The following is a 57,671-nucleotide window of genomic DNA, read 5'->3' as shown; positions in this document are numbered from 1 at the left end:
AGGATCACGCCGCCACACACTAGTGCCAGGGTGGCGGCAAAATCCACCCACGCTACCGGGGCAAACCAAGTCACAGAAGTGTGTGCGTCCACGTCAGGGCTGATGACCCACCAGCGGCTGACCAGCGTGGCGGCGACGGCGACAAAAACCACGCGCAGGTATTGCATGAAGGCCACCATGCGTACATCCTCGCCATGGGCTTCGGCCATCAAAGTCATGGCTGTGGCCGCTCCGGGCGAGCAGCCCCATACGGCGGTGTTGCCGGGCAGAATCTGGCGTGAGGCAAGTATCCACCCCACCCAAGTACTGACGGCGATGACGGCCAGCACGATGCCGGGGAACAAGAGCCAGTGCTGCGCCATGTCTCCCAAAATATCGGCGGTGATGCTCTTGGCGATCATGCAACCTACTATCGCCTGGGCGAAATGAAAGGGCAGACGTGGTACGCGGATATTTCCCCCGCCCACGGCAAGCCCGATGGCAGCAAGTATGGCCCCCAGCAACATGGCGGCGGGGAGCCCACACAGCTCAAAAAGAAAGATCAATAGCGCGGACAAAGCGAGCAACAGCCCCCATTGCAGGGCAGCAGGAGCGTTGAGCAGGGTTTTGAGGCCAGGCGTGCCTAGCAGATGTGACATGAAGTGTGCTCCCAAACCGGATATGCACAAGCCCGCCACGGGCTGTGGCAGCTTGGCTCTGGTGAGGAAGAACGCTTTACCCGGATGTTGACATCGGGCGATGTGTAATTATGTATACAATAGTATACATAAAAGACCAGCCGTTCAAGCGGCCTTCAGCCTTTTAGCTAGGTAGGCGCCCAGCAGGCGGTCGTAATTGATGATGTGCTCAACCGTCCAATCTTTCAGCACGTTGAAGGATTCGATCCTCAAGCCTTTATGGGTAAGGAGCGTGGCCTCTTGCGCCTCAAGCTCCTTGAGTAATTTTTCATGTTCGGTGGCGTGTGCGGCAAGGCCAGGGTAAGCGGATTGCTTCATCAGCTCCTCTTCACGTGCAAAGTGCTCGCGTGTGTGGTCGAGGAGTTGGGTGAAGCTCTTGGTAATCAGCTCCTTGTTTTTGAGTTCAATGGCCTCATAAATCCGGTTAACCTTCATGATGAGGGTCTTGTGATCATCATCAATCATCGGGTGATTGACGCTGAATAGATCCGACCAGGATAAGCGTATGGAATTGGGTGAGGCACCCACACTCCCAGCAGTCAGCCGCAGGTCGTGAATGATGGCCGAGAGCTTGTTTTGCAGATTGGATTGACTGGAATTAATATCCAGTATGTGTTCCACTCCGCGATGGATAACAGTCGTCAGGTAATCCTCCTGCTCTTCGGTGAGTGCCACACTCAGGAGTGCACGCCCTATTTCTTCAGACATTTGCGATACCGCGATATTGGTGCGCACCTGGCTGTTGCGCTGGGCAATATCCAATTCCTTGAGCGTCTCGGTAATGCGTGCCAGTGTCTGCTGGATGACATCCCCCTGGGTTTTTGCTTCGGCTTCGGCCAGAATGGCCTGTACGCGTACATTTGCCCCCTCGGCCAGCATCGCTAGGTGATCACGCAGGCGCCCCACACGCTCGGGATCGTCGGCAGGGAGATTGCTGACCAGGAGCGAGACGTGCTCGTAAGTGATGATCAGGCGGTTCCCGAACTGGAAGATACGATCCATGCCGATCATCTTCTCTATGATGGCAATCTCAATGGGAGACGCCTCTCCATGCATGTTGCATGATATGTTCTGATTTTTGGCGCGAACCTGGGTAACGCCTTGCAGGCTGTATTGAGACAAAGCCTCGATGAGGGTGGCAGCGATCTGGGCAAACAGATGCGCAGCATTGAACTTTTTCAAGGCTTCCAGAAGAACGCCGATTTCTCCCATGCTGCTCAAGGCGGTCATGGCCGTGGAGGAGGCGAATTCGGCTGAATCCTCAAGTGCCCGGTGTTGCTGGGCCTTGCTGAGCATGCTCAGCACCTTGGCACGCAGTTCCCGCATGCTGAATGGTTTGATGACGTAATCATCTGCGCCTGCATCGTAACCCGCAATACGGTCTGTGATTTCGTCATGGGCGGACAGAAAAATGATAGGTGTTTTTTTGATTGCAGGCAGATCGCGTAACCGCTTGCACAAATCCAGGCCATCCATGCCTGGGAGTTCCACATCCAGCAGAATCAACTCCGGCGTTTGAGCCTCAATGATCATGAGCGCCTCGGCACTGTCTTCCGCAGACATCAGGACACAATCGTCCTTGAGCGCTTCTTTGACCAGATCATGCACAAAGCGTTCATCATCCACCAGAAGAACCTGGGTAGGCTCAGAAGGCGAGGGCGTGTAAGAGTCATCCATGGCAAAGTCTCACTCAATCTTGAAAATGTCGAGATATTTCTTTGAAAGTCGGGCTCAGGTCTATAAATGCCTGAAGAATATCGGGATCAAACTGCTCCGGACGTGTCCGGTTATCCCCATTGCACATGATCTTCATGGTGTCTTCATGCGAAAAAGGCTCCTTGTAGACGCGTTTGCTGGTCAGCGCGTCATATATATCGGCCAGCGCCATGAGGCGGCCAGACAGCGGGATATCCTCGCCACGCAGGCCATGGTAGCCAGAGCCATCCCAGCACTCATGGTGGGTAAAGGTCACTTCCTTGGCAAAGCGCAGGAAGGCGGAAGCTGCGTTGTCACGCATGGTGGCCTCAATGGATTCGATGACTTCACGTCCATAGACTGTATGTCGTTTGATCTGTTCGAATTCTGCCTTTGTCAATGAGGAGGGTTTTCTGAGTATGCTGTCGGCGATACCTACTTTGCCTATATCGTGAAGTGGTGCTGATTGAATCAACAAATGAAGCATCTCTTCGCTGAAAACACCCGCATATTTCGGGATGCAGGCAAGGTGTTTGGCAAGCAGCCCAACATAGGATTGGGTACGTCGAATGTGCATGCCGGTCTCTGTGTCACGAAACTCTGCCAGAATGCCCAAACCAAATATCGCAGCATCCTGTGTGAGCAGCAACTCGTGGGTCCGCTCCATCACGATGTCTTCGAGATGGTTGCGATGGCGCTTGAGTTCCAGTTGATTGTTGATTCTCGCTCTGACCAGGGAAGGGCGGAATGGCTTGGAAATGTAATCCAGGCCGCCTATTTCAAGTCCCAGGCGTTCGTCATCTTCCTCGTTGAGTGAAGACATGAAAATGATCGGGATGTCGCGCGTCTGCGGGTCGCTCTTCAGTATCCGGCAAACCTCATATCCACTGATACCGGGCATAATAACGTCCAGCAGAATAATGTCCGGGAGGTTTTCACCTTTGGCCAATTTCAGCGCACGTTCCCCACTGGTTGCAACAGTGATGGCGAAATCATCGTGTAGACTTTCAATCAGAATATGGATGTGTTCTGGCGTGTCTTCCACGACAAGTATTCTGGGCTTCGTGTTCGTGAGGATCATGGCGCAGCCTCCTCCGACTCTAATTGGATAATCAATGAATTCAGCACACTTTTGGCACGCTCCAATTCGAAGCTGTTCAGTGCCTCGCACAAGGCTTCGCTCAGGTTGGAGGCCGGGCCATTTTTGGTAGCGGCCAGCAAATCGGGCAGTCGTTCAAGTGCTTCGCCCAGATCGGTTTCAAGCCTATCGCGTATGAGGAAGGTGGATTCCAGTGCAGACGGTATGCCTTCCGTTGAGGGAAATTTGGGCGGATGGCTTGCATCCCAACGGGAAATGGTGGCTTGAATGGCATCCATCGCTATGGACAGCGCCTGATCCAAGCGTTCGATCAAGAGGGACGCGTCTGCGCCGGGTTCGTTTTGAATGCTCCGTTCCAATGCAGCCGCAGTGTCTGAGAGACTGCCTGCACCGATTGACGCCGCAACCGATTTGAGGGAGTGAGCGAGAATCCTTGCTGCATCCGGTTGATTATGGACGAGGGCTTCCTGTAGGCGGTCAGCGCTGTCGTAGTGATTTCTGCTGAATTCTTTCAGTATTTTTATATAAAAATCCGGCTTGTTGTTGCAATAGCGCAAACCGGTCTCAATCGAAAGGGCAGGGGATGGTTCTGCCGGCCATGCCTCTTCTGTCGATGGTAGGGTGTCTGTGGCACTGTTGGTATGATGATGGCGTGAATCTTTGTCCGAGACCCAGAATGCCAGCTTGGCAATCAGCGTCTCCGGTTCAATTGGTTTTGTCATGAAATCGCTCATGCCTGCTTCCAGGCAGCGGCGCTGCTCCTCAATCATGGCGTGAGCAGTCATGGCAATAATGGGTATTTGAGCCTGTGCGGGGCCTTTCCTGATCCTGAGGGTAGCTTCCAGGCCGTCCATGATGGGCATCTGTACATCCATCAGGATTGCGTCAAAATGTTCTGCCGAGACCAGATCCAATGCAATTTGGCCATTTTCTGCAATGACGATTTCGAAACCCGCGCTCTCCAGTATTTCCTGGATCACTTGCTGATTGAAGGCGTTGTCTTCTGCCAGCAGAATCTTGTTACCCAATAAGGGTTGAGATTGTCTGCGATGCGGCTGATTGACCGGAGTCTGGGTACTGGCGAAATGTTCTTTGCCAAATGCATTCATGATCGCGTCAAATAAAGTGGATGCCGTGATCGGTTTGATGATTTCTGCGTCTGATAACCATCTGTCACTGTCCTGTGAGGTTTCCTGTTCCGCTCCCAGTGTCATTCTGATGACTTTTGTATTGCTGTTGAGCTGTTTGGCCAATTCAATCAGGGCGTGCATGTCTTCAGGCGCTTCTTTCCAGTCCGCCAACAAAACATGTACGTGTGGATGGGGTATTTGCGCAAGCCTGTCGCAGGCTTGATGTGCGGAGTCTGCACAAATCACCGTGTAATCAAACCTCAGGAGAAGGTCGTGTAGGATATTTTGGACCGTGGTGTTGGCATCTACGACCAGGACGGTCAGCATCTGCATATCTTTAACTAGGTACGGTTGCGGCAGGGTGGATTTCTGCCCCCGTTTGCAGGGAATGGAAAAGCTGAAGGTACTGCCATGCTCGGGTTCGCTCTCAACGCTGATGTATCCGTCCATCAATTCAACGAGTTGTTTGCAGATGGCCAACCCTAATCCCGTGCCGCCGAACCGGCGGGCATTGGAAGAATCTGCCTGGGAGAACGGGCGGAACAGTAGGCTGATCTGTTCGGGGCTTAAGCCAATTCCGGTATCTCTGACTTTGAAAGTCATCTCAACCAGATCTTCTTTGATACCAGGAGCATTGGATATTTCAAGAATAATTTCGCCCTGATCGGTGAACTTCACTGCATTTGAACACAGATTGAGCAGGATCTGCCCCAGTCGTGTGGCATCGCCTATAAGGGTATAGGGCGTGTCCTGTTCAATCTTGACGAGAAACTCCAGTTTCTTTTCTGCTGCTTTTAGGCTGATGACGGTGATGATTTTGTCCAGGACGTCGGCCAGTACGAATTCACTTGAACTCAGCTCCAATCGGCCTGCCTCGATTTTTGAGAAATCGAGGATGTCGTTGATGATGCCGAGCAGCAGATTGGCCGAGATGGATATTTTTTCGAGATAGCCTTTTTGTTTCGGCGTTGGATTGGTTTGTAAGGCCAGATGCGTCATGCCCAGCACGGCGGTGATCGGCGTGCGGATTTCATGGCTCATGGTGGCAAGAAAGGCACTCTTGCCACGGGTGGCGCGTTCGGCTGTATCCAGTGCCTGCATGAGTTCCTGCGTGCGTTGGGTGACAAGTTCCTCCAGATTCTCTTTATGCTTGCGTAATTCTGCTTCGATGGTTTTGTAGGGGGTGATGTCCAACAAAGCACCGATGATGCGGTCTATCGTATCGCCATTTTTGACGACGACGCAGGTGGCGCGGATCTGGCGCCTATTGCCTTGTGCGGTATCCAGTTCCAGTTCAAGGTCGAATCCCGTGCCCTCGGCCATGGCCGTGGCAAATGCGATATCCCTGCGGGCACGCGATTCGGGGGTAAAAAAGGCAAGCGTACTATCAAGCTTGGGCTCGTAGTTTTCTGGCGGTATTTCAAAAATCCGGTAGTTCTCATCGGTCCAATACAGTGAGTTGTCATGCGGGTTGAAATCCCAGCCTCCCACGTGTGCCAGTTTTTGCGAGATGTTCAGCAAATCGGAGATGCGTACAAACTGATCTTCGGCTTGACGCTGCTCAACCATGTTCCATGCACTGATCATGAACTGTGTAAGCTGGGTGGCGTCCGCTTTTTCATAGTTGCCAAGTTTGTTGGCAAGCACCAGGATTGCTTGAGTTGTGCCGTTGGCCCTCAAAGGAATGCATAGATGGCGGCTCAGCAGCTGGATGATGTCCGTCGAAGACGTCGCTTTTGTCTGCCAGCCATTTGTCGCATTGCGAATGATGGGAGTGCCTTGAAGGATGGCCTCGTGGAAGTAGACCATGTCTTCAAGCGTGTAATGAATCTTCTGTGCAGGGATGACAAATGCGTTATCAGCCTCTTCGGTTATATTGCTGAGGGTAAAGTGATTCTTGTCTCGGATGAAAATGCAGCCTGCTGTGCTTTGGCTCAGTTCAACCGCTTGGTGCAGGATGTAGTCGAGCAAATGTTGTGCATTGCGTGCATGGAAATTGGCGACGCGCAGTAGGCTTTCGATCCGTGCCATGTTGCGCTGCTGTTCGGTTTCTGCGTTTCTGCGTTCTGTAATATCCAGACTGGTGATCATGACGCCAGAGGTGCTTTCAATGCCGGGGATAGGGCAATATATGCTGTCGTAAAGAATGTTGTTGATGGTTGTCTGGCCGCGAATCTGTTCGCCAGACATTGCCAGATTGATATATTTGAGGATTTCCGGGTGGCTGGCGTATAGCGTGTAGACGGATTGCCCCACGACTTCTCCTGGCTTGAGGCCCAGGGCCTTGAGGCCGTTGCCGTCCGACATGGTGAATATGCCATTCTTGTCTATTGTGCAAAGAACCATGGGCAGGTTGCGCACAATGGTACGAAGTCGTGCCTCGCTTTCTTCCAGTGCCTTTTGTGCCAGGACGCGATCAGTTACATCCAGGCAGTAGCCGATATAGCCCAGGAATGTGCCAGAACGGCTGTAGCGCGGGCAGCCGCTGTCGCGTATCCAGCGGTATTCCCCACTGTGATGGCGCAACCTGTAATCCATGTTGAAGTTGAGACGTTGATCGAAGTGGCTCAGGTAATATTCCAGGCAGTATGCAAAATCGTCTGGGTGGACGCCTTCTGCCCAACCGTTGCCAAGTTCTTGTTCGAGCGAGCGGCCGGTGAAGTTCAACCAGACCTTGTTGAAGTAGTTGCAGAGCTTGTCAGGCCCGGAGGTCCAGATCAGTGCGGGGGCCGAGTCAGCCAGCGTGTGGTAGCTCTGTTCGCTGTCGAGCAGTTGTTGCGTGATGCGCTTTTGTTCGGTGATGTCATGCACCAATGCAGCCACGCATTGTAGAGAACCATCTGGGTTGTAGATGCCATGGACATCTATTGTGGCATAAACGATCTCTCCGCCTTTGCGGATGAAGCGCTTTTCCTGGCTATAGCCATTGGTTTGACCCTGCAGAATCTTCTGGAATGCTTCGACTTCCTTCGCCACATCGTCGGGGTGGCTGATTTCGGTCCAGTCCAGATTGATCAATTCCTCTTGCGAGTAGCCCACGATTTCGCAGAGCTTGTCATTGCAGTGCTGCAGTTTTCGCCCATTGAGTGAGCAGGTTGCCATGCCGGCAAACGGTAGGTCGTAGAAGTGCTTGAGCAATTGGTTGCTGGCGATATCTTTTACCAGATGGGTGTTCTCCAACTGTTTTTGCCAGGCCAGCCATAGTGTTGCGTGGATGCATAGGCAGCCCATCATGGTGGCAAGGCTGGGCCATAGGAGTGCGGCGCCTTGGGCGGTGCTGCCAATCAGCACAGGGAGCAGTGTGATCCCCAGCAGAGGCCAGTGCGGCCATGCCTGCCAAGCGGGAGGCTTGCTTGCTGCCTCGGAAGGGGGGGCTGCAGGGGGCGCTGCATTTTTTGCCAGTTCATGGAGTTGTACCGCTGACATGGCGAGGCATCCCATGCCTTGAAGGAGCAGCATGCTCCAGGTGAGCAGGTTACTGCGCAATTGGGGGAGCAGCAGGGTATTGGGGGCCAGAATCCAGGCGACCAGGAATAGGCCGTACAAAAGTACAGCCTTTGTCTGGCTCAACGGTGGCCGAGGCTGGGGTGAAGGTGCAAGAGTCGTTGTGGAGGGCACCTGCTGATCCTTTTTACATGTTCACGTCTTGGTGGTGCAAAGGGGCTTCCCAGCCGCCTACCGCATTGGGTGGGCCCTGTGCGGATCACTTCATGGCCTGCGCTTCTGGTGTTGCGTTTTACCAAGGTGCCACTCCAGATCTGCCAACCGGACAAACAAGGCATCACATTGGTAACATTAACGCTTGCGTTCGTTTGAAACCACGTGGCAGAGTGCTGTGTGCCCCATTGGGCGGGCTTTGCTGCATTGGCGTTTGTGTCATTGTGTGTATCGTGTCTGAATCGCCAGTGCCACTGCATCGGGCTGTTTATTGGTATGATTTGACTTTGTAATCGATTACAAGGTTGGTCTAGAGGTGGAACTTTGAAAATCACCATCAGCGAGATTGCTGCTCAGGCCCAGGTGTCGACGGGTACTGTGAGCCGGGTTATCAATGGTCACAGCACTGTGGCAAAGGCAACCCGGGTCAAAGTGCTGGAGGTTATGGAGCAACTTGGCTATGCGCCTGATCCGGTAGCACGGGAGCTGTCAATGCGCTCGAAATATGCTATTGGAATGTGGGTGGGCTATGGTGAAAACCGCCTCTCGCCATATTTCAATGTGGTGTGGCGTGCACTCGTGCGCGAGATGCAGGAACGCGCCATCCAGTTCATTGAGTTGCCTGCCGATCTTTCTACGTGGCGTCGCCCGCTCAATGCGGTGTTGGTGTTCAACACCTCGCATGTGGAAGAGCGGATGCGTTTTCTGGCCGAACGTGATTTGCCTGCCGTGCTGATCGGCCACTTCCCTGGCGTATCCTGCGTAGCTCCTGATGACATCGGGGGTGGGCGCCTGGCTGCGCAAACGCTGTTGGGATTGGGGCACCGCCGATTGCTGCATCTGAGTGTGCTGGGTGAAGCCCAGTGGCATGCCGACCGAGCGGACGGTTTCGTACAGGGCCTGAAGGCGTTTGGCATGGAGCAAATCTCCTTCGTGCAGGTGCATGGCGAGTCCTCTGTGCTGGGCGGCTATCGCCTGATGCGAGACGCCTGGCTCGCCGGGCAACGTCCCACGGGGGTCTTCTGTGCCACCGACGAGATGGCCGTAGGTGCCTACGGCGCTTTGCAAGACCTTGGCGTGCGTGTGCCGGAGGCAATGTCCGTGATGGGCTTCGATGGTTTGGCGGCAGAGCTGCAACCGGGCTTGGCTTCCGTGGCTCAGGACATTCCGCAGATTGCCCATGAGTCGGTATCGCTGGTGCTTGAGGCCATCGACAAGAAACCCCCGCGCCAGGTGTTGGTGCCCGTCTATCTGCATGAAGGGGGGAGTATTGCTTTGGCGCCGGGCGGCGAGCATTGAAAGTGGTTCAACGTGGGGAGATTTTTGTATCAGCAGGGGTGAGGCGGGCTATTTGTATTTCGCCACAATTTTGTCATAGGTTCCATCCCGTTTGATGCTGGCGAGCCCTCGTTCAAAATCCTCACGCAACGTTTTGAATGGGGTTCTTTTCGATATACCGAGTGGTTGGCCCTCATGCTTGAATAGCCCGAATTCATAGTTGTTCGGGTCTTCACCCATTTGTGTCAGCAGATGCCAGGCGACACCCTTGGGCATGCAGACAAAGTCTACCCGGTCGAGGATCAGCTTCCTGATGTTTTGCTCCTGCTCGGCGGCCCCCTCGTAAAGGATACCTGCTGAAGTTAGCTCGTTGATCCAGAATGTTCCGAGCATGACGCCAGCCGTGTAAGCTTTGAGATCAGAAATTGTCTGGTAATGTATTCGGCCTTTTTTGAAGGTGAAACCCATTTCCACGTTATAGATGGGGGAGGAGAAATCGACGGTCTTGGCTCGTTCCGTATTGGGAGAAATGGCCGGAGCGATGTCGATGATGCCGAACTCCAGGTTTTTCATGACCCGTGAAAACGGGTAGTCATGAACCTCGATCTTGTAACCTGTTCGCTCCAATGCCGTGATCGCAATCTCAGAAATAACGCCGTAATGTTCCGGATTCGTACTGACATAAGGTTCCCAACTGAATACGCCCATGGTGAGTGTGGGGGATTCTGCAAACGCCCCAAAACAAATCGAGATCAGACCCAGCACGCTTCCCAATTTGATCCAGAATTTCATTTCAGTCTTCCTCCTGACTGAGGGCTTCCGGCGAAATGACGGAATAGGGGGTAAAGCCTGTCATCCTTGGAATCTGTTTTACAGATCGTGAAACAGGTTCAGGATGTGTAATTGATTGGTAGTTGGGCAGGAACACATTTGCCAGATGTAAACGCCTGTGGCTTGTAAGAAAGAGTTGAATCAACTATTTTGCGAAATAGTGTAGGGGTATACATCAGAGGTATTGACAGTCTTCGCGCAAGAACTTAACTTTGTAACCGGTTACAAACATAACGCATCCGCTTCGAACGGATCATTGGAGACAGTGGTGTCAGTTTCGGTACAAAGAGACGAGTGGTGGCGTGGCGCATCCATTTATCAAATCTATCCGCGCAGCTTTTGCGATAGCAACAAGGATGGCGTGGGGGATCTGCCCGGCATCATTGCGCGCCTACCCTATGTGGCGGCGTTGGGGGTGGATGCGATCTGGATTTCGCCTTTCTTCCGCTCGCCGATGAAGGATTTTGGCTACGACGTTTCCGATTACTGCGATGTCGATCCGCTGTTCGGCAGCTTGGCTGATTTCGATGCGCTCGTGACGCGTGCCCATGAATTGGGTTTGAAGGTGGTGATTGACCAGGTTCTTTCACACACCTCTGAAGCCCACCCCTGGTTCAAGCAAAGCCGCCAGGGGCGAGACAATCCCTATGCCGATTGGTATGTATGGCAAGACCCCAAGCCCGATGGCTCACCCCCCAATAATTGGCTTTCGGTGTTTGGCGGGGTGGCGTGGCAATGGGATTCACGGCGCTGCCAGTATTACCTGCACAATTTCCTGACTTCGCAGCCGGATCTGAATTTTTACAATCCTGCCGTGCAGGATGCGATGCTCGAAACGGTACGCTTCTGGTGCAAGCGTGGGGTGGATGGTTTCCGTTTCGATGCCTGCAATTTTCATTTCCATGACAAGGAGTTGCGCAACAACCCCCCGTTCCTGATGGATGGAGAGGTGCGTACCGCCATTCCGCAGAACAATCCATATGGCATGCAAATTCATGCCTACGACAAGACGCAAGCACAGAATCTGGCCTTCCTCAAACGCCTGCGCGTGCTGTTGGATGAGTACAAGGTTGCCAGCGTAGGAGAGATTGGCGATGAGGACGGCGTGCGGGTGATGGCGGAATACACGGCTCACGGCGATAAATTGCACATGGCCTACAGTTTTACCTTCCTGACCGACGCGTTTTCCGCCGAACATATCCGCACCGAGGTTGAGAATTTCGAAGCACGCATCAACCCGGTCAAAGGTTGGGGCTGCTGGGCCTTCTCTAATCACGACGCACAACGGGTGATGACGCGTTGGGGGCATATGCTCAAGACGCCTGCTGAAAAGGCCGCATTTGCCAAGCTACTGTTCGCTGTGATTGGTAGCCTGCGCGGTAGTTTCTGTGTGTATCAAGGCGAAGAGTTGGGGCTGGAAGATGCCGAAGTCCCCTTCGATCGCCTGCGCGATCCGTATGGCATCGCATTCTGGCCCGATTACAAAGGGCGGGATGGTTGTCGCACGCCCATGCCTTGGACTGTGCAGGGCGAAGGCGCGGGGTTTTCCACGCATGAGCCATGGTTGCCGATCCCCCAGGCGCACCAGGTACAGGCTGTGGATGCACAGGCGGCACAGCCCGATTCGGTACTGAATTTCTACCGTGGTTTCCTGGCTTGGCGGCGCAACCTGCCAGTGCTGGCCAAGGGGGATATCCGCTTCATGACATCGCCGGATTCTGTACTATGCTTTATGCGTAGTATGGATCGCCAGGAGGTGTTCTGTGCCTTCAATTTGTCGCCAGAGGCGGTTGAATATGTGGTGCCCATGCCTTTGGCAGCCTTGACCGGGCATGGGTTGGGCGGGGCCGAGATCGACGTGTGCGATGCGCAGACAAAGCTGGTGCTGCCAGCCTGGAGCGGTTTCTTTGGCAAGCCCCTTGCTGCGGCAGATTGAATCAGTGGGGCAAGCAGCCTGGCTGCGAGATGCCCTGAGAACGAGTGCGTAGTTACAGTCAAGAATCAGGAGACAACATGGCCGACGTGGTGCTCAAAGGCATTCACAAGTCATACGGCGAAGTCAAAACGCTGCATGGGATTGATTTGGAAATTGCCGACGGTGAATTCATTGTTTTTGTCGGGCCGTCCGGCTGCGGCAAATCAACCTTGTTGCGCAGCATCGCCGGGCTGGAGGACATCAGCGCCGGGGAACTGTACATTGGTGGGCGCCAAGTGAATGACGAGCCGCCAGCGCGCCGAGGTGTGTCCATGGTGTTTCAGAGCTACGCGCTGTATCCGCACATGAATGTGGCCGAGAACATGGCCTTTGGCCTGCATCTGGCAGGCTACACCAAGGCGCAGCAAAGAGCTGCCGTAGAAAATGCTGCCCGCATTCTGCAGATTGAGCACCTGCTGGAACGCAAGCCCAAGGCGCTCTCAGGCGGGCAACGTCAACGCGTGGCGATTGGCCGGGCCATTGTGCGCAAGCCTGACGTATTTCTGTTTGACGAGCCGCTTTCCAACCTGGACGCAGCACTGCGCGTGCAGATGCGTATCGAAATAGCCAAACTGCATAAACAGTTGGCGGCCACCATGATCTATGTGACCCATGATCAGGTGGAAGCCATGACGCTGGCAGACCGCATCGTGGTGCTCAATGCCGGTCTTGTGGAGCAGGTGGGCGCCCCCCTGGAGCTTTACCACAATCCTGCAACCCTGTTTGTGGCGGGATTTATCGGTTCGCCGAAGATGAATTTCTTGGAGGCCACGGTGGTGTCGGGCAATGCCCAGTCTGCCACGGTGGCCCTGCCACAGGGCACCCAGTTGCAGGCGAGTGTGGATGCCAGTGGTGTGGTTGTGCAAAGCAAGGTGACGGTGGGTTTTCGTGCCGAACATGTGGAGTTGGTTGGGGCAGGGCAGGCGCCCTCAGGCAACGTTTTGCAGGGTGAAGTGATGGCTCAGGAACGGCTGGGAGACCTGACCTATCTTTACGTGCAGGTGCCCGATTCCGAGCACCTGATGACCGTAAGGGCACATCCCAGTGTGGATGCCGCTGCCGGTTCTAGAGTCTGGCTGCATATCCCTGAGCAATGGGTATATATGTTCAACGCAGAGGGTAAGGCGTTTGCGCGTCATGCTGTCAGCGGAGAAAAAGGCGGCTCCCGATAAGTCGGGCCACGCCAAGGCTGCAATGGCCCACCAAGGGTCTTCAAATCAATCATGGAGGAGCAATAGATGAAAACAACACGTCGTCATATTGGCAAGCTGATGGTTTCGGGTCTCGCGCTGGCCGTGGCTGCCGCCTTCCCGCTCAGTGCCTTTGCAGGTGAACCGGGCAAGCTGCTCATCTGGATCAATGGTGACAAAGGCTATAACGGCCTGCAAAAAGTGGGCGATGAATTCGCCAAGAAGACCGGTATCGAAGTGAAGGTGGAGCATCCCGAAGATGCCCCCAGCAAGTTCCAGCAAGCCGCAGCAGCAGGCAAGGGGCCGGATATCTGGATTTGGCCGCACGACCGTATCGGCGAATGGATTCAGGGTGGTTTGTTGGAAACCGTGAATCCCGGCAAGGCTGTCAAGGATGGTATCGATCCGCTGGCCTGGAAGGCCTTTACCACCAATGGCAAGGTGTGGGGCTACCCTATCTCCATTGAAGCTGTGGCGCTGGTCTATAACAAGACCCTGGTGCCAACCCCGCCCAAGACTTTTGATGAAGTGATCGCGCTGGACAAGAAGCTGCAAAAAGATGGCAAGCATGCCATTTTGTGGGACTTCACCAATACCTATTTCACATGGGGCATGCTGGCAGCCAACGGTGGTTATGCCTTCAAGCTCAAGGCGGATGGCTCGTATGACGCCAAGGATGTTGGGGTTAACAATGCAGGTGCTGTGCAAGGTGTAGAAACGCTCGTCAAGCTCATCAAGGCAGGTGCAATGCCCAAGACGGCCAGCTATTCCGACATGGAGGCCGGTGTTGCCCAAGGCAAGGTGGCGATGATGATCAATGGCCCGTGGTCGTGGGGCAACCTGCGCGACAAGAACATCAATTTTGGTGTGGCGCCGATTCCTGCGGTGGGCAAGAAGGGTGGGGCGCCATTTGTGGGCGTGCTGGGGGCGATGATCAACAAGTCCAGCCCGAACAAGGACGTAGCGGTCGAGTTCATCGAGAATTACATGCTGTCGGTCAAGGGTCTCAAGGAAATCGATGCTGACAAGCCGCTGGGTGTGCCTGCCAACAAGGCTTTCTATGCTGAACTCAAGAGCAACCCCTTGATCCAGGCCACGATGCAGAGCGCACAAGCAGGGGCGCCGATGCCTTCGAATCCGGAGATGGGCAAGTTCTGGTCGTCCATGGCGACTGCCTTGCAAAACATCACCCAGGAGCGCGAAACGGCCAAGGAAGGTTTGAACAAGGCGGCTGACCGGATCAAGAATTGATCCTTGTATTCCATCCGCGTAGGCGGGTGGAGTGGTAGTGTAGAGATGCAGCCCCTGTCTTGTGGCAAGGGCTGCATCAATAAAGGTTTTCTCCAAGTGAGGCACACAGCGTGCACTGCTGGCTGTGATGGAGAAAGCCCAGCTCTGGAGTATAGATTGAATTCCATGACTCAAATTGATCCGCCACCACGGTCCTGGCGTTTGCGCCTGCGTACCTGGATGCCCGTTGTGATTGGCATCGTGCTGCTGCTGGCAGGGCTGTACCTTGTCACCCTGACCTATGTGGCGGGGCAGACCTGGATCGCCGTGGGCTTGCTCGGCCTGCTGATGCTGGCGACATGGTTGTTTACTTCAGCCAAAACCTATGTTTACCGCTATCTCTTTCCTGGGATTGTGGCGGTACTGATATTTGTACTGTTGCCGATTGTTTATACGTTCGGTATCGGTTTTACAAACTATAGTTCCCGCAATCTGTTGAGCTTTGAGCGCTCAACCCGTTATCTGCTGGAAGAGAAGATGCCCACAGAGGGTGTCGAATATGCTTTTACCTTGCATGCGCTGGGTAAGGCGCCGACCCAGGATTACCGCATCCGTCTTGAAGACGCAGCCACCGGCAAGGTCTACCTCAGTCCGGAGTTTGCCTTGGCCGCCAAGGGGCAGAAAGCCCAATCGCTCAAGGCCGAGTTGCAGAATGCCGAAACGGCTCTACCGGATGCTCTACAGGTACGCGAATTGATTGCCCTGCAACCGGGGCTCAAGCTCGTTTCCGTTGTGTTGCCTGATGGGGTTACGCTGGGGATGACCGGGTTGCGTCGCTTCGTGCCTCTGCAAAGCCTATATAAGCAGGTGGGCAAGAACCTCGTCAATCAACGCACGGGCGATGTGTTGGTGCCAGACTTCAAGCTCGGATTCTACGTGAATCAGAAGACCGGTGAAACAATGACACCGGGGTTCAAGGTCGGGGTTGGTTTTGAGAATTTCCGCCAGATTTTTACTGACCCGAAATATCGAGAACCTTTCCTGCGCATTTTCATCTGGACCAACGTATTTGCCTTGCTCAGCGTGCTGTTTTCGTTCGGCGTCGGGATTGTGCTGGCCGTGCTGATGAACTGGGAGGCGCTGCGTTTCCGTGCCGTGTATCGCACCATGCTGTTTTTGCCTTATGCGGTGCCGGGCTTTATCTCCATATTGGTGTTCCGTGGCCTGTTCAATGAGAGCTTTGGTGAAATCAACCTGATCCTTAACGGCTTGTTTGGCATCAGCCCTTCGTGGTTCTCCGACCCCTGGTTGGCCAAAGCCATGATCCTGATCGTCAATACCTGGTTGGGTTATCCTTATATGATGTTGCTGTGTATGGGTTTGATCAAATCCATTCCCAGCGATCTGTATGAAGCCTCTGCCATCGTGGGGTCTGGGCCATTGACCAATTTCTTCAAGATCACCTTGCCACTGATTGCACGGCCGATCATGCCCTTGCTGATCTCCTCGTTTGCCTTCAACTTTAACAACTTTGTGCTGATCTCGTTGCTGACCGCAGGCGGCCCGGATTATCTGGATACCAAGGTGCCGGCAGGCTCAACAGATATTCTGGTGTCCTATACCTATCGAATCGCATTTGTGGATTCCGGGCAAAATTTTGCGCTGGCTGCTGCGATTTCCACCGTCATTTTTGCGCTTGTAGCGGTCATGTCTGTGTTGCAACTCAGACTGACCAAGGCTGACAAGCCGATCAATACCTGAGGTCTGCATCATGGCAATGGTTTTGGACAAATCGCATCGCTGGCGTTTGGTGGCGGCACACATCGGCTTGGTTGCATTTATCGCCCTGACGGTGTTCCCCTTCCTGATGGTGCTGTCGATTTCGCTGCGCCCCGGCAACTTTGCGGTGGGAAGCATTATCCCCACTGACGTTACGCTGGAGCACTGGAAGCTCGCCCTGGGCATCCCGTATGTGAAGCCGGATGGTCACATCGTCAATCCGCCTTTCCCGGTGCTGTTGTGGTTGTGGAACTCGGTCAAGGTTGCCGGGGTGACGGCGCTACTGGTGCTGGCTTTGTCTACCACCAGTGCCTATGCCTTTGCGCGCATGCGCTTTACCGGGCGCAGTTTTGCGCTCAATACCCTGATGCTCATGCAGATGTTCCCCGCCGTGCTTTCGCTGGTGGCGATTTATGCGATCTTTGAGACGGTGGGGGACTCGGTACCCAAAATGGGGATCAATACCCACGCTGGATTGATATTGGCATATTGTGGGGGGATTGCCATGCACGCATGGACGATCAAGGGCTACTTCGAGACCATCCCTGCCGAGATGGAGGAAGCCGCCAAGGTTGACGGAGCTTCTCCCTTCCAGGCGTTCTGGCATGTGCTGTTGCCGATGGCGGTACCGATTCTGGTGGTGGTGTTCCTGCTCTCTTTCATTGGCACGATGATCGAAGTGCCTGTGGCCTCCGTGCTGCTGCACGACGAAAAGAACCTAACCCTCGCGGTGGGCTCCCGCCTCTACTTGTATCAGCAGAACTATTTGTGGGGCGATTTTGCGGCTGCGGCCATCCTCTCGGGCCTGCCCATCACCATGGTCTTCATCCTCGGGCAGCGCTGGTTGGTGTCCGGCCTCACGGCTGGCGGCGTCAAGGGCTGACCGCTATACGGGGCAGGGCGTTCGTCCTGCCCCTCCCCGTTTTCCCAGATTGATGTTTTTGGCATTGAATGCCCTTGGGGATTCCTGCGCCCGTCGTAGCCAGACTCGCGCCAGCATTTTCACGCAACACCCATAAATAGACAGGAGACATATTGTGAAAAGGCGTTTGCTGTTATCGGTTGTAAGCGGTTTAATTCTGGCTGTTTCCCTTCTTCCTTCGCCCGCCCAAGCGTGGAAGAAAGGGGAGTTGCTCATCTGGATCAACGGCGACAAAGGCTACAAGGGCCTGCAAAAGCTGGGGGATGAATACACACGAAAAACTGGCATCAAGGTGATCGTTGAAACGCCCGAGCATGCTACTGATGCTTTTGATGCCGCGATGAAGGCAGGCAACGGGCCGGATATCTGGATCTGGCCGCATGACCGCATTGGCGACTGGGTACGCAAAGCTTATCTGACACCTGTCACGCCTTCCGATGAGTTGCGCACCCAGATTGTGCAGATTGCCTGGGATGGTTTCACCTCGCAAGGCAAGCTCTGGGGGTATCCGATTGCAGTGGAGGCTGTTTCACTGGTGTATAACAAGGATTTGATTGCAACCCCGCCCAAGAGCTTTGAACAGATTGCTGCCATCCAGGCCAGCTTAAAACCCAAAGGCATACGCGCTATCGGTTGGGAAACACAAAGCCCTTACTTTACCTGGCCGATGCTGGCGGCCAACGGAGGTTATCCATTTTTCCGTGACATCCAGGGGAACTACCTGGGTAAACAGACGGGCATCAACAATCAGGGCGCGCAAAAGGGCGCGGAGCTACTGGTTCGCATGATTCATGAAGGTGTGCTGGAGCCTGCCATGAGCTACGCGGATGCCGAAACGGCGATGAAGAATAAGAAGCAGGCGATGTGGATCACCGGCCCCTGGGCATGGGAGGGCTTGCAAAAGGCGGGGGTCAATATTGGCATTGCGCCCCTGCCCAGTGTGGCTGGACAGCCCGCACGACCCTTTGTAGGAGTGCTGGGGGCCATGTTGCCACATGGTTCACCGAACCACGATGCGGCGGTGGCCTTTGTTGAGCAGGCTTTGCTCAAGATGGAGGGGCTACGTACCATGAATGCCGATCGCCCGATCGGGGTGCCTGCCTCCAAAACAATGTTCTGGGAATTTTATTCTGATGGCAAAGTACGCTCTGCCATGGAAGGCATCTATTCCGGCAAGCCCATGCCCAATAATCCAGAGATGCAATTCTTCTGGGCCGGGTTGTCCAAGGCGCTTGTGGATATGACGACCGGGAGCAAGCGGCCCAATCAGGCGCTGGATGAGGCGGCGAAAGCCATCGTCAGCGCACAATAGTGGTGATTTCAGATGGCGTGTAAATGTTATTGCATGCCATCGCTTATCGCTCAGATTTTCAGCACAGATTTGATGGTGCGCACTACACCGTTGTCTGTATTGCTGGGGGAGAGGTATCTGGCGCGTTCTTTGAGAAGTGGATGGGCGTTGGCCATGGCGAAGGAGTAGCGGGCCTGATCCATCATTTCCAGATCGTTGAGAAAGTCGCCGAAGACCATGGTCTGCTCTGGGGTGATCCGTAAGCTCTCTTGAATATGCCTGATGGCGGTTCCCTTGTTGACGCCTGCCGCCATGACATCCAGCCAATGCTGGCCCGAGATCACCACCTGATGTGTGGCACCGAAGTGGGCAAAGGCGGGGGCGGAGAATTGCTCGGAAGAGACAAAATCGTAGATTGCAACTTTGAGGAATTCGTCTTCCACTGCGCACAGGTCTTCCACCTGTGCTAACCGGTGATAATACTGCGCGGCTTCCCGATAGAAGGCATCGTCGCTACGCTCGATGTATGCAGAATGCTTGCCGCAAAGCACAACACCGATATTGGCGCCCGCACTGTGGGTGGTGCGGGCCACCCGCACCAGTTCATGAGCAACAGTCTGCGTAAGGCAGTCAGCACTCAGTTCTCTGCCTGCATCGACGACGAATGTACCGTTCTCGGCAATGAAGGTCAGCGTATCAGCAATCGGGCCGAAGCGTTCCACCAGATTGTAGTATTGACGCCCACTGGCTGGACAGAATTTTATTCCACGTGCATGCAGGGCTTCCACCAGGGGCCAGAAATCGTCATGGATGGCGTGCGCATCATCAAGCAGCGTTCCATCCATGTCGCAGGCAATCAAGCGGATGTCGGGGATATGGTCGAAAGAGACAGGAACCACTGATATTCTCGAATGGAGGGAGGTAATGCACCATTGTAGAACCAATCTCTGCGCCTGGGAACCTCTCTGCATGTGGGCGGAGGACGGGCTTCAGGTCTCGGTCTTGATCGGCAGCGTGACTCGAAACACTGTGCCTGTACCGACTTTGCTTTTCACGGTGATGGTGCCACCATGTTGCTGGATGATGTCATAGGCCATCGGTAGACCAAACCCAGTACCTTTGCTGGTGGAGCTGGGGGCAAATGGATCAAAGATGTGGCTGAGCACCTCGGGCGGTATTCCGCAGCCGTTGTCTTCCACCTCGGCCCACACATTGTTTTCGTGCAGACCCGTGCGCAAGGTGATCTTGCCGTAGCCTTCGATGGCGTGTGCTGCATTCACCAGAAGGTTCATGAAGACCTGATTCAGGCGCGAGGGGATGCACTGGATTTCAGGGATGCCTGCATATTCCTTGAACACTTCTATCTTGTGTTTGAGTTCGTGTGAGGTGATGTTGAGAGTGTGGTCAAGCACCTGTTCCAGATTCGCCCATTGCTTGTCTGCGTTGGCACCGTGCGAGAAGTCCCTGAGATCCTGCAAAATGCTCTTGACCTGCTGTAAGCCGCCTTCAGTCTGGCTGAGTAGACTGATCATGTCATCGTGCAGAAAATCGATATTGATTTCCCGCTTCATCCGCTTGATGGCAAAACGGGTTTTTTCCTGCAATTCGTTTTCATTGGCTTCATAGAAGGCCAATACCTTGAAAAGATTGTTGGCATACTCCCGCAGCGTGGAGAGATTGGCCGTGACGTAATTGACCGGGGCATTGATCTTGTTTGCCACGCCCCCTGCCAATTGGCCTACGGAGGACATTTTGTCGGCCTGGAGTAATTGACGCTGTGCGTCAGCCAACTGGCGCCGCTCCAGCGTGAATTGTTCGATTATGCGGGCCATGCTGCCAATTTCGTCGCTGCCTTGCACCGGGATGCGTGCCTGGGTTTCTGTGGCAGGGTTCTGTTGTAGATATTGGCTGATTTTCTGGAGTCGGGCTAGAATGTGTCGGCCGATGAAGTATCTGGCTACCAACAGACCCAGCGTTAGGCAACCGCCCAGCAGGCCCAGCACCAGGAACTGGGTACGTTGCGAAATGGTGTCCAGCATTTTGACTGTTTCATGATAATCGTTTGTAAAATGCTGAGAGAGTTCCCGCGCGGTCGTGGCGATGGTGCTGACCTGACGTTGCAATTCTCCACGGAAATGGCGCAGATTGTCCTGTTGCTGGATAAGTTTGATGCGCAAGGTAAACGGTGACAGGTTTGCGGGGGCTTGCGCCTCATTTGTGTCATCGGAGGCCGAGGGTGGGTCCTGATAGGCGGTTTGAGGCAGTGGGTGAATGCTCCTGGCTTGGAGCATGAATTGATTACGCAGGGCATCTACTTCGGTTGCGTGGTCTGCTTTTCCAAGACGGTACAGCAGTACGATCAGTTTTTGCGCTGCCGGATCAGAGTATTTCTGAAGAGTTTGGATATTTTTTTGTACTGATTGATCGAATGCAGTATTGGCCCGTTGAGTGCCTTCGTGCAATTGCGCCATGATGTGGACGGTATTGCGAAATAGCTGGTTGGACTGATGGAGCGACAGCACCACTGCGTCCGCCCTGTCTTCACCAAGGCGGGTGACCAGACTATCAAGAGAGTCCAGCTGTTTGATGGTATTAGCATAGCTTGTGCGCACGTCGGCCGGTGAGTCAGCTGCCAGCATGCGTAACGTTTCCCGTTCGATCAGTAGGCTTTCTTGCACAAGATCCCGCGCCTGCTGCATGCGTACCAGGCTTTTTTCTGCCAATTGCCGGGCTGTGTCAGCCGATACACGCAGCGTGTATACGGTCGCCAGACTTCCTGCCACGATCAGTACAGCAAAGGCGGCCAACACCAGCGCGAATTGCCAGCGCAGGGACCGTGGCCAATGCAGGTGTCCGATAAATTGGATTGGCATTTTGACTGGACTAGCGTTTCCAGAGGTGCCGATAAATCTCCCGATAGCCATTGTCTGGATCGTATTGGAACGCAGGGCCACCATCAAAGCCTACATTGTCTGCCGTGACCAGATGTACCGGAATGACATAGCCGCTGACTGGCTGATGAGCGAGCAATCGATTCAATTCGTCCACTAGCTGCCAGCCGTGCAGGTTCAGTGGTTCCGCCACCGTACCGATCTGGAAGCTGTGAGCCTGGATGCGCATGAATGCTGCCGAACTGCCATCACCAGCGGAGAGGAAGTTGATGCGTTCGCCTGCAATACCCGCCTTGGTGAGTTCTGGCGCGGCATAATCAAAGTAGATATCGTTGATGGCCAAAGCGTAGGTCCACTTTTTGCCGTGGTGTGAGAGTAACTCCCGGGTGACGGCGGGCATCTGCTCGGCACATTGGGATATGGCCACATTGCGGATTTCCAGCAGGTTACAGTCCTTGCAAGCCTGGATAACCTCTGCCATGGCGTTGGCCTTTGTCATGGCGATCTCGAAATTGGAATCCGTGAAGATCACCACATTGGCCCGGCCTTTGGAGGCCACGGCTGCCGCCATGGCGGTGATGCGTGCAACTTCCAGCGGATCGGTGCTGACATTCATCGCAATGGCGTTGCCAGCCATGACACCCGGTTGAGGCCCCACATGCCAGCCTACGATAGGAATGCCTCGTTGCACAAAGGGGGCTAACAGGGGTTGCATGACGTTGGCGTCTGCGCCTATGACGATCAGGCCGTCTGGCTGTGCCGCCAGTGCATCAGAGGTGGCTTTATTTCTTCCGGCAGGCGTTCCACCAGCATCGAAGACCTTGACGTTCCATTGTAGAACCTTGGCCGCTTCCTGAATCCCGCGTGCCACGCCAAGAATGCCACCATTGCGCAGGTCTTCACTCATGATGGCGATTGTTTTGCCAGCGACCCCCGCCGGCCCGGTTCTGGGACCTGCCCAGGGGGGCGTATGGGTGCTGGCCGCAGCAACCTTCTGTAGCATGGTGGGGAGGGAAAGCGGCATGAGGGTGTCAGCGCCACGGTCTGTGGCACGGGCAAGCGAAGGGTCAAGCAGGGCGCCGAGTATGTATAAACATACGGCGGCCAGCCACGTCAGGATCTGGATACGACGGCCCCTGCGTTGTGTGCAGTCTGTGCGGTACATCATGCTCACCTCGGAGTAAGGAACAGGCAGACATCTGGTACGAGTCTAATCCATTCTGTGTATGCTCCTGCACACGGTACGCCCGAATGGTCCGGGTAGGGCAGCAAGAAGCAGCGCAAGCTCCAAGGTGAGACTTAGGTGGTCAAAATATCGGCTTGCCGGGCTGGGCTGATGGGTTCTGAGTGCTTGCTTGTGGCGGGGCCTGCCAGGAACTCTTGTAACTCGCTTTGTGGTCGTGAGAACAGGAAGCCTTGGATCATATCGACCCCGGCATTTTCGGCGATCTGCCAATGCTCATGGGTTTCGATGCCCTCGCTGATTACACATGCACCCAGGTCATGAAGAATGTCCACCAGCTTAGGCAGAATCCTGCGTGCCCGTGGGTTACGGGCAGCTTCCAGGCTCATGTTTCGATCCAACTTGACGATATCCGGCTCCAGGCGCCAAAGGCGGTCGAAGTTTGAATGCTGTGCGCCAAAGTCGTCGATGGCTACCCCGAATCCACGCAATTGGTAGGCTTTGACTGCATCCTGCAGCAAGCCGAAATCATCCACACTGGATTCCAGCACTTCCAGCACCACCCGGCGTGGCGACAGGCCCGCGTGGTGGAGCAGTGTTTCAAACGCGCCACCATGCTCGCCGCTACGGATGCTCGCCAGATGTCTGCCATCCACGTTTAGAAACAATCGGCTGCTGGAGCGGGTTGATTGGGTAACGAAGTTGACCACATGCACCATGCGGCACAAACGGTCGAAATAGACGATCTCACTGGTAGTCTGTGGTAGCCCGAATGCCACGTGTGGCGGCACATTGGCGCCAGAGGGACCAGTTACCCGCAGAAGCGCCTCAAATGCGCTGGGTACGCGTTTGCCAGCAGCATCGTGTAAAGGCTGAAAGGCACTACGAAGCTGAAAATCCCCGAAATAGCCAACAGCCCCATGGTCATCAAAGCCCAGGCAGTGGCGCGAGATACTCGGACGTCCAGTCCAGTTCTCAAAATATGCAAGTAGTGGTTCAATAGCCACGGCAAGCACCTCCAACGTTAAATTTTGCGCCGTAAAGACAGCCTCTTGGTGCGAGCCTAGCATTGCGCCCCAATTGGGTGCAACGAAGTCTATGTGATGAGCTTATGTCTTGCAGTAGATTCCGCTTGGTCAAAACGGACTATGTCGTTTGGGTATAGTGCGTGGGTTGGCCAGGGCTTGGTCAAAATCGTCGACGTCTCTTTCAAAGAGAACGAAGCCTCGACGAGACTTGAAACCTTGAATAAGACGGCGTCCGTGATTGCACATGAAGAACAACTAAACAAGGATTGAGCAGCATTTGTACAATTTGTGCCGCATGTACATTCAGATGACGCCGGGGCCAGTGCCGCCAAGGAATATTTGGGAATTGATCTGGGGGCCTACGTTTGTGCCAGGCTCAGAAAGCCTTTAGCGGATGGCTGGGCACCAATCCTCGGCGCATACAGTCGTTCTTGAGTTGAAGTTGTGAATTGCTGTGTGCGTCATCGCCGTTTTCTGGCGCGAATCACCATGCGTCCGCTATCGATTCCAGCCCCTGACAAAGATGGGAGGCAAAACAAAGCCCACGAAGGCTTTTGCCTTGTGGGCTTGCTGTGAATTCTGGCGGAGAGGGTGGGATTCGAACCCACGATAGGCTTGCACCTACGCCTGATTTCGAGTCAGGTACATTCAACCACTCTGCCACCTCTCCGCGAGCCGATGATTATATAAGGGTTCGCCAGTGAATGCTAGATCTGAGTTAAAGTTTTTTAGCCTTGGCGCAAGATGGCTTTGCCGTCGCGCAACTCTTCAACTTGGGCCAGAGTGATGACGGGCACACCGGTTTCTTGAATGATCGCATGGCCGCGTTTGAAGCATTTTTCTACCAGGAAAGCAGCTGCGACAGGTTCGCAGCCTGCCTGACGGGTGATTTCAACCAGTGCCAGAGCTGTGCGGCCATTGCTCAGAAAGTCGTCGACAATGGCTACGCGCTTGCCTGCGGGCAGGTAGCGCTGGCTGACGACCATGCGCACTTCGCCACCCTTGGTGGGGGAGGGGACCAGGCGCGAGAGCATCGGGGTTTCCACTTCCGGGTGATATTTTTTGCCGAAGACCATGGGGACGTTCAGGCTCAGGGCGACCATCAGGCCGGGGGCGATGCCGCTGGCTTCAGCGGTGAGAACCATGTCAGGCTTGAAGGGACGCAGGCGTTCGGCGACTTCCTGGGCCATTTGCTGCATGAAGGCGGGTTCGATGCGGTGGTTGAGGAAGTGGTCGATCTTGAGGATTTCGTTGCCCTGCACGATGGCTTCCTGTTCGATGCGTTGAACAAGTGGTGGAAATGGGCGGTTGAGTATGTCGGTCATGATGAGTTTATCTGCACAGGCGTGCTGTCTGGTCAGGCAGGCCGTCGTTATGGGTCCAAAGTCGCCCTAGAACAAGCATCCAGACCTCTACGTGATGGCACATCAGGCCCAGGGCGGGGTAAAACCGGTAATTTTAGCAGGCTTGGCAGGGTTGTGACGGCCTGTTTGCAGATTGCTGCGATGGGGGCTTGGCGGGATTTTTTGGGAAAGCGTAAACAGCAGCCAAGTCAGTGATGCGTGGGGCTGCGTAGGGGGAGAAGGAGGCAGAACCGGGGTTTCAGATGGCACCAAAATGCGTATGGGGGTACGCACGAGCAAACTTATGCCGTTGGCGATTATGCTGGTTCGGTTTGATATGCAGAGAAAAGAACAAGCGATTTTGCGATTTTTTACAATCTATCGCTACTCATGCCAAATGTGTAGGCAGAGAAGATGTTGCTGGTTTTATATACAGTATTGCTGTGCGCTGTAACAGATTGCTATGGAGGCGAGGGCCTGGGAGTGCAGCGCCGTGATACCGGTACCGCAGATCTTGTAGCCCTCCCTCGTATGCGTAGTGCTTAAGCGCGCGATGCTTCGACTGTGCGTTGTGCTTCAGCAAGGATTTCATCAGTGATGACGCCTTGATCACGCAGAACCAGCAGCAGAGCGACGGGTGTCGGGATCGTGCGGCCAGTGCTTTCATAGCGGCTGCCACCGGACTGCGTCACGCCGAGCGGTGCCCAGAAGGCAGATTGGTTCAGCCCGGTAGCTTGACGATAGCCTTGGGGGTCGGTAATCGCTTTGCAAACCTTTGCGCGTCCTTTTCTTGCCACGGTAATTCTCCTTAACAATATTGATTAAGACGTTGCGTCACGTCCAGTTCTAAGGATACATGCATTTTTGATTTTTTGATGGTTCAAATGCGCGAAAGGGAGGTTTTCTACGAAATGTTACAACGTTTGACATATTCTGTTGGCGTCTTCATCGGGTACTCAAAACACATGAAGGTGAGGAAAGGGGCGTGAGAACCTGCTCAGAATCTTTCTGCGAGGCCGTGATTGGGGCTCATGCGCTGCTCGAAATCCTCATTTATCCCCATATAAACTCCGGCTTCTGCACTGTTCTTCACACCATCGACGGCCTCTCGTTACAGATTCTTAGATTTGGTTATGGGTTTGTTCTTGCATGGACGACACGGGTTGAAAAGGTTTTCACCTCGAATTTGTAAGTAGATGTTTATGCGTTTTGTATTATTTCATAGGCTGTGAAATCCTTTGCGGCAAAGGTTTGGCGGGATTTTTTGTTTCCAAACAATCTTTTACATGCAAAGACGTTGAGCTTGTAGGGATATCCAGCATGGATTAAAAATCTTATGCGTTTTGAATCGATCTGGTATTTTGGAAATGGAGGGGCGCTTGAAGAAGTATCGGGAGCAGGGCGGGAATCCATCATATGCCCCGATATTTGGCGCTGTTGTGCTGTAAGGCAGGCAGCGTGAAGTCGTTATTTTGTGAAAAAATGTATCTTGAATTTATATGGGGTTTGAAAAATAGTTACAAAACAGTGGGTTGTGTCTGTGTTTGGGCCAGCGCCATAAGTTCTGCCAGGGTGTCGGCATCGCGGAATTGGGCGCTGCGGTGATCCAGACTGACAAGCTGAGGATTGAGTGTGGCCAGCCAGCGGTGGGCGCCGCGTTCGCCTGCGTCCAGGCTGTGGGTGAGCGCAGCGAGGCGGCTGCGCTCAATCAGACTGAATACGGGTTGCCAGTGTTGATCGATGACGGCGACCGTTGGTCGGCCCTGGGATGCCGCCCACATCAATTCGGCATAATCGGGTGGCAGGTGCGGTGCATCGGTAGGGCAGGTGAGTATCCAGTCGCTGTGGGCGGCTGTGAGTGCGGCCTCGAATCCGGCGAGTGGGCCGGGGTAATCAGGGCGCAGGTCGGAGATCACTTTGCAGCCGAATTCGGCATAACGCTCTTGGTTGCGATTGGCGACAATGATGAGTTCGTCGACCTGGGGGCGTAGGGCGCCGACCAGCCAGGCCACAAGTGCTTGCCCTTGAAAGGGGACCAAGCCTTTGTCTTGCCCGCCCATGCGACGACTTGCGCCTCCCGCGAGGATGACGCCGGTGAGCGGGGGGCGGGGCAGATGATCTGTTTCTGTGCAGGTGCTTGTAACACACGTGGTCGACATGTTGGCTTTCTTTGTAGATGCGCTTTCGCAGTACCCTTTGCGCTGAAAATCGTTCTTTTCCTGCACGCGTATTGAGGCGGGATTCCAGGCAAATACAGCGGCTTTCAGGTGTACAACATCAAGAGATGGGTGAGGAGGCGGGCGATGCGTGGATTGCTGGTGAGGGTCACCAGGGCATCCTCATCATCCCGCCAAGGGCATGGCAGACACGGGCCTGCGTCTAGATACTTACCCCTTCAGCCTCCGATGTACGACATTTCAATTTTCTGAGTGCTGCCTTGGCCTGCTCCACGCAATTCGGAGTAGCGATCTTCACGCTCACGCCAGATGCGGGCAATGCGGCGGGTGAGTTGCTCGTCCGTGGCGCCGCCGCGCAGGATGCCCGCAATGTCGTGGCCCTGGGTGGCGAACAGGCAGGTGAAGAGTTTGCCCTCGGGCGACAGGCGCAGCCGCGTGCAGTCGTGGCAGAAGGCACGGGTGACGGCCGCGATGATGCCTAGTTCGCCGCCACCATCAGTATGCTGCCAGCGTTCGGCCACCTCGCCCGGATAGTGTCGTCCGATGGGGGTTAGGCTGAAAGCTTCGCCCAGGCTCGCCAGCATTTCGCGGGCGCTGACCACCTCGTCCATGCGCCAGGCATTGCTGCTGCCCACGTCCATGTATTCAATCATGCGCAGGATATGCCCGCTGCCTTTGAAGTGGCGCGCCATGGGGATGATCTGGCTATCATTGACGCCACGCTTGACCACCATGTTGACCTTGATCGATTCAAACCCGGCAGCCTGTGCGGCATCAATCCCATTGAGTACGTCGCTGGCAGGATAGTCAGCATCGTTCATGCGCTGGAAGATGGCGTCATCCAATGCATCCATACTGACCGTCAGCCGCTTCAACCCTGCGCTACGCAAGCTGGCTGCGTGGCGGGCAAGTAGCGAACCATTGGTGGTAAGCGCCAAGTCAATGTCCGGTAGTTCCGCCAGCATGGCAACCAACCGATCCAGATTGCGTCGCAGGAGTGGTTCTCCACCTGTCAGGCGGATCTTGCGCACACCGAGTTGGTGGAAGAGGCCAGCCAGCCGCGAGACTTCCTCGAAGCGCAGGATCTGGCTATGGGGCAGAAAGGCGTGATCACGTCCAAAGCGATCACGGGGCATGCAGTAGGTGCAGCGGAAATTGCAGTGGTCCGTCACCGAGATGCGCAAATCACGCAAAGGGCGGCCAAAGGTATCCAATACAGGGGCTGAGCCTGCAGGGGGATCGCTGCGCAGGCGCGAAATCGGGATGAAAATTTCTCTTTGGGACATGGTCACCACATTATGGCTGCTTGTGTCCCGCAAATAAACCGTGTTTGGGGTAGTGTTTGCATTGATTTATGGTAAGTGGCACAACGGAGATCCAGCTAAAAACCTCATTCTTGGCGCGGTTTCTTATTTCCATTGGTTATGTGCTTGTATGCAAACCATCCTTTGCGACGCGTACCGAGTGGCGTACATTGCGCATTTTGTCCAACTGGGAGATTCTGAACATGCGCTTTGACACCCTTGCGATCCACGCAGGCTATTCCCCTGATCCCACCACCAAGGCCGTGGCGGTGCCTATCTATCAGACCACCAGCTATGCCTTTGATGATACTCAGCACGGGGCAGACCTGTTTGACCTGAAGGTCAAGGGTAACATCTACACGCGCATCATGAACCCCACGACCGACGTGCTGGAGCAACGTGTGGCCGCGTTGGAAGGCGGTATTGGCGCACTGGGGCTGGCATCCGGTCAGGCAGCGATTACCTACGCCATCCTCACCATTGCAGAGGCGGGCGACAACATCATCGCCACCACCACGCTCTATGGTGGTACCTATAACCTGTTTGCCCACACCCTGCCGCAATATGGCATTGAAGTGCGCTTTGTGGATGCCAGCGACCCGGCCAGTGTGGCTGCCAAGATTGATGCTCGCACCAAGGCTGTGTACTGCGAATCCATCGGCAACCCGCTGGGCAACGTGGTGGACTTCGGCGCCTTTGCTGCAGTGGCTCATGCTCACGGCGTGCCGCTGATTGTCGACAACACTGTGCCCAGCCCCTACCTGACCCGTCCGTTTGAGCACGGGGCCGACATCGTGGTGCATTCCCTCACCAAATATATGGGTGGCCACGGCACCAGCATCGGTGGCATCATCGTCGATAGCGGCAAATTCCCCTGGGCTGAGCACAAGGCACGTTTCCGCCGCCTCAACGAGCCGGAAGTCAGCTACCACGGTGTGGTGTATACAGAAGCCCTCGGCCCGGCAGCCTTCATTGGCCGCGCACGCACGGTGCCGCTGCGCAACATGGGCGCTGCCATTTCGCCCTTCAACAGCTTCCTGATCCTGCAAGGGCTGGAAACGCTGGCGCTGCGCATGGATCGCCATTGCGAGAACGCTTTGAAGGCCGCTGAATTTCTCAAGCACCACCCCAAGGCGGCCTGGGTGAATTACGCGGGGCTGCCCGAGCACCCCTCCAAGCCCCTGGTGGACAAATATTTCGGTGGCAAGGCCTCTGGCCTCTTTACCTTTGGTGTGAAGGGCGGGCGCGAAGCAGGGGCACGCTTCCAGGATGCGCTCAAGCTGATTACTCGCTTGGTCAACATCGGCGACGCCAAGTCTTTGGCCTGCCACCCGGCCTCTACCACCCATCGCCAACTCTCGCCCGAAGAGCTGATCAAGGCCGGGGTGAAGGAAGACATGGTGCGCCTGTCCATCGGCATTGAGCATATCGATGACATCATCGCCGATCTGGATCAAGCCTTGGCTGCAGTTTAAAGCGCCGTCAGGCAGACGCCCCGAACCCCGGCTCAGGCCGGGGTTTTTGCTGGAACACCCCGCTTAAACAAGTGCGGGATAGATGATCTACCGGGCTGTCCGATTGTCTTTGATCGTGGCATCATGTGCGACTTCTCAATATTTGAATTCCCCTAAGCTGTCCATGTCCAACCTTATTGTTCACGGGGGCCGTCCGCTGCACGGTCAGATCACCCCGTCCGCCAACAAAAACGCCGTCCTGCCGATCCTCTGCGCCACGCTGCTCACCGACCAGCCCCTGCGTTTGCTCGGCGTGCCGGATATTACCGACGTGCGCAAGATTCTGGATATCTTTGCGAAGTTGGGCAGCCAGGTGAACATGGACTACGCCGCCGGCACGCTTCAACTGCACCACAAAGACACCCATTTTGACCCCGCCACGCATCGTCTGCCGGAGGAAATGCGTTCCTCCATCATGCTCGTGCCGCCGCTGGTGGCTCGTTTTGGGGTGGCGCGGCTGGAAGACAACGTAAAGGGTTGTACTCTGGGCGTGCGTGAGATCGACCCGCACGTCGAAGTGCTGCGCCAGTTCGGCTGCAAGGTTGAGCGCGGTGAAGGCTCGCTGCTGATCAGTGCCGAAGGCCACTTGATCCCCACCCAACACTGGCTGGATTACGCATCGGTCACTACAACCGAAAACTTTGCCCTGTGCGCCGTGTCTGCCGGGGGCAAGTCGGTGCTCACCAATGCCGCTTGCGAACCGCACGTACAAGAGTTCTGCAGCTTCCTCGCCATGATGGGCGCCAAGATTCAGGGGCAGGGCACCTCGCAGCTCACCATTGAAGGCGGCCACAAACTCGGTGGCGGTGAATTCCGCTTTGCTGAAGACTTCCACGAAATCACCACCTTCCTCGCGCTGGGCGCGATTACCGGTGGGCAGATCGAAGTCCGCAATACTGTGCCGGAATTCTTCCCGCTGCTTGACCGCACCTTCGCCAAGTTCGGCATTACCGTCACCCACAAAGACGGCTGGAGTACCGCCACCCGCGAAGGTCCGCTCAAGATTCGCACCCCCTTCACCCCGAACATCCTCACCAAGGTTGAAGCGGCCCCCTGGCCCTACTTCCCGGTGGACTTGCTACCCATCTTCGTGGCGCTTGGCGTGCAATCGCAGGGCAGCGTCATGTACTGGAACAAGGTTTATGACGGCGCCATGGGCTGGACCAGTGAACTCTCCAAGTTCGGCGCCCACGTCCTGCTGGCTGATCCGCATCGCCTGATCACTTTCGGCGGCCTGCCGCTGCACGGTGCCACGGTGGATAGCCCCTATATCATCCGTGTTGCCATCGCGTTGCTGATGGTTGCAGCCAGCATTGACGGCCAATCCGTCATCAAGAACGCCCAACCCATCCGCCGCGCTCACCCCAAGTTTGTCGAAAACCTCCGCTTGGTCGGTGCAGATGTGGAATGGCAAGAAGGTGATTGATTTCGCCTGAAGCAGAGTAGGCTAGAAGCATCACAAAGCCCGGAAATGCCACAAGCGTTTCCGGGCTTTGTCTATTTGGAGCCATTGACATTGGGTTGGGCGCAGATGCAGGATGTGTGCGCCATGTTCGGTCAATGAATGGCGCTTGGATACTTATTTGTAGGGCGCCGAAGGGAAGAATGAGCAGAGCGAATTGCGCCGGATGGCTTTGGTTTATCCAGTGACATTCGGCGCAGTTCGCTGCGCTCAGTGCGCCCTACTATTGGGGGCTATTGCCCCATACGTGGCACCACACTGTCATGGGGCGTAACCTGCTCATGCGGGCATGTCAAAGTGCACGCCCATCGAAATGCTTCACGGGTAAGGCTGCCAACTCAATGTTTTCAAGGCAGCGCACATTAATGGCCACCATGTGATTACCAGCCGGATCAATGCCTTCGCCAAAGGGGTGAATCCCGCATGTGGGGCAGAACCGGTGCTGGATACGATGCTGGCCGAAGGTGTAGGTGGATATATGCGCTTCGGGTGTGAGCAGCCGGAATTTATTTTTCGGCACGAACCACATCAGGGCTGCCTTGCGCGTACAGATTGAACAGTTGCATTCGATTGCCTGGGTCAGTTCGCCCTCTACCTCAAAAGCGATCTGACCGCAATGACAACTTCCTTTGTAATGCATGGTCCCTATCCTTTTATCAAGCTATGCTGATCCGGATTTCTCAAGCGAGGTGGATTATCATCCGCCGGATAGGGGATGGGTGTCAAGCAAAGGCCTCTACGCTTGCAGGGGTGCTTGATGGGCATATCCACAAATGATTCCAGTGGTCTTTCCTGTGGTGTCTATACTTAACGGAGTTCCTGTATAGGAGCCTCTGCGATCGGTTGGGAAGAAGCCGGGACGTTGCCCGGGCAGGGCGCCTTTCTATTTGCGGTGGATTGCGTTTTGGCGGGTCCCCGCCGGGTATTTGCTTACCGCTCGGTTCCTCGTTCCAGTTCTGGAGATGAAAAAATGATCATTGATTTCAATTGGTTACCCTTTTTGTTCATCGTTGCCGCGGTCATTTGGTTTTTCTCGGCAGCAATCCGCATTTTTCGGGAATATGAGCGTGGTGTCGTATTTACCCTGGGCCGATTCTGGAAGGTGAAAGGGCCGGGCTTGGTTCTCATTATTCCGTGGATTCAGAAATCCATCCGTGTGGATTTGCGCACGGTGGTGCTGGAGGTGCCCACCCAGGACGTCATCTCGCGCGACAATGTTTCGGTGAAGGTGAGTGCAGTGGTGTATCTGCGCGTCATTGATCCGGAAAAAGCCATCATCCAGGTGGTGGACTACCTGAACGCCACCAGTCAGCTGTCGCAAACCATGTTGCGCTCGGTGCTGGGCAAGCACCAGTTGGACGACATGTTGGCTGAACGTGAAAAACTCAATATGGATATTCAGAGAGCCTTGGATGCGCAGACGGACTCCTGGGGTATCAAGGTGTCGAACGTTGAGATCAAGCAAGTTGACCTGACTGAATCCATGATCCGGGCCATCGCCCGCCAAGCTGAGGCCGAACGCGAGCGGCGTGCCAAGGTGATCCACGCCGAAGGGGAATTGCAGGCCTCCGAAAAACTCTATCAGGCGGCCAAGGTTTTGGCCCAGGAGCCCCAGGCCATCCTCTTACGCTACCTGGAAACCCTCACTGTGATTGGCGCGGACAAGAACACCACCATCGTTTTCCCTCTACCGATGGATCTGGTCGCGCCATTGCTGGAGAAGGTCAAGGCGGTCAGCAGCACTCATTGATTGAGTGGAGCAGCTTCTTTTCTGAGGGGGCTGCTTTGCGCTTATTGCAGGCTCTTTTGCAGTTGCTCCAACATTTTCTTCGCCTGTTCCTGGCTGATTGTGGCGTTGCTGTTTTGGTTGCCAGAGAGCATGTTCATCGTCATGCCATTCACGTTAATGTCCCCAGGTTTCATTCCTGCTTTGCATGCCCCCGCGTAGCTTGATTTGATGGTGGTTTGCAGGGTGCTTTGGCCGTTGATAGGCGGGGTTGCCTTGGTGGTGACAGTGATCTGGTAGCTGCTTTGCATGTCGCCGCTGACGACCGAATGGGTATTCAAGGTGGTGTTGCCGGTTTTGCAGACTGAGTCGAATTCCCAGCCTGTGGCTGTTTTTTGCGATGAGGTCAGTTTGCAGCCCGATTGTCCACCGCCGGTGAGCACTTGTTTTTGTAGGGTTGCATCGGTTGCGTCGTCGATACATTGCAGGCTACTCAGCCCCGTGGCGGATGTTGAGGCAGACTCGATTTTGACTTCCCACATTCCGGCTTTGCGCTTGGGCAGATCGGTGGTCTGCGCCCAAGCAAGGTTGCAGGCTGTAGCAAGCAGGCAGAAGAGCATGGATTGTTTCATGGCAGATATCCTTTCTTTGGATTCCGCTTTTAAATCAATGTTTTCCACTGGTTTCGTGTTGGAACGAATTGATTTAGAAGTGGAATGGAGACCCCATGTTTATCCAATTGGCGGCACTTGGCAAGTGTCTGGAGGGGAGGCTGGGGCTGGGCCGGGTAGCGGGGCAATCACAATCGCCTGATTATGTATTTGGATTTATTTTGATTGGGCGCTTGATGATTTGTTTTGCACCCGCTTGGGGGCAAGGCTTATCTGCGAACCGGGACGCAGACGGGTTTGGCACCGGGCATAGGCCGTGGGGGCATGAGGCCTTTGACGATGGCGTAGTGCTCGCACCCCGCGCGGCTGGCAAATTGCACATCGGCGTTGGAGGCTAGGGTGTGGCTCATCATGCTCGGCTGGGGGGCGCAGACCAAATTGTCTGTCATTTCCTTGGCGCCTCGGCCAGGGGCCGATTTCTCGGCTGCAACCAGCATGTTCTGGCGCATTTTCAGGCAGGCTTCCGAGCTATCCGTGCGGTATTGCACGGAGACCTGTTTGTTTTCCAGCACCTGGAAGAAATAGCTTTGGCCAGATACGGGGGCTTGGGAACCGGGATGGGATGTTTGCGCCGTATCGCGGGGGGCGTTGCCCGTGCAGGCCGTCAAGGTGGTGATTCCGGCCAGAATAAGTGTTCGGCAGGCGATTTGCCATGTGCATGGTTTCATGTAGCGCGTGTTCCTTGCATAGCTGTCTCAGACTTTTCCAATAGATCGCCCCGCATGCTGTATTTGATAGCACATTTTATGGAAAAGTGGAGATTTGCCTGCCGGGCGGCAGGCAAATAGGGCAAGGATGAGGGGATGACAAACGTCTAAAATATGCTATCCGTCTGCCCCTGGTGCATCAGGCTTGGGCGCGGCAGGCGTCGAGTTGGGCGATCCAGGCGGTCTTTTGTTCGGCGGGGACAAAGCTGGCTTCAAGGCTGTTGCGTGCCAGGGTATACCAGGTATCCACGTTCCAGTTGAAAGCCGCCTGTACGGCACGGATGTTGTCCCCCATGTAGCCGCCGAAGTAGGCCGGGTCGTCACTATTGATGGTGGCACGCACGCCTGCTGCCAGCAATTGGGGCAAGGTGTGCTGTTCCATCTTCTGGAAGATACACAGGCGCACGTTGGAGAGCGGGCAGACGGTGAGTGCGATGTGCTGGGTAGCCAGCCGCTGGATTAGGGCTGCGTCTTCCACTGCACGTACGCCGTGGTCGATGCGGTCGACCTTGAGGATGTCCAACGCCTCATGGATGTAGGCGGGTGGGCCTTCTTCCCCCGCATGGGCGACGACCGGTAGGCCAGTGGCGCGGCAGCGCTCAAAGAGCCGTGCGAACTTGCTGGGCGGATGCCCTTTTTCGGAGGAGTCCAGGCCGAAGCCGTGGATGCGGTGGATGAAGGGCATGGCTTCATCCAGGCAGGCCAGACATTCGTCTTCCGGCAGATGGCGCAGGAAGCACAGGATCAGCCGCGTGCTCATGCCCCATTGGGCTTGGGCGGTGGCTGCACCGCGCTCCAGGCCGCGCAGCACGGTTTCAAAGGGGATGCCGCGTGCGGTATGGGTTTGCGGGTCAAAAAAGATTTCGGCGTGGATTACGTTATCGGCCTTGGCGCGGCGCAGGTAGGCCAGCATCAGGTCGTGGAAATCTTCTTCTGTGCGCAATACGTCGGCACAGGCGTAGTACAGGTCGAGGAAGGATTGCAGATCTGAGAAGTTGTAGGCGGCACGTAGTGCCTCAACACTGGCGAAGGGGAAATCGATGCCGTTGCGTTGTGCCAGGGCGAAGGCCAGTTCTGGCTCCAGCGAGCCTTCGATGTGCAAATGTAGTTCGGCCTTGGGGCAGGCCAGTGCAAAATCCAGTGCGTTCATATTCTTGGTCAAACGGGAAACAATGGGCAAGCCTACCTGTTCTTGGCGCAGTGTGCAAAGCAGCGGCAGGGGGGATTTCCGTACCGACGGGCAGAGCGGCTCAAGTTCATCTGATGGGTGCCGTTAGTCTTGCATGACGGTGCAACGTGCGCTCCCTCCACGCGCTGCTCAGAAAGGTTCCAGAATAATGAAGCTCTCTACACGTTTGTCCATTATCGTGATTGGCAGCTTGCTGGGCTTGCTGTTGATTGGTGGTATCAGCCTGCAAAGCTTGCGCGCAGGGTTGATGACTGAGCGCAAGGCGCAGATTGGCACCTTGCTGAATCTTTCAGCGGGCTTGGTCGATAGCTATTACAAGCAGGAGCAGGCGGGCAAACTCAGCCATGAGGAAGCGCAAAAGCGTGCAGCCGAAGCCTTGATGGGCTTGCAGCATGAAAATGATTATCTGATTGCACGTGACGCCAACGATGTGCTCATTGCCCATGCGACCCGGAGCCGCGTTGGTAAGGTGGATAAGGGGAGCAAGCTCCCGAATGGCATGACTAGCGGTGAGGCTTATCGTGCTGGACTGGCACGCGGGGAGAGCCCAGCATTCGTCGAGTTGATGACCAACAAGCCCGGTGCAGATAAGGATGACCTGGAGCCCAAGCTCAATGGCGCGGTGATGTTCGCGCCCTGGGGCTGGATGATCGTGACGGGTTTCTTTGTGGATGATATCCAGGCGACCTTTGTGCATTACGCCACGATTGTCGGCGTAATCGGTCTGCTGATCCTGCTGGCAACAGGTACTTTGTCGATTGTGTTCTCGCGCCAGATCTATGCCCGCCTTGGTGGCGAACCCGATTACGCTGCAAAAATGGTGGAAAGTGTCGCCCGAGGCGATCTCACCCAAAGCCTGAAGAGCGCCAGGAGTGAGAGCCTGCTGGGGGCGCTGGCCAACATGCAGCAAGGCATGCGGGAGTTGATCTCTCACATCCAGGCCGATTCGGGCATCCTGACCAAGACTGCAGCGGAGATCAACCTTACGATGGAGGAGGTCGCCAAGTCCTCCCAATTGTCTTCTGATGCGACGGCTGCGACGGCCGCCTCTGTGGAGCAGATGACGGTGAGTGTGGGGATGATTGCCGATAGCGCCCGCGACACCGAGGCCCATTCCAGCCGTGCCGCAGAACTCGCCAAGGGTGGTGCGACACAGGTGGAAACGGCCGTGCGCACGATCCAGACCGTATCGAAGGGCATTGATAGCGCATCAACGCAGATTGGCTCGCTGGCCGAGCGTACCCGGCAGATTGGTACGATTGCCAATGTGATCCAGGATATTGCCGAGCAGACCAATATGCTGGCGCTCAATGCTGCCATTGAAGCAGCACGTGCGGGCGAGCAGGGGCGTGGCTTCGCGGTGGTAGCCGACGAGGTGCGCAAGCTTGCCGAGCGCACCAGCAAGGCGACGGCGGAAATCAACCAGACCATTCAGGCCGTGCAGAGCGAGACCACCGAAGTGGTCACCAGCATCCAGGCGCTGGTGCCGCAGATGATACAGGGGGTCTCCCTGGCCGAATCTGCGGCGAGCGCGCTGACCGAGATTAGTGCCAGCACCGATGCCACCTTGCACAAAATCCATGATGTGGCCCATGCCACTGCCGAGCAAAACAGCGCCTCGACCAGTATTGCCAGCAATATCGAACGAATTGCCACGATGGTTGAGGAATCTGAGCGCTCGGTGCGCAACGTGGGAGACGCCGTGAGTGCCTTGAGCCGCATGGCTCAGGACATGGATGCCAGCCTTGCACGCTTCCGATTGTGAGCGGTGCGGCGAAGAGATTTGTGTAGCCTGACGGTCAAGTTTTTATCAACCATGACGATAGAACGGTTATTCGGTGCTGATCTGGCCTGTTCTTTTGCAAGAAAGGTTGATGCCTAAATGAAACTCTCTACCCGTTTGGCAATTATTGTCATCAGTAGCATGCTGGGTCTGTTGATTGTGGGCGGGATCAGCTTGCAGAGCCTGCGTGCTGGGCTGATGGCGGAGCGTCAGGCCCAGATCGCCACCTTCCTGCGGCTGGCCCAGAGCGCAGTGCAGAGCTATTACAAGCAGGAGCAAGAAGGCAAGATGACGCAGGCTGAAGCACAAAAGCACGCAGCAGAAGCCTTGATGGCGTTCCAGAGCAAAAACGATTATCTGGTGGTGCGCGACGAGAATGATGTACTGGTCGCCCATGCCAATTCCTTCCGCGAGCGTCTGGGCAAGGTGGATAAAGGCGCCAAGCAGCCGGATGGCAAGACAACGGTGGAACTCTATCGCGCCGTGATGGCTCGTGATGGCGACCCCGGATTCGTCAACATCATGACGGCAAAACCCGGTGGTGACCCCAAAACGCTGGAACCCAAACTCAATGGTGTCACAAGGTTTGAACCCTGGCGCTGGATGATCGCCACCGGGGTTTTTACCGATGATATCCAGGCCACCTATATGTACTACATGTGGCTCATTGGTTCGATTGGCCTGTTGATACTGATAGCGACTGCCACGCTGACCATTTTGTTCTCACGTCAGATCTATTCCCGCCTGGGCGGGGAACCTGAATATGCCGCAAGAATGGTCGAGGCCGTTGCCCAGGGAGACCTGACACAAAGCCTGAAGCATGCAGAGGACGATAGCCTGCTGGGCGCCTTGGGCCACATGCAGCGCAGCATGCGTGAGCTGATTGCCCACATCCAGGCGGATTCCGGTGTGCTGGCCAGCACGGCAGCCGAGATCAATACCACCATGGAAGAGGCGGCGACTGCTGCGCAACAGTCGGCCGATGCGACTTCGGCCACTGCCGTGTCGGTCGAACAGATGACGGTAAGCGTAGGGATGATTGCCAGTAGCGCGCACGAATCCGAAGAGCACTCCAACCGGGCCACCGAACTTGCACATGGTGGGGCACAGCAGGTAGGAGAGGCGGTGGAGGAGATTCAATCTGTTTCACAGAAAATCGAAGGGGCCTCAACGCAAATCGGCACCTTGGCGGAACGCACCAAGCAGATTGGCAATATTGCTAATGTCATTCAGGATATTGCCGAGCAGACCAACATGCTGGCGCTCAATGCCGCCATTGAAGCCGCTCGGGCGGGCGAGCAGGGGCGCGGGTTTGCCGTAGTGGCCGACGAGGTGCGCAAGCTTGCCGAGCGCACCAGCAAGGCGACGGCGGAAATCAACCAGACTATTCAGGCCGTGCAGCGCGAGACGACCGAGGTCGTCACCAGCATCCGGGCGCTTGTGCCACAGGTGGCGCGTGGTGCGCAACTGGCGCAGTCCGCAGCAGATTCGCTCTCGGAAATCAACCATAGCACGGAGGCGACCCTGCACAAAATTCGGGATGTGGCCCATGCCACGGCCGAACAGAATTCTGCATCGACCAGCATTGCAGGCAATATTGAGCGCATTGCAATCATGGCCGAGCAGTCAGAACGGTCTGTGCGTAACGTGGGGGAGTCAGTGTCGGCGCTGAACAAGATGGCCAGGAATATGGATTCAGCATTGTCAAAATTCCGTCTATCGTGATGGGCTGCGCATGTGATTGCCAGATGTTGGAATTGGAGTTTTCAGTGACATAATTGGTTTAATGCATTTGTTGTATTTACAGGGCGCCTCAAAACTCTTAGAGTTCGATGCAAGGCTGTGTTGCAACGAAATCCTGGGGGCAGGCGCCCTGTTATTTTTTTGAAAAACAATAGTCACGTAAAGGTGTCAGAATCCCCGCATTGCAAAGGCCTCAACAATCTATGAGTCTGTGTTTTGGGCGCCTATCAAATTGCCTGCGCACAGGTTGCATCCCTCAAAAACCACGGGAATTGTGCAGGTTCTTGAGGGGCCAGGTGGTCTAAAACAGTTTCTGTGTTCCTCTCCGTGTGTTCCCTTTGTTTTGTCAAGCCTGTGGGCAGGATTGTCATATTTTTTGCTGCGATTTACGGTTGTAAAGGAAAAGTCTGAATATGAAATTATCTACGCGTTTATCCATTATTGTCATAAGCAGTATCCTGGGGTTGTTGCTCATCGGTGGATTGGGGTTGCACAGCTTGCGTTCGAGCCTGATGGCGGAGCGGCACAACCAGATCGCAACCCTGCTGAATCTTTCCGAAGGCCTGGTGAGCAGCTATTACAAGCAGGAGCAGGAAGGCAAACTCACCCGCGAAGAAGCACAGAAGCGTGCCGCCGAGGCACTGATGGGTCTGCAGCATGGTACGGATTATATGATTGCCAGAGATGCTGATGACATCTTGATTGCCCATGCCATGCGCAACCGCGTGGGCAAGGTGGATAAGGGCACCCGTCTGCCAAATGGCAAACTTGCGACCGATGGCTATCGAGACATTCTGGCTACCGGGGTGAAGATCGGTTTTGTCGATACCTATGCCAACAAACCCGGCCATAAGGCCGAAGACCAGGAACTCAAGCTCAACGGTATTACCCGTTTTGAGCCTTGGGGATGGGTACTGGCGACCGGTTTTTTCGTGGATGATATCGAAGCGACCTACATGTTTTATGTCAAAATCATGATCTCTGCCGGTTTGCTGATCCTGGCGCTTACCACTACGCTGTGTGTGGTGTTCTCCCGCCAGATCTATGCTCGTCTGGGGGGTGAGCCGGATTATGCCGCCAAGATGGTTGAGGCCGTGTCGCAAGGCGACCTGACCCAGCAGCTTGCCAATGCCCGCGCTGGCAGTTTGCTGGCCGGGTTGGGCCGGATGCAGCAAAGCATGCGCGAATTGATTGCGCGGGTGCAAAAGGATTCCAGAATCCTGAGGGAGACATCCTCTGAGCTGAATGTCACCATGGAGCAGATTGGTCAATCTGCCCAGCATTCTGCGGATGCGGCTTCTTCAACCGCCGCGTCGGTTGAGCAGATGACGGTGAGCGTGGGCCTGATTGCCGACAGTGCCCGCGATACCGAGTCCCACTCCAGCCATGCCGCCGAGTTGGCCAAGGGCGGCGCAACCCAGGTGAAGGAGGCCGTGGTGCAGATTCAAACGGTTTCCAAGGGGATTGAAGGTGCCTCGAACCAGATTGTGAGTTTGGCAGAGCGTACCCGCCTGATCGGAAATATTGCCAACGTCATTCAGGATATTGCTGAACAGACCAACCTGTTGGCGCTCAACGCGGCCATTGAGGCGGCTCGCGCAGGGGAGCAGGGGCGTGGTTTTGCGGTGGTGGCCGACGAGGTGCGCAAGCTCGCGGAGCGCACCACCAAGGCGACTGCGGAAATCAAGGCGACAATCCAGTCTGTGCAGAATGAAACCGGCGAAGTGGTTACCAGCATCCAGAGCTTGGTGCCTCAGATGGCCAGTGGTGTGGGCAAGGCTGAATCCGCTGCCCAGGCACTCGACGAGATCAGCACCAGTACCGAGGCTACCTTGCACAAGATTCATGATGTGGCGCATGCCACTGCCGAGCAGAATACCGCATCCACTTCCATTGCAGCCAATATTGAGCGCATTGCTGCCATGGTGGAAGAATCCGAGCTTTCCATGCGCACAGCGGGGGCATCGGTGGTGGAATTGGATCGCATGGCTGCCGATCTGAATCAGGCCCTGGCGCATTTCAAGTTATAAATCTGCTGCCAGAAATCAAAAGAGGCCCGAATGGGCCTCTTTTTTATGTTTTTAGAATGTTTGCAATCATCATTCAATACGACTCATTCTGTCACCAAGGCAGCTTCAGGGGCTCGCGTATGTGTTGGTAGCCAACGGCTGGCTGCCAGCCCAAGCACCACACAGACGACTCCGATCCCTATGAATACCACGCGCAGGCCGAATACGTCACCTGCATGGCCGATTGCAATGGTGCCAAGTGGCGCGAAGAGGATGGTGAGGAAACGCATCGTTACCACCATGCGCCCCAGCAATGCGTCAGGCGTGACGGCTTGGCGCAGGCTGAGGTAATTCACCACATACAGGGTTGCCCCTGCGTCCTGAATCATCAGCGCCAAGCCGGCCCAGATGCTCACTCCGATCCAGGTTGCCGTGGGTTGCGCATAGCAGAGGTAGCCCAGCCCGGCCAGCACAATCCCCCATGCCAAGGTAGCGCGGATGCCGAAACGGCGCTCCAGCCGGTGCACAAGCATTGAACCCAAGAGGCCGCCTACGGCGCCAAGCGTGTTGATCAGGGCGATATGCCCGGCACTGAGCCCAAGTTCGCGGGTGGCGAATAGCACGTAGAGCGCGCGGAAGCTGTCATTGAGCGTAATCCAGCCAAATACCACGACGACCAATACCCGTAGCACTGGTGTGTGCCACACCAGCAACAGGCCTTCGTGGGTTTGCTGCCACACACTTGCGTTGGGGGCTGGCGATTGCGGTTCAGCAAAACGGACCTGGCCGATGAGTACGGCGGCGATCACGAAACTTGCTGCATCCATGGTAATCGCCAGTGGTGGGCCAAAGAGAGCAACCATCGATGCTGCAAAGGCGGGGCCGATCACCATGGCGACTGATGTGGCACCAAAGAGTTTGCCATTGGCTTCCACCAGCCGATCCCGACCCACCAGTTGGGTAACGAACACCTGGGCAGCCGAGCCGCCAATGGCCTCGGTGGTGGAGATCATCGCCCCCACCAGGTAGAGCAGGGGCATGCTCAATACCCCCGCTAGATAGCCTGCCGGGATGAGCATCAGCCCGAAAGCCGCAAGCAGGTTGAACCACACGGCCATGCGCCGCTTGCTGCTGCGGTCAATCCACACCCCTGCAGGCAGACTCAGGATGAAAGGTACAAGCTGCGCGGCCGCCAGCAGGCCCATCTGGGTGGCGCTGGCATGCAAAAATTGTACAGCGGTGAGTGGCAGCGCCATTTGGGTGACCGCCGTCCCGAGCATGGACAAGGTGTTTGACCAGAACACGCGCATGAAAGCTGCGTCACGCCACAAAGAGCCAGGGGGAAACCAACGCGAAAACATGATCAGGGATACTACGTATTCAAGCAAGACCTGCCAGTCTGCGGGAGCGATGCGCACAGGTCAATGGACGTGGGACGACGACGATGTTTTAATAGAGCATTCGGGAGTATTTCCCCAGGATTGAGCACATGGATCTGGAAATCAAGGAATACATGCAGGAACTTGGGCGTGAGGCACGTACTGCTTCTCGCCTGATGGCCGCTGCCTCGACCGAGGCCAAGAACAAGGCGCTGACGCTGATTGCAGCCAAAATCCGTGAGCGTGCCGATGAACTGCTGAGCGCCAATGCGCGTGATTTGGTCCAGGCCCGTGTCGATGGGCTGGAGCCTGCAATGATCGACCGCCTCACCCTGACGGCCAAAGGTATTGAATCCATGGCCACCGGGCTGGAGCAGATCGCCAGCCTGCCAGACCCGATTGGCGAGATCACCAACGTCAAGCGTCGCCCCTCCGGCATTCAGGTGGGCCACATGCGCGTGCCGCTGGGGGTGATCGGCATCATCTACGAAGCCCGCCCGAATGTAACCGCAGACGCCGCCGGGCTGTGTTTGAAGAGTGGCAATGCCGCTATCCTGCGTGGGGGCAAGGAAGCGCTGCACTGCAATCAGGCAATTGCCCGCTGCGTGCGCGAAGGGCTGGTTGAAGCCGGTCTGCCATCCACCGGGGTGCAAGTGGTGGAAACCATCGACCGTGCTGCGGTGGGGGAACTCATCACTATGCCGCAATATGTGGACGTCATTGTTCCGCGTGGTGGCAAGGGCTTGATCGAGCGCGTCAGCCGGGATGCCCGTGTGCCGGTCATCAAGCATCTGGATGGCAATTGCCACGTATATGTAGATGACACGGCGGATGAGGCCAAGGTGCTGCCCATCGTGGAGAACAGCAAGACCCAGCGCTATGGCACCTGCAACACCGCAGAATCCCTGCTCGTGGCTCGTAGCGTGGCAGATAAGTTCTTGCCCAAGCTCGGGCAGATGCTTGCCGCCAAGGGGGTGGAGATGCGTGGCTGTGCGGAAGCACTGGCAATCTTGAAACACGCAAAAATTGCAGCGGACAAGCTCAAGGAAGCCACGGAACAGGATTGGCGCGAGGAATATCTCGCCCCGATCATTGCCATCAAGGTGGTCGCAGGGCTGGACGAAGCCATTGAGCATATCAATACCTACAGCTCGCAACATACCGAAAGCATTGTCACCGAAAACTACACTCATGCTATGCGCTTCCTGCGAGAAGTGGATTCGGCCTCGGTGATGGTCAACGCCTCCACGCGTTTTGCTGATGGCTTTGAATATGGCCTGGGGGCGGAAATCGGTATTTCCACCGACAAAATCCACGCCCGTGGCCCCGTTGGCCTGGAAGGGCTGACCTCGCAGAAGTGGATCGTGTTCGGCAATGGTGAAGTACGCAAATGATATGCAAGTGAACTGAGGACAGGCGATGCCCTCTATAGCACACGCACCCCTCATTCCCATCCTGGCCTTGCCGGTATGTGTGGTGGGCGTGCGTGTGGAGACTGAACAGATCGAAGAAATCGTCTTTATGCCACCTGGCACCACTTTGGCTGATAATCCGCCACCGCTGGCTTGCCGGGTGCGTGAAGCGATTCTTGCCTGCCTTGCCCGGCCCGATGTGCCGTTCGACCTGCCGTTCAAGGCACGTGGCACCGCCTTCCAGCGCCGCGTGTGGGCCGCGCTCTTGGCCATCCCGCCGGGCCAGACCCGCACATATGGTGAAGTGGCGGAATCATTGCATAGCGTGGCGCGTGCAGTGGGGCAGGCCTGTCGCTCGAATCCCTTCCCTATCCTCGTACCCTGCCACCGCGTGATCGGCAAGCAGGGCTTGGGCGGATTTGCCGGGCATACCGAAGACTGGTGGATCAAAACCAAACAATGGCTACTGGCACACGAAAAAGCCCTGTAATCCAAGTCTCGCCACGCCTCGCTACACCAGAGATCGATGGCTTCATTGATGAACTCTGGGTGCAGGACGGTTTGGCCAAGAACACCCTGGAATCTTACCGCAGTGATCTGGAGCTTTATGCCGGATGGCTTGCGACTCAAGGGTGTGGCATTCTGGAAGCCGATTCACAGGCGCTTGCCCGCTATCTTGCAGCGCTGTCGCAGCGTGCCAAGGCGACTTCACAGCGCCGCGTCTTGTCGGCGCTACGCCGTTTTTACCGCATGCAGCTTGCGCAAGGCGCGATCCAGCATGATCCCTGCATCCTTATTGATCCGCCTGCCGTGGCCGGGCGCTTTCCCAAGACCCTGACCGAACAACAGATTGAAGCGCTGCTGGATGCGCCTGATTGCGACACTGTTTTCGGCCTGCGCGATCGTGCCATGATCGAAACGATCTATGCTAGCGGATTGCGCGTAAGCGAACTGGTTGGCTTGCAATTTTTTCAGGCTGACCTGAATGTCGGGGTGGTCAAAATCATGGGGAAAGGCAACAAGGAACGTCTTGTGCCCCTGGGGGAATGGGCGCTGGAGTGGATTCAACGCTACCTGACCGAAGCCCGCCCGCAATTACTGAAAACGCCAAACGAATACATCTTCCTCACCCGCTTCGGCGAACCGATGTCACGCCAGATGTTCTGGAACATCATCAAACAGCATGCCAATGAGTGTGGCATAGACAGCAAGCGCATTTCTCCTCACGTGCTGCGCCACGCTTTTGCCACCCATCTGCTCAACCACGGCGCTGATTTGCGCGTGGTGCAACTCCTGCTCGGCCACGCTGATATTTCCACCACCCAGATCTATACCCACGTCGCCCACGAGCGGCTCAAGCAGCTCTATAAAACACACCATCCGCGGGCAGAGCTGTAGCAGGCTACGCCCTGGTGATTCAAGCAATGGCGAGCAGGTTCGAGACGATGCTTTGGTTGTAGGCAGCTGCCACGGCACTGCTTGCCAAGTCAGGATTGGATTGCAGGATTTTTGCCCATTCGCTCATGGTATCCGTGGTGCTGGTGGAGCCGTTTCCGCTCGAACCGCTGTTTGCAGTGCCTGCTTGTATCAGTGCGTTGAGGAGCCCGGCTGCGTTATAGAGCGGGCTGGTGGCCGTGCTGGAGGTTTGTGTGCCGGTCAGGGAGGCGATCACGCTTGCCTGCGTGCTGATTTCAGCCGCAGTCAGCGCCAAGCTTGTGTCGTTGGTTGGCGATACGCTTGTCGTTGGGGTGTCAATGCCCAGCATTGAGTACAACATTTGTGCACTCAGTCCTGATGCTGAACTTACGCTGCTCATTGTTTCATCCTTAAACACAACAGCAGGCATTTCTTTCCCTGTTGCCTATTTTCACCATAGGAATAGTTTGGGTAGCGGTCAAGTTGTCTGACTTATAGTAAGATCGCCCCGTGTGTTGCACCACGTTGCCTGGCCTGCTACCCCCTCACTCTATTCATGTAACTCTATGAAAATAAAATTTTTATATGGTGTGCTCTTGAGCCTGCTTTGTTGTGCTGGCGTAGTGCAGGCAGACACGGTTTGCTCTGTGTTGTCCGACAATAAAGTGCAGGATCATTCCGACGACACCGCGTTGCTACAAGCGAGCATTGATGATTGTGCGCGACGCGGCGGTGGCAGGCTGGAGCTGGCCGGGCGGACTTACCAGATCGGCCCGATCGAACTGCGCAGCAAGGTCTACCTGGTGTTGGCGCCAGATACGGTATTGCAAGCCACTGCGGACAAGACGCGGTTTGAGCGTGCCTTCATCGGCTGGCCTTTCCATGCGCGGGAGGCTTTGATCTCAGCTTACAAGATCAGCGATAGTGGTATCCTGGGGACCGGGCGTATCGACGGGCAGGGGGCTCTGTGGTGGGAAGAAGCACGCCGCCAGCGTAGGGATGGCACCATGGCCAGCATGTTCCCCGCGCTGCCTGATGCCAACGGAATGCCGCGCCCGTGGTTGGTGGAGTTTTATGACTCCCGTAACATCACCATTGATGGCCCTACGCTGCAGAATTCGCCCATGTGGACTCTGGCCCTGCGCTACGCCAGCCAAGTGCGAATTGGGCATCTGACGATCCGCAACCCCAAGGAAGCACCTAATACCGATGGCATTGATGTGGTGGCAAGCCAAAATGTCAGCATCCATAACGTAGATATTGCTACGGGGGATGACAACATCACCATCAAGTCCGGCTTGGCAGGTTTTGGCGTACCGACGCAGGCGGCCTCGGATATCCATGTAACGGATGCTAAATTTGGGTCCGGCCACGGCTTTTCCATTGGTAGTGAAACGCTCAATGGCGTCAATCATGTCACCCTGGAACGAGTGAGTTTCGAGGGCACCACCAACGGCATTCGTATTAAGACGGGGCGTGATCGTGGCGCAGACATCAGTGCCATTCATGTCAAGGATATCACCATGAACAATGTTGATACCGCTCTGTCAATTACAGCCTATTACCCCAAGTTTCCTGCGCAACGTGGTGAGCCTCTGGCCGTGACGGCAACCACGCCTCGTGTGCATGACATCAGAATTGAGGGACTGGTCGCCATCGGCAGCAATACCGCCGGGATATTTGTCGGCCTGCCCGAATCCCCTCTGCGCGACGTGGTGCTCAGCAAGGTCCGCATCCAGGCCGCGAAGGGCCTGATGCTGCGTGACGCCGAGGTGCAGGCAGATCGCCTTGATCTGCAAATCCAGAATGGCAAGGCCCTTGATCAGCAGGAAGAAGGCAAGCTCAATAAGCTCTGAGCGGGATGTATACCGTGCTGGTTTGGCATGCCCCATCCACCTGGGTGTGAACTTTGATGTGGGTATTGGGCAGGGTTTCACGGGTGAATTCCACCCGCCGTGGCAGCAAGGCTTGCTGGGTGTGGATTTCGCCATGCAGAGCGCCGTCTACGACGGCAAATCGCATGGCGATGGCAAAGGGGTGGGGGTTGTGGAGTCGCAGGTCCTTGAATCCCCACACAACCGTGGCATCTGAGCCCAGTGGGGTGAAGCGTTGCTCCTCGGTGTAGATGTCTATGCTGTGGGCATGGCGTTCCGTGATCGTGAGGCCCGCTAGCAAGGCGAGGTGGTAGGCCAGTGAGGAAATCTGGCACAGCCCGCCGCCAGTCTGCTCAGTGAGCTGGCCATTGACTAGATTGCGCCCGATGACGAAGCCGTTTTTCGCATCCGGGCAACGGATGCGATGCCAGAAGGACCACTGTTCGCCAGGGGCGATCAGGTTGTGGTCAAGCAGGGCAATGGCGCGCCGGATGTTGGTGAGTTTGTTTTCGTACAAGGGGCTGGGCATGATGCGTTGCTCCAGCCGGATGGGGTGGGCGCAAGAGATGTCGCCCAGGGTCTGCCCAAAATGAATGCCATGCCAGCGATCCGCACTGTTGCGCAGGAACTGGCGGATATCCTGACGGAGCGGCAGAGGAATCAGGCGACGGATAAGGTGGGTGAAGCTCATGCCAGTCGCTGTAGTTCGATAACGTAGTAGGACGCATAACGCCCCAACCCTGTGCAGCCCAAGCCTGCATCCAGCCCACGGAAGAGGGGCCGCATTGGCACAGGGATACGATGAATGGGGAAGAGCAGGATGCCCCGCCAGCGGCGCACAGCCCAGTAGGGCTGGACCCACTGCCTGATCTGCGCGATGCTGGCATCGGTATCGCCATGCCAGCCGCTATGTGGGCGTTTGGACAAGGCGCGGCGGGGGGCAGAGGGGATGTCGAAGATCAGCCTGCCGCCAGGGCGGATTACTCGGGCCGCTTCCTGCAGAAAGGCCTGAAGCGTGGCGTGATCCAGATGCATCGCCACGTGAAAGCAGATGCCACGCTCCATCTCACGATCTGCCAGTGGCAGGTGGGTGAGGTCTGCGTGGATCAGGCGCCGATCCGGGAATTTTTCTGCCGCCACCTGCAGCATGCCTGCCGAGCCATCCAGCCCGGTGTGGGCATAATCCAGCAGTCTGCCTGTGCCACAGCCGAAGTCCACCGTGCTCGCAGGGGCTGCATCGCGTAGCCAATGTGTGAGGATGCCACGCTCCAGCGCATCGATATAGCGCCCGTAGCTGTTGGCAAATCGGTCGCGGTCGTAGTCGCTGGCAAGCTTGTCGTAATAGTCAATGACAGGTTTCATGACGGCTTTCGTTTTAGATTGCGGCATATTCTATGTCACAACTACTGGCGTAGCCTCGTACGCTGGTCAAGCAGAATGACTGAACGCCAGGGTTCCAGAGCATGTAAAATGCGGCCGGGCTGATGCGGATGAGGGCTGGTGCGCTTGATGGCGTGCCAATCCTCTCGCCTCACAGCCCTGATCAAGGCGAAGTCCAGCTGGTGGCTGCCATGTACATTGTGCAGACACCTTGGATGAGTCGCATTGTTTTAAAATTCAGGGGATTACATGAAAAGCATAAATATTACGGGGAAGCGGGTTTTGCAGGGGCTGTTGTTATGCCTGGCCTTGCAGGCGTGCAGTTCGGCACCGGTGATGGTTTCACCGATGGCACCGCAGCGTTTTGAGAAGTTGGGGCATGCCGAGGGGCAGGCTTGCGGTGCCTTGGGGTTGTTGGCCACGGCTTATTATGCAGTGCCGCTGGGGCTGAACAGCCGGGTGGAGCGCGCGTATGACGCAGCGCTCAAGAGCGTTCCGGGGGCGACCAGTCTGGTCAACGTCAGTGTAAAGGAAGATTGGGCCTGGGCGCTGGTGGTAACGGCTCGTTGTACGACTGTGAGTGGCGACGCCATCAAGGAGATCAAATAATGATGAAATCTTGCATTAAATCTCTGCTGTTGGCAGCAGTCTTGGTCGCTTTGTCCGGTTGTGCAGGTCAGCCGGTAAACTTTGGTGCAGCCGTGACGCCTGAACAGATCGACCAGACCAAGGGGGAGGCGGTCAGTGCGAGTGCAACGGGTTTTCAGCTTCTATTGCTCATTCCTATTGCGGTCAACGGGCGGCAGCAAAATGCGTATGAAGAGTTGCAAGCAAAGGCTGGAGACCGTGTGCTGACGGATATCAAGATCACCGAGTCCTGGACATACGCTTTTGTGGGCACGCTCTACACCACCAAGATTGATGCAATGGCCTACCCGAAAAAGGGCACAGGGGCTGCGCAGTAAAGTACGTATAGGGGACCTGGGACACATCATCGCGCATGGTGGGTTCCGGGTTCTGCACCGGTAGGGAGGGCATCAGGATTATCCTGTAGAATAGGTGCTGCGCGCTTGCTGGTTGTGCGTGGGATGGTGCTTGTTTTGTCTTGATGTGGAATTCCGTTTTCAGATCAATCCGCTTGCATTGCCTGGGTAGGCAAAGTGTGGATTGATCTGTGCATGGGGTTTCCCAGCTTTTCGCTTCAATGGGGAATATCTTGAACGCCCAGCGCTTTTTTACCCAACGCCATATTGTGTTTGCGTTGGCAACGCTTTGTTGTCTCCTGTGGGGCAGTGCCTATCCATCGATCAAATCCGGCTACGCCTTGTTCCAGATTGCCCAAGGCGATATTGCCAGCAAGATGGTATTTGCAGGCTATCGTTTTGTGCTGGCAGGGGGCATCCTGCTGGTGTTGGCCGTACTCTGGAAAAAACCGCTGTTCAATTTCTCTGCCCGCGAATTTGGCAGGGTATGCGTACTGGGTTTGACCCAGACCACCTTGCAATACGTGTTTTTCTATATCGGCCTGGCTTATACCACCGGGGTAAAAGGCTCGATCATGAATGCCACCGGCACCTTCTTCAGCGTGCTGCTGGCGCATTTCATCTACCATAATGATCGCCTCAGCATCAATCGCGTACTGGGCTGCGTACTAGGGTTTTTCGGCGTGATGGTCGTGAATTTCAGCCACGATCTGCTGGATTTCCATTTCAGCCTTGCGGGTGAAGGCAGCGTGGTGCTGGCCGCCTGTATCCTTTCGGCCGCCTCTATCTATGGCAAGCGCCTGTCGCAGACCATGGATTCAGTCGTACTCACTGGCTATCAGCTTGCCATTGGCGGGCTGGCCCTGACTTTGGGCGGCTTCCTATGCGGCGGTGGGTTGATTGCGGCTTCTTTCAAAGCGTCTATGCTTTTGGGGTATCTGGCGATACTCTCCTCGGTGGCTTTTGCGCTGTGGACCCTGTTGCTCAAATACAATCGGGTGGGCTTGGTGGCGATCTTCAACTTCCTGATCCCGGTGTTTGGCGCCTTGCTCTCTGCCATCTTCCTTGATGAACGCATCCTGGAGTGGAAGAACGTGATCGCCCTGGTGCTGGTGTGCGCGGGGATCTGGATGGTGACGCGGGAACCTGCACAGAAGGCGCCAGCCACCAGTTGTGCATCAAACGAGGCCTAGATCGCTGGGTTTGGCACCTGGAAACACTCGCTCGATCTGTGTAGCATTGAGTCCGTAGAGGCGTGAGAAGAGACCGCCCAGCACGTTGCGGTATTCGTTGAGCACGGGGTAGTCCCGATTCTGGAAGAGCGTCGCTTCGGTAACGGCCTGTTGCTGGCCGACGATGCCTTTGGCGCCCAGGCCACCGCCCAGCACCCAATACACGGTGCCGTGGCCGTGGTCAGTGCCACGATTGCCATTCTCACGGAAGGTGCGCCCGAATTCGCTGATGACCATCACCACGGTATTGTGCCACGCGCTGCCCATTTCATCGGCATAGGCGGCCAAGCCGCGTCCAAGTTCGTCGAATCGTCCCGCCAGCGCTCCTGTTGCGCCGCCTTGGCCGACGTGGGTATCCCAGCCGCCAACATCTACGAAACCCAGGGTGTATTTATCCAGCATAAGGCGGGCGATGCGTCGTGCTTCCAGCTCAAACCCCTTTGCAGTGATGGCGTTGCGACTGGCCTGATTCATCTCGGTTTCCAACGTGTGCAGCGCTTCGTCACGTACGGCAAAGCCCTGCTCAACACTTTCCGCCAAGGGGCTGCCGTGGTACATGCTGGCGATCAGGCTGCTCTGACGTGCGTCTACGCCGGGTTTGCTGGCGTTGCGCAGGGCGATGTTGGGAACCTCCTGCCTGCCTTGCATGATGAGCGGAAGTTGCTCGGTGAAGGCGATGGGTGTGGTGCCCTGTAGCTCCTGTGCCAGTCGGTTGAGGAAGCCCGAATGATCGCTATGCAGGAAGCCAGGGCCTTGGCCAAGTTCGATGCTGTCTTGCGTCTCAAAGTGGCTGCGGGTGGTGTCGTCGGTCCCGGCGAAGGGGATGAAGGCAAGCTGGCCGTTTTGGTAGAGTGGATAAAGGCTGTCGCGCAACGCAGGGTGCAGCCCCCAATCCGTGTTCAGTGGCAGGGCGCTGGCCAGATCATTGCCCGGCTTGGCAATCGCGATGTTGGGGCGCGCGGCGTAGTAGAAATTGCTGGAAATGGGGATCAGCAGATTTGCTGCATCATAGCCCCCGCGCAAAAACACCAGCAGGAAGCGCGGTGTGTTGGCAGGCGCGGCGAAAAGACGACCCGCCGCGGTGGCGAGCGCACCTGCAGCAAAAGTCTTGAGCAAGGTTCTACGATTCATGGCTGACCTCCTGGGGTAGAGGATCTGTAAATCTATATGGCATGTGTGGTGCGGCGATGGGGGCAATTTACCGACGCATCATTTCGGGGGATGCCAGATAGAGCATGTTCCATTCCTGTGGGCTGCTGGCCTGCTCCAATGCTTGGTGCGTGGCGGGCGCCAGCCGTTTTTCCAGTTGCTGGTAATATAGGGCATTAGCCAATTGTGGGAAGGCGGGGCGTTCCACAGGCGGCGTGGTATCGCTGCGGAACAGCCCTGCGCTGCCACTGCCGATGGCTTTGGCAATTTCAAAACGGGTGGTCATCTGCCCGGAAGAGGTCCAGGCGCCCATGCCAAGGGGGTAACCGTCCGGTGTGAGGTGCCCATAAAACGGCTCGCCCATGCGATCCAGCCAGTTGAGCATGGGGCTGGCGTTGAGAATGGGCTTGCGGTCATAGGCCAGTCGCACAGCGGAAACCACGTAATGCACGGGGTCTTTGAAACCACGGTCGAGTGACCGGATGAATTCCGGCGCGTAGAACAAGGTGCGCAATACTGCGCCGATATCCCCATCACTGCGTGTATAGGTGTCGGCCATGCGTGCCACCAGGGCGGCGGAGGGCGGCGCACCCAGGAAATAAGTGGCAAGCTTGGTGCTCAGGAAACGTGCAGTGGCTGGGTGGCGGGCAAGGCGGTCGATGACTTCATCAAGCTCGGCCAAGCCTTTGCCCTGAATGGTTTGGCCGAGGAATTGTTTGTTGCCATAGTCATGGCGTTCGGGGTTGAATTCAAACAATCCATGCTGTTGGTATTGATCCTGAAGTTTGGGGCGAACTTTTGGGGTGTTTTCGCTGTAATTCACCCCTATGCCAGTGAGTACGCGGGCCAGCTCTTGCACGTCTGCTTGGCTATAACCTCCGCTCACACCCAGGGAATGAAGCTCCATGATCTCGCGGGCGTAGTTTTCGTTGATTTGCTTGGCGGCGTTACGCTCGTTATCTAGATAGGTGAGCATGGCCGGGTGCAGGGCCGTGGCCCGCAACAGGTCGCGGAAATGGCCCAGCACATGTGGGCGGATCGCATTCTCTTCAAAATCCCCCACGGTGATTCGTAGATTGGCCTTGTATTGGAAGACGTTGAAATGGTTCATCCAGAACCAGACCATCTGTTCCTGCAACTGGTCGGGCGAATACACATCGCGCAGTAAGGAACGGGTGGCCGCCTCGCGGGCCAGCGCTGTCATATCCTGCTGGTAGGTGCGTTGGGCGGTTTTCTTGGCTTCGTCGTCGGTGAGCGCATCGGCATCCCGCCGCTGGCGTTCCATCTGCTGCATCAGTTCAGGTAAGGGCGTCTTGCTGATGCGCATGGCATCGATCCGCGACTGGATCTCAGCAGGCAATGCCGGATGTGCAGCCGGGTGCAACTGCTCCTCAACGAAACGAACTGCCCCCACGGTCTGGGCATGTTGCACTAGCGAGGGCGTGACGCCCCAACTCAGCCGGTTGGTGAGTTTGACGATATCGCTGCCCTGCAAGGCGGTAGCGTCCGCTTGCTGTATAGTTTGGCGTGCAGGCTGTTGGGCGCACGCGGCCAACAGGAATGCGGCGGTGCCAATCCCACAGATACGGCGTATCACCGTGCGTCCCAGATCTGGCGCAATGCAATGCATGACGACCTCCGCTACGAGGTGGGCAAAACCTCCACTAATGGCTCATGTTAACGGAGGTGTCTGGGGACTTGCTGACTGTAATTTGTAAGAAACTGTTTGGATTCCATCCGTCCATCTTCATCATGCAAGGCAGACAGAAACCGTTTCTGCGCCCATGTGCTCCTTGTGCGTCTGTTTTATCGGGTCTGGATGGGTTTTGCCAATTTCGCCATGCGTGCTTCAAAGCTTGCAAATCGCTCATCCAGCTTGCGCAATTGCTGTTGCTTTTCTTCTGGGGTGAGGAAGGCGTAGCGGATGCTGTTGTAGACCACGCGTTTGAGCGCTTCGTAACTAGGCTTGTAGCGCGTGATGTAGAGCAGGTATTCGCCGCTGAGGTTGTTGCGCGATACGCCGGGGTCATCAGTGGAGAGCACGAAGGGGACGCCCTGGCGGGCATAGAGCGTGACCGGGTGAGCGTCGTTGGCTACGCCCAGGATAAAGGCGTTGCTGGTGAGATTGACTTCAATGGCAATGTTCTTGGTGGCAAGCTCTGCCAGTAGTTGATCGGCATTGTCTTCATGGGCGATATCCACGCCGTGGCCAATGCGTTCGGCCCCGGCAATTTCTACCGCTTGCCGGATGTGATTGCGCAGCCCTTCAGGGGGCACCATACCCAGCGCGAGTTCCCCTGCATGGGTGGAGATGTGTACGCCGGGGAAACGTTGGCGCAGATATTGGAACATGCGCATGTGCAGCGCATAGTCCCGCATTGAGACGGTGTTGTTCTCAGGCGCGACGATGTTGACGCCGACGATCAGCGGGTTGTTCTGCGCAGCGGCAAAAGCGGCGAATAAGCCAGCGAAAACCTTGGAGGCTGCGCTGGTGCGGCCCACATAGGTCTGGAAGCGCAGTGTGAAGTCTGCCTCATCAATGCCTTTGGCGTATCCGGCAAGCCGTTCGCGGTAGTCGGCAATGGATTTCTGTGCGCCGGGGTCGTTAGCAAGGAAATCGGCATAGGGCACGATAGCCGCATTAAATTGGGCCCGGGTGGCGTCCGGCGACAAGGCATCAATCGCCGGGGCAAGCTGTGGGTTGATGGTGGCCGGGGCGCTTTGCAGCATGGTTTCCAGATACTGCACATTTTCTGCCTTGGCCCGCTCTTTCAAGAGGCGTAGCCCGGCTGGTGTGTCATAACCGGAAATGGCACCGAAGTAGCCGAAGGTGTCGAAGAACTGTTGATCGGGCGGAGGCTGGAGCTGGGTGTGGTTGGAGAAGTCCTTGTCAGACCAGCGTTGCAGCAGGGTGCGGTAGGCATTCTCGTTATTGACGAGGTCGGCGGCGCTCACGCAGTCCGGCCCTGTGGGTGATGTGGTCTGGATTTGGGAACTCTGCGGATTGATGCAGTAATGCTGTTGGTCGATCCACGCTAGATAGGTTTCGGCATACTGCGCGCCGGAATAGTGGTTATGCAGATCGCCCCCCTTGGGCAGCAGGTTAGCAAAGAGGGTCAGCTCGGCTGTTTGTGGTGTGGGTGTGGCAATCAGGCGGCTGTAATAGTCGCGTGCAAGGCGTTCATTACGCGATCCAGCCGCTGTGGCGGCTTGGCTGGTGCATAGGGGCAGGGCCAACAGTAGGCCGAAGGCCAGTGGGGCAAGGCGATTTTTCATCAGGGCAGCTCCAAGGCTGGTATGGATATTTTCCTGGCATTGTAGCAGGCGCCATCCTTAAAACGCAGACTGGAGTTCCCTTGTGGGCGGAGACTGGAAAAAATTAACCGCACGGTATCTGTTCCAGGCACCGTGCGGCCAAAGCACGCCTTCAAACTGGCGGCAGGAGGAGAATGCAGTTACGACATTCGACGTAAGCATCGCTTTGTATTAAGCAAACTGCGTGCCAGATGTAAAAATCTTGGCGGGGCGGTTCTGCGTGTGGGCTTGGTGCGTTCGCTGCGGATGGCACTGCACTTTTCTGGTGCAGATCGTCAAATAGCCGTTACACATTGGAGCGGCGTAGTGCTGACTTACGGTCTGTGGTGCCGAAATTCGTCACCCACTTGGAATGTTGTAGGATATTCGATCAGGATTTTAGTTGTTGTGATCGGTTTTTATTGATCTATATGAAATTTGAGTGAAAGACCGACAAGCGGCGCTTCAGATTGTAAGGGTGGGCGTTATGATGATACCGGTAACAAAAAATGACAAAAACAATGTCATCTAGTGCCTTGCTGACGAAATAGCCGAAAAGTATGGGCATTGGTGCCTTATCCCCAACGCAGAGATTGTTTGTTTAACCCTAGTTTGGAGACTTTGTGATTATGCAGTTCAAAACCAAAACCGCTTTTTTGTCTGTTGTGCTTGCGCTGAGCGCAAGCATGGCTTTTGCTAGTAATACAGGCGGATATGCCACCGCAACAGGGGGCGGAAGTGCTGCGGAACAGACCGCCAGCACGATGGCAGCCATTCAGAGCATCATTGACAAGGCCACTGGGCCTGTGGTGATCCGCTATACGGGTAATCAGGACGCTGACATCAAGGCAGCTCAAGCCGATGTTTGCGGCCAATGGAAGAAGGCTGCCCGTGAGGTGGTGATCGATGGTAAGAGTGACGTCACCATTATTGGTGCCGATGGTTCTTCCGCTAATTTTGGCATCCGCATCAAGGGTGCTTCAAGCAATGTCATCGTTCGCAATATGAAGATCGGTATGCTGCCCGGCGGGAGCAGCAACGGTGACATTTTTGGCGTCGAAGGTTCTGCCAAGAACATCTGGATTGACCATAACGAAATGTTCAGCCGTAACGTGGAAGAGGGCGGCGAGATCTGGTGTGCAGGCACTCCGGGTAACGACACGGCCTTTGACGGCGTGATGGACATGAAGAGCAACATCGACAACATCACCATTTCGTACAACTACATCCATGATCACCACAAGGTGGGTCTGGATGGCTCCAGCGATACCGATCTATCGAAGCGGCATATCACTTTCCACCATAACTACTACTCTAACGTTGGGGCCCGTATTCCGCTGCAACGTGGCGGTTTTACGCATGAGTACAACAACATCTATAGCGGTGTGACCACCTCGGGCATCAATGTGCGTATGGGTGGGCAGGCGCTGATCGAAGGGAACTGGTTCGTCAACACCAAGAATATCGTGACCTCGCGTGACAGTTCGAAGATCGGTTACTGGGATCTGCGCAACAACAACGTGGCCAGTGCAAGCGATTTCGGCACATATGGCATCAAGTGGACGGCATGTTCCGGCACCTGTAAGGATGCGACGGATTGGACGACTACCAAGGCTTTCCCCAGCGCGGAAATGACCTATACCTATACGCCTGACACCGCCACATGCGTCAAGAACAACCTGCCAGCCGTTGCCGGTCAAGGCAAGGGTTTGAAGACGCTGACTTGCAAGTGAAATTGATCTTTGGAGCAGGGCGATCCGCTGGTTGATTGATATGCCAAGAGGATCGCCTTGGGTCCGCACAGGCCAGCCTTTTTACAGGCTGGCTTTTTTATGCTGTGTCGCGCTGTGTTTGCTGCATGCCTCAATTTAATGGGCAGGGGATGCAGACGATGAATTCGGCTCCGCCCTCGCTACGGTTACGTGCGTAGATCAGACCGCCGTGGGCCTGGATGATCTCACGGCAGATTGCCAGCCCCAGCCCAGAGCTACCGCTGCTGTGGGTGGTGTGACTGGCCTGGACGAAAGTCTCAAAGATGCGTTCGAGCTCTTCCGGGGGGATGCCGATG

At 55.8% G+C, this 57,671-nt stretch carries 47 protein-coding genes and 1 tRNA gene (2 of these 48 cut by a window edge); 22 read left to right on the top strand and 26 right to left on the bottom strand.

The window, feature by feature from the left end:
- The 4 genes from B145_RS0112005 to B145_RS27500 all read right to left on the bottom strand — a co-directional run.
- A protein-coding gene (locus tag B145_RS0112005; RefSeq protein WP_018607639.1) for an AbrB family transcriptional regulator crosses the window boundary here: on the bottom strand, positions 1-638 show its 5' portion. 457 nt of this gene lie to the left of the window's left edge; the window shows 638 of its 1,095 coding nt (coding positions 1-638); its start codon is at positions 636-638; the stop codon falls past the left edge of the window.
- Positions 639-782: 144 nt separating this feature from the next.
- Positions 783-2,354, bottom strand: a complete 1,572-nt coding sequence (locus B145_RS0112000; protein ID WP_018607637.1) for a bacteriohemerythrin — start codon at positions 2,352-2,354, stop codon at positions 783-785.
- A gap of 13 nt (positions 2,355-2,367) precedes the next feature.
- Entirely contained in the window at positions 2,368-3,453 is a 1,086-nt protein-coding gene (locus B145_RS0111995) for a response regulator (RefSeq protein WP_018607636.1), read from the bottom strand.
- A complete protein-coding gene (locus B145_RS27500) occupies positions 3,450-8,147 on the bottom strand; it encodes a PAS domain S-box protein (protein WP_018607634.1) in 4,698 nt (1,565 codons plus the stop codon). The genes B145_RS0111995 and B145_RS27500 overlap by 4 nt, the downstream gene beginning before the upstream one ends.
- Before the next feature lie 435 nt (positions 8,148-8,582).
- On the opposite strand from B145_RS27500, the gene B145_RS0111985 reads away from it, so the two are divergent.
- The gene (locus B145_RS0111985; RefSeq protein ID WP_018607632.1) at positions 8,583-9,557 is read left to right on the top strand and encodes a LacI family DNA-binding transcriptional regulator; all 975 of its coding nucleotides are present in this window, start codon (positions 8,583-8,585) and stop codon (positions 9,555-9,557) included.
- Between the two features lie 48 nt (positions 9,558-9,605).
- On the opposite strand, the gene B145_RS0111980 is transcribed toward B145_RS0111985, so the two are convergent.
- Complete coding sequence (locus tag B145_RS0111980; RefSeq protein WP_018607630.1) at positions 9,606-10,328, bottom strand: substrate-binding periplasmic protein; 723 nt, start codon at positions 10,326-10,328, stop codon at positions 9,606-9,608.
- Between the two features lie 307 nt (positions 10,329-10,635).
- Between B145_RS0111980 and B145_RS0111975 the strand changes: the two genes are divergently transcribed.
- From B145_RS0111975 to malE (B145_RS0111950), 6 genes are all read left to right on the top strand, one after another.
- Positions 10,636-12,303, top strand: a complete 1,668-nt coding sequence (locus tag B145_RS0111975) for an alpha-glucosidase family protein (protein WP_018607628.1) — start codon at positions 10,636-10,638, stop codon at positions 12,301-12,303.
- A gap of 77 nt (positions 12,304-12,380) precedes the next feature.
- Positions 12,381-13,514 (top strand): ABC transporter ATP-binding protein, encoded by a 1,134-nt coding sequence (locus B145_RS0111970; protein ID WP_018607626.1) that lies wholly within the window; start codon positions 12,381-12,383, stop codon positions 13,512-13,514.
- A gap of 66 nt (positions 13,515-13,580) precedes the next feature.
- The gene (gene malE / locus B145_RS0111965) at positions 13,581-14,783 is read left to right on the top strand and encodes a maltose/maltodextrin ABC transporter substrate-binding protein MalE (protein WP_018607624.1); all 1,203 of its coding nucleotides are present in this window, start codon (positions 13,581-13,583) and stop codon (positions 14,781-14,783) included.
- A 165-nt stretch (positions 14,784-14,948) separates the two neighbouring features.
- Positions 14,949-16,523 carry a maltose ABC transporter permease MalF gene (malF, locus tag B145_RS0111960; protein ID WP_018607622.1) on the top strand — a complete coding sequence of 525 codons (1,575 nt, stop codon included), beginning with the start codon at positions 14,949-14,951 and terminating at the stop codon, positions 16,521-16,523.
- Between the two features lie 10 nt (positions 16,524-16,533).
- Positions 16,534-17,424: a maltose ABC transporter permease MalG gene (malG, locus tag B145_RS0111955; RefSeq protein WP_026259075.1), complete on the top strand. Its 891-nt coding sequence runs from the start codon at positions 16,534-16,536 to the stop codon at positions 17,422-17,424.
- Positions 17,425-17,578: 154 nt separating this feature from the next.
- Positions 17,579-18,775, top strand: coding sequence for a maltose/maltodextrin ABC transporter substrate-binding protein MalE (gene malE / locus B145_RS0111950; RefSeq protein WP_211209822.1), 1,197 nt, complete (start codon positions 17,579-17,581; stop codon positions 18,773-18,775).
- A gap of 50 nt (positions 18,776-18,825) precedes the next feature.
- Here malE (B145_RS0111950) and B145_RS0111945 read toward each other — a convergent pair whose 3' ends face one another.
- The 9 genes from B145_RS0111945 to moaA all read right to left on the bottom strand — a co-directional run bounded on the left by B145_RS0111945 (position 18,826) and on the right by moaA (position 28,662).
- Entirely contained in the window at positions 18,826-19,653 is an 828-nt protein-coding gene (locus B145_RS0111945) for a Cof-type HAD-IIB family hydrolase (protein ID WP_026259073.1), read from the bottom strand.
- Between the two features lie 90 nt (positions 19,654-19,743).
- A complete protein-coding gene (locus tag B145_RS0111940) occupies positions 19,744-21,627 on the bottom strand; it encodes a sensor histidine kinase (RefSeq protein WP_018607614.1) in 1,884 nt (627 codons plus the stop codon).
- A 10-nt stretch (positions 21,628-21,637) separates the two neighbouring features.
- A complete protein-coding gene (locus tag B145_RS0111935; RefSeq protein WP_211209821.1) occupies positions 21,638-22,813 on the bottom strand; it encodes a substrate-binding domain-containing protein in 1,176 nt (391 codons plus the stop codon).
- 131 nt (positions 22,814-22,944) lie between these two features.
- On the bottom strand, positions 22,945-23,835 hold the full coding sequence (locus B145_RS25425) for an EAL domain-containing protein (protein ID WP_211209820.1): 891 nt from the start codon (positions 23,833-23,835) through the stop codon (positions 22,945-22,947).
- A gap of 601 nt (positions 23,836-24,436) precedes the next feature.
- A tRNA-Ser gene (locus tag B145_RS0111920) sits at positions 24,437-24,526 on the bottom strand.
- A gap of 58 nt (positions 24,527-24,584) precedes the next feature.
- Positions 24,585-25,181 carry a xanthine phosphoribosyltransferase gene (xpt, locus tag B145_RS0111915; RefSeq protein ID WP_018607605.1) on the bottom strand — a complete coding sequence of 199 codons (597 nt, stop codon included), beginning with the start codon at positions 25,179-25,181 and terminating at the stop codon, positions 24,585-24,587.
- 560 nt (positions 25,182-25,741) lie between these two features.
- Positions 25,742-25,960, bottom strand: a complete 219-nt coding sequence (locus B145_RS29335; protein WP_425425591.1) for a helix-turn-helix domain-containing protein — start codon at positions 25,958-25,960, stop codon at positions 25,742-25,744.
- 756 nt (positions 25,961-26,716) lie between these two features.
- On the bottom strand, positions 26,717-27,358 hold the full coding sequence (mobA, locus tag B145_RS25415) for a molybdenum cofactor guanylyltransferase MobA (RefSeq protein ID WP_083917751.1): 642 nt from the start codon (positions 27,356-27,358) through the stop codon (positions 26,717-26,719).
- Between the two features lie 236 nt (positions 27,359-27,594).
- Positions 27,595-28,662 carry a GTP 3',8-cyclase MoaA gene (gene moaA, locus B145_RS0111890; protein ID WP_018607596.1) on the bottom strand — a complete coding sequence of 356 codons (1,068 nt, stop codon included), beginning with the start codon at positions 28,660-28,662 and terminating at the stop codon, positions 27,595-27,597.
- Positions 28,663-28,883: 221 nt separating this feature from the next.
- Between moaA and B145_RS0111885 the strand changes: the two genes are divergently transcribed.
- Together B145_RS0111885 and B145_RS0111880 are read left to right on the top strand one after the other, a co-directional pair.
- Entirely contained in the window at positions 28,884-30,155 is a 1,272-nt protein-coding gene (locus B145_RS0111885; protein WP_026259072.1) for an O-acetylhomoserine aminocarboxypropyltransferase/cysteine synthase family protein, read from the top strand.
- 163 nt (positions 30,156-30,318) lie between these two features.
- Positions 30,319-31,620, top strand: a complete 1,302-nt coding sequence (locus B145_RS0111880; RefSeq protein WP_018607592.1) for a UDP-N-acetylglucosamine 1-carboxyvinyltransferase — start codon at positions 30,319-30,321, stop codon at positions 31,618-31,620.
- A gap of 328 nt (positions 31,621-31,948) precedes the next feature.
- Here B145_RS0111880 and B145_RS0111875 read toward each other — a convergent pair whose 3' ends face one another.
- Positions 31,949-32,296, bottom strand: coding sequence for a GFA family protein (locus tag B145_RS0111875; protein ID WP_018607590.1), 348 nt, complete (start codon positions 32,294-32,296; stop codon positions 31,949-31,951).
- Between the two features lie 330 nt (positions 32,297-32,626).
- Between B145_RS0111875 and B145_RS0111870 the strand changes: the two genes are divergently transcribed.
- Entirely contained in the window at positions 32,627-33,406 is a 780-nt protein-coding gene (locus tag B145_RS0111870) for a slipin family protein (RefSeq protein WP_018607589.1), read from the top strand.
- A 41-nt stretch (positions 33,407-33,447) separates the two neighbouring features.
- Here the strand turns inward: B145_RS0111870 and B145_RS27495 are convergent, their stop codons facing one another.
- Entirely contained in the window at positions 33,448-34,014 is a 567-nt protein-coding gene (locus B145_RS27495; protein ID WP_018607588.1) for a DUF3617 domain-containing protein, read from the bottom strand.
- On the opposite strand from B145_RS27495, the gene B145_RS28625 reads away from it, so the two are divergent.
- Entirely contained in the window at positions 34,013-34,195 is a 183-nt protein-coding gene (locus B145_RS28625) for a hypothetical protein (RefSeq protein ID WP_157288386.1), read from the top strand. The genes B145_RS27495 and B145_RS28625 overlap by 2 nt on opposite strands.
- A 67-nt stretch (positions 34,196-34,262) precedes the next feature.
- Here B145_RS28625 and B145_RS0111860 read toward each other — a convergent pair whose 3' ends face one another.
- Together B145_RS0111860 and B145_RS0111855 are read right to left on the bottom strand one after the other, a co-directional pair.
- The gene (locus B145_RS0111860) at positions 34,263-34,721 is read right to left on the bottom strand and encodes a hypothetical protein (protein WP_018607587.1); all 459 of its coding nucleotides are present in this window, start codon (positions 34,719-34,721) and stop codon (positions 34,263-34,265) included.
- Positions 34,722-34,899: 178 nt separating this feature from the next.
- Complete coding sequence (locus tag B145_RS0111855) at positions 34,900-35,910, bottom strand: adenosine deaminase (RefSeq protein WP_018607586.1); 1,011 nt, start codon at positions 35,908-35,910, stop codon at positions 34,900-34,902.
- 187 nt (positions 35,911-36,097) lie between these two features.
- Here B145_RS0111855 and B145_RS0111850 point away from each other — a divergent pair, with 187 nt between their 5' ends.
- From B145_RS0111850 to B145_RS0111840, 3 genes are all read left to right on the top strand, one after another.
- On the top strand, positions 36,098-37,714 hold the full coding sequence (locus B145_RS0111850; RefSeq protein ID WP_018607584.1) for a methyl-accepting chemotaxis protein: 1,617 nt from the start codon (positions 36,098-36,100) through the stop codon (positions 37,712-37,714).
- A 117-nt stretch (positions 37,715-37,831) separates the two neighbouring features.
- Positions 37,832-39,457, top strand: coding sequence for a methyl-accepting chemotaxis protein (locus B145_RS0111845; protein ID WP_018607582.1), 1,626 nt, complete (start codon positions 37,832-37,834; stop codon positions 39,455-39,457).
- Between the two features lie 431 nt (positions 39,458-39,888).
- Positions 39,889-41,505, top strand: coding sequence for a methyl-accepting chemotaxis protein (locus B145_RS0111840; protein ID WP_018607580.1), 1,617 nt, complete (start codon positions 39,889-39,891; stop codon positions 41,503-41,505).
- An 83-nt stretch (positions 41,506-41,588) separates the two neighbouring features.
- Here B145_RS0111840 and B145_RS25405 read toward each other — a convergent pair whose 3' ends face one another.
- Positions 41,589-42,902: an MFS transporter gene (locus B145_RS25405; RefSeq protein ID WP_157288385.1), complete on the bottom strand. Its 1,314-nt coding sequence runs from the start codon at positions 42,900-42,902 to the stop codon at positions 41,589-41,591.
- 77 nt (positions 42,903-42,979) lie between these two features.
- Here B145_RS25405 and B145_RS0111830 point away from each other — a divergent pair, with 77 nt between their 5' ends.
- Genes B145_RS0111830 through xerD form a run of 3 tightly spaced genes read left to right on the top strand, consistent with a single transcriptional unit; the run spans position 42,980 to position 45,673 of the window.
- Positions 42,980-44,257, top strand: a complete 1,278-nt coding sequence (locus B145_RS0111830; protein ID WP_026259071.1) for a glutamate-5-semialdehyde dehydrogenase — start codon at positions 42,980-42,982, stop codon at positions 44,255-44,257.
- A gap of 25 nt (positions 44,258-44,282) precedes the next feature.
- Positions 44,283-44,765 carry a methylated-DNA--[protein]-cysteine S-methyltransferase gene (locus B145_RS29500; RefSeq protein WP_018607574.1) on the top strand — a complete coding sequence of 161 codons (483 nt, stop codon included), beginning with the start codon at positions 44,283-44,285 and terminating at the stop codon, positions 44,763-44,765.
- Positions 44,735-45,673 (top strand): site-specific tyrosine recombinase XerD, encoded by a 939-nt coding sequence (gene xerD / locus B145_RS0111820; RefSeq protein ID WP_018607572.1) that lies wholly within the window; start codon positions 44,735-44,737, stop codon positions 45,671-45,673. The genes B145_RS29500 and xerD overlap by 31 nt, the downstream gene beginning before the upstream one ends.
- A 19-nt stretch (positions 45,674-45,692) precedes the next feature.
- Here the strand turns inward: xerD and B145_RS0111815 are convergent, their stop codons facing one another.
- Entirely contained in the window at positions 45,693-46,091 is a 399-nt protein-coding gene (locus B145_RS0111815) for a hypothetical protein (protein ID WP_157288384.1), read from the bottom strand.
- Between the two features lie 250 nt (positions 46,092-46,341).
- Here B145_RS0111815 and B145_RS25400 point away from each other — a divergent pair, with 250 nt between their 5' ends.
- On the top strand, positions 46,342-47,547 hold the full coding sequence (locus B145_RS25400; protein ID WP_157288383.1) for a glycoside hydrolase family 28 protein: 1,206 nt from the start codon (positions 46,342-46,344) through the stop codon (positions 47,545-47,547).
- Here the strand turns inward: B145_RS25400 and B145_RS25395 are convergent.
- Together B145_RS25395 and B145_RS0111800 are read right to left on the bottom strand one after the other, a co-directional pair.
- Positions 47,534-48,256, bottom strand: coding sequence for a VanW family protein (locus B145_RS25395; protein WP_018607566.1), 723 nt, complete (start codon positions 48,254-48,256; stop codon positions 47,534-47,536). The genes B145_RS25400 and B145_RS25395 overlap by 14 nt on opposite strands.
- Positions 48,253-48,927 carry a class I SAM-dependent methyltransferase gene (locus B145_RS0111800; RefSeq protein WP_018607564.1) on the bottom strand — a complete coding sequence of 225 codons (675 nt, stop codon included), beginning with the start codon at positions 48,925-48,927 and terminating at the stop codon, positions 48,253-48,255. The genes B145_RS25395 and B145_RS0111800 overlap by 4 nt, the downstream gene beginning before the upstream one ends.
- Before the next feature lie 267 nt (positions 48,928-49,194).
- Between B145_RS0111800 and B145_RS0111790 the strand changes: the two genes are divergently transcribed.
- The 3 genes from B145_RS0111790 to B145_RS0111780 all read left to right on the top strand — a co-directional run bounded on the left by B145_RS0111790 (position 49,195) and on the right by B145_RS0111780 (position 51,121).
- Positions 49,195-49,554, top strand: coding sequence for a hypothetical protein (locus B145_RS0111790; RefSeq protein WP_051082589.1), 360 nt, complete (start codon positions 49,195-49,197; stop codon positions 49,552-49,554).
- The gene (locus B145_RS0111785) at positions 49,554-49,910 is read left to right on the top strand and encodes a hypothetical protein (RefSeq protein ID WP_018607557.1); all 357 of its coding nucleotides are present in this window, start codon (positions 49,554-49,556) and stop codon (positions 49,908-49,910) included. The genes B145_RS0111790 and B145_RS0111785 overlap by 1 nt, the downstream gene beginning before the upstream one ends.
- A gap of 251 nt (positions 49,911-50,161) precedes the next feature.
- Positions 50,162-51,121, top strand: a complete 960-nt coding sequence (locus B145_RS0111780; protein ID WP_245541855.1) for a DMT family transporter — start codon at positions 50,162-50,164, stop codon at positions 51,119-51,121.
- Here B145_RS0111780 and B145_RS0111775 read toward each other — a convergent pair.
- From B145_RS0111775 to B145_RS0111765, 3 genes are all read right to left on the bottom strand, one after another.
- The gene (locus tag B145_RS0111775) at positions 51,107-52,291 is read right to left on the bottom strand and encodes a DUF1501 domain-containing protein (RefSeq protein ID WP_018607552.1); all 1,185 of its coding nucleotides are present in this window, start codon (positions 52,289-52,291) and stop codon (positions 51,107-51,109) included. The genes B145_RS0111780 and B145_RS0111775 overlap by 15 nt on opposite strands.
- A 67-nt stretch (positions 52,292-52,358) precedes the next feature.
- Complete coding sequence (locus tag B145_RS0111770; protein ID WP_018607551.1) at positions 52,359-53,939, bottom strand: DUF1800 domain-containing protein; 1,581 nt, start codon at positions 53,937-53,939, stop codon at positions 52,359-52,361.
- Positions 53,940-54,115: 176 nt separating this feature from the next.
- Positions 54,116-55,585, bottom strand: a complete 1,470-nt coding sequence (locus B145_RS0111765) for an adenosine deaminase family protein (protein ID WP_018607549.1) — start codon at positions 55,583-55,585, stop codon at positions 54,116-54,118.
- Between the two features lie 647 nt (positions 55,586-56,232).
- Between B145_RS0111765 and B145_RS0111760 the strand changes: the two genes are divergently transcribed.
- On the top strand, positions 56,233-57,336 hold the full coding sequence (locus B145_RS0111760) for a pectate lyase family protein (protein ID WP_018607548.1): 1,104 nt from the start codon (positions 56,233-56,235) through the stop codon (positions 57,334-57,336).
- A gap of 130 nt (positions 57,337-57,466) precedes the next feature.
- Here B145_RS0111760 and B145_RS0111755 read toward each other — a convergent pair whose 3' ends face one another.
- Positions 57,467-57,671, bottom strand: partial view of a PAS domain-containing sensor histidine kinase gene (locus B145_RS0111755; RefSeq protein ID WP_018607546.1) — the end only. The gene runs 2,033 nt beyond the window's last position; 205 of the gene's 2,238 nt are visible here — the last part of the coding sequence; its start codon lies off the right edge, out of view; the stop codon is at positions 57,467-57,469.

It is taken from the genome of Uliginosibacterium gangwonense DSM 18521, assembly GCF_000373965.1.
GTDB lineage: Bacteria > Pseudomonadota > Gammaproteobacteria > Burkholderiales > Rhodocyclaceae > Uliginosibacterium > Uliginosibacterium gangwonense.
Note: the sequence above shows the minus strand (reverse complement) of the source record. Positions and strands in the feature narration are given on the sequence as shown.

Excerpts from the sequence above, each read along its gene's own strand:
- B145_RS0111790 (WP_051082589.1), top strand. The coding sequence starts at position 49,195 with ATGAAAAGCATAAATATTACGGGGAAGCGGGTTTTGCAGGGGCTGTTG.
- B145_RS0111840 (WP_018607580.1), top strand. The coding sequence starts at position 39,889 with ATGAAATTATCTACGCGTTTATCCATTATTGTCATAAGCAGTATCCTG.
- B145_RS0111845 (WP_018607582.1), top strand. The coding sequence starts at position 37,832 with ATGAAACTCTCTACCCGTTTGGCAATTATTGTCATCAGTAGCATGCTG.
- B145_RS0111885 (WP_026259072.1), top strand. The coding sequence starts at position 28,884 with ATGCGCTTTGACACCCTTGCGATCCACGCAGGCTATTCCCCTGATCCC.
- B145_RS0111770 (WP_018607551.1), bottom strand. The coding sequence starts at position 53,939 with ATGCATTGCATTGCGCCAGATCTGGGACGCACGGTGATACGCCGTATC.
- B145_RS0112000 (WP_018607637.1), bottom strand. The coding sequence starts at position 2,354 with ATGGATGACTCTTACACGCCCTCGCCTTCTGAGCCTACCCAGGTTCTT.
- B145_RS0111880 (WP_018607592.1), top strand. The coding sequence starts at position 30,319 with ATGTCCAACCTTATTGTTCACGGGGGCCGTCCGCTGCACGGTCAGATC.
- B145_RS0111775 (WP_018607552.1), bottom strand. The coding sequence starts at position 52,291 with ATGAATCGTAGAACCTTGCTCAAGACTTTTGCTGCAGGTGCGCTCGCC.
- B145_RS25395 (WP_018607566.1), bottom strand. The coding sequence starts at position 48,256 with ATGAGCTTCACCCACCTTATCCGTCGCCTGATTCCTCTGCCGCTCCGT.
- B145_RS0111870 (WP_018607589.1), top strand. The coding sequence starts at position 32,627 with ATGATCATTGATTTCAATTGGTTACCCTTTTTGTTCATCGTTGCCGCG.
- xerD (WP_018607572.1), top strand. The coding sequence starts at position 44,735 with ATGGCTACTGGCACACGAAAAAGCCCTGTAATCCAAGTCTCGCCACGC.
- B145_RS28625 (WP_157288386.1), top strand. The coding sequence starts at position 34,013 with ATGGCAGATATCCTTTCTTTGGATTCCGCTTTTAAATCAATGTTTTCC.
- B145_RS0111785 (WP_018607557.1), top strand. The coding sequence starts at position 49,554 with ATGATGAAATCTTGCATTAAATCTCTGCTGTTGGCAGCAGTCTTGGTC.
- B145_RS29500 (WP_018607574.1), top strand. The coding sequence starts at position 44,283 with ATGCCCTCTATAGCACACGCACCCCTCATTCCCATCCTGGCCTTGCCG.
- B145_RS0111860 (WP_018607587.1), bottom strand. The coding sequence starts at position 34,721 with ATGAAACCATGCACATGGCAAATCGCCTGCCGAACACTTATTCTGGCC.
- malF (WP_018607622.1), top strand. The coding sequence starts at position 14,949 with ATGACTCAAATTGATCCGCCACCACGGTCCTGGCGTTTGCGCCTGCGT.
- B145_RS0111940 (WP_018607614.1), bottom strand. The coding sequence starts at position 21,627 with ATGCCAATCCAATTTATCGGACACCTGCATTGGCCACGGTCCCTGCGC.
- malG (WP_026259075.1), top strand. The coding sequence starts at position 16,534 with ATGGCAATGGTTTTGGACAAATCGCATCGCTGGCGTTTGGTGGCGGCA.
- malE (WP_018607624.1), top strand. The coding sequence starts at position 13,581 with ATGAAAACAACACGTCGTCATATTGGCAAGCTGATGGTTTCGGGTCTC.
- B145_RS0111875 (WP_018607590.1), bottom strand. The coding sequence starts at position 32,296 with ATGCATTACAAAGGAAGTTGTCATTGCGGTCAGATCGCTTTTGAGGTA.
- B145_RS0111850 (WP_018607584.1), top strand. The coding sequence starts at position 36,098 with ATGAAGCTCTCTACACGTTTGTCCATTATCGTGATTGGCAGCTTGCTG.
- xpt (WP_018607605.1), bottom strand. The coding sequence starts at position 25,181 with ATGACCGACATACTCAACCGCCCATTTCCACCACTTGTTCAACGCATC.
- moaA (WP_018607596.1), bottom strand. The coding sequence starts at position 28,662 with ATGTCCCAAAGAGAAATTTTCATCCCGATTTCGCGCCTGCGCAGCGAT.
- B145_RS0111935 (WP_211209821.1), bottom strand. The coding sequence starts at position 22,813 with ATGATGTACCGCACAGACTGCACACAACGCAGGGGCCGTCGTATCCAG.
- B145_RS27495 (WP_018607588.1), bottom strand. The coding sequence starts at position 34,014 with ATGAAACAATCCATGCTCTTCTGCCTGCTTGCTACAGCCTGCAACCTT.
- B145_RS0111995 (WP_018607636.1), bottom strand. The coding sequence starts at position 3,453 with ATGATCCTCACGAACACGAAGCCCAGAATACTTGTCGTGGAAGACACG.
- B145_RS0111855 (WP_018607586.1), bottom strand. The coding sequence starts at position 35,910 with ATGAACGCACTGGATTTTGCACTGGCCTGCCCCAAGGCCGAACTACAT.
- mobA (WP_083917751.1), bottom strand. The coding sequence starts at position 27,358 with ATGTCGACCACGTGTGTTACAAGCACCTGCACAGAAACAGATCATCTG.
- B145_RS0111980 (WP_018607630.1), bottom strand. The coding sequence starts at position 10,328 with ATGAAATTCTGGATCAAATTGGGAAGCGTGCTGGGTCTGATCTCGATT.
- B145_RS0111800 (WP_018607564.1), bottom strand. The coding sequence starts at position 48,927 with ATGAAACCTGTCATTGACTATTACGACAAGCTTGCCAGCGACTACGAC.
- B145_RS0111765 (WP_018607549.1), bottom strand. The coding sequence starts at position 55,585 with ATGAAAAATCGCCTTGCCCCACTGGCCTTCGGCCTACTGTTGGCCCTG.
- B145_RS0111815 (WP_157288384.1), bottom strand. The coding sequence starts at position 46,091 with ATGAGCAGCGTAAGTTCAGCATCAGGACTGAGTGCACAAATGTTGTAC.
- B145_RS0111970 (WP_018607626.1), top strand. The coding sequence starts at position 12,381 with ATGGCCGACGTGGTGCTCAAAGGCATTCACAAGTCATACGGCGAAGTC.
- B145_RS0111760 (WP_018607548.1), top strand. The coding sequence starts at position 56,233 with ATGCAGTTCAAAACCAAAACCGCTTTTTTGTCTGTTGTGCTTGCGCTG.